The following is a 56,216-nucleotide window of genomic DNA, read 5'->3' on the forward strand; positions in this document are numbered from 1 at the left end:
GATGCGTGCCTCCGGCTATGACGCGCCGGTGTCGCCGCTGATCGGCTGGATCGGCGTGGTCAATACCTTGCTGGCGCCGTTCGGTGCCTACGCGCTGAACCTGGCGGCAATCACCGCCGCGATCTGCATGGGCCGTGATGCACATGAGGACCCGGCACGACGCTATACCGCCGCCATGGCGGCAGGTGCCTTCTACATCATCATCGGACTGTTCGGCGCCACCGTGGCCGCACTGTTTGCGGCCTTCCCCAGCGAGCTGGTGGCCTGCGTGGCCGGTATCGCCCTGTTCGGCACCATCGCCAACAGCCTGGCCAGTGCGCTGGCGGTAGAGCGGGACCGCGAGGCGGCACTGGTCACCTTCCTGGTCACCGCCTCGGGCGTCTCCCTGGCCGGGATCGGCTCGGCGTTCTGGGGGCTGGTGGCCGGTGCGCTGTCCCTGCTGGTGCTGCGGCCCCGTCAGGGCCGCTGACCTGCCCTACCCCGCCAGTGCGGCGCCGACGGTGCTCAACACCACCGAGATCACGATGGCGGCCAGTGTAGCGACCACGCTGGTGCCGCCGCGTGCGGTCAGCTCGCTGTGCAGCCGTGCGTCACCGCCGCCGCTGACGGCACGGGCCTGGGCGATCAGGCGCTGGCAGTGTGCCAGGTACCAGGTGTTGCCAAAGGTGCCGGTGGTGACGCTGAGCGCGATGGTGATGACCAGCGACACGCCTTCGGGCACATCCAGCATGGTCTCCACCACGCTGATCAGCAGCAGCAGGCCGACCCACATTGCCGCCAGGCGGTACATTTTGCGGTACATCATCCAGATCGGGCCGAGCAGGAAGGCCGGCCAGTGCCAGGTGCCACTGCCCGTGGCAATGCCCTGATCCAGCCGCCAGCGCTGGCGATAGATCGGGAAGTTGCCGCCGACCACGCTGGCGTACAAGGCCCTCTCGCCCTCCAGCCCCGCGGCGGCAGCCCTGTCCGGTGCAGCGGCGGGGGCTCGATACGGATCGGACGGATCGCCGACACTTGACGCAATGCCCTCAACTGCAGGGGCTGCGTCGATATCCGGGGCCGGAGCCACCTCGATGGGAATGGAAGCCTGCTCCAGTTCGGCCAACGGCCGCCATGAGGGCATGCCTTCGCACCAGAGCAGGGTGCTCGCCGTAACCGTCCCTTGCCGCTGCAGCTGGCGAAGACCGGCCAGATCGACCGGCCCACTGCTCTGCCTGCCATTGGCGTACCACCATTGTGCTTCCTGCATGTTTTCCGTCCCTGCTACCTGCCTCGACAAACTGGAACCGCTGCAAGCGCCTACAGCGCGGTACTGCCCAGGGTCTGCACCAGTTGATGGCGCGCACCCGCCGCAAGCGTAATCTGCTCTGGCCCGGCGTTGGCCACTTCCAGGCAGACGTAATCGCGCCAGCCCTCGCCGACATCGGCCATCTTCGCCGCTGCCTCCATGCCCGGGTTCCAGGCCACCAGGGTCTGGCTGCCTTCGCTGCGGATCTCGATCCGCCGCTGCAGGACGGGATCGCGAAGCACGTAGTGGCCGCCGGCACCGGTATAGATGCGGTCGCTGCGCCCCGGATCGCGCGGGTCACGCAGCGACCAGGGCCCCTGCTGCTGGCGCAGCTGCGCGCCGTCCTCGTACTTGTCCAGGTACTGCAGGCCGTCGAGGCCATCGACCTCGACACGAGTGGCATCGCCGACCCGGAAGTAGCTGTGCAGTGCCTGGGTGAAGGTCACCGGCGAGGTTCCGGTGTTCTCGGTGACGAGCTGCTGGCGCAGCTGGCGGCCAATGCGCAGCTGCATCTGCAGGCGCAGGCCGGGATCGGCGCAGGGCGCAGGTGCCAACTGCAGCTCGACCTCACCGTCATCGCTCTGCCTGGCATGCAGAAGCTCCCAGCGCGCCGTACGTACCAGGCCATGCGCCGGTACATCGCCACTCTGGCCCTGGCGGCCGAACCACGGCCAGCACACCGGGACGCCACCGCGGATGGGCGTGGGCAGCTCGGCGCGCGTGGGCGAAAGCCAGAACAGATCGGGCTGCCCATCGGGAATGAACGACAGCAGCTGGCCACCAAACACACTCACGACCGCTGTGGCATTGGCGGTTCGCACCTGCCAGGCCTCCAGGCCGTGATACAGGCCGGTGCTGATGTCCGGATTCGACTGCATGCGATGACGCTCCTTGAAGACCGCGGCGATGATGTCGCGGTCAACGTGCCGCCGGCAAGGCATTCTGTCCAGCGGGTGCGATGGCGGCCACCTCTTCCTGCAGCGTGCGCAGGATGCGCTGGCCTGCGCGGCCGTCCACCTCGCTCCAGCCCAGGCGCTGCTGCTCGGCCTGGATCGCGCGACGCGTAGCGGTACCGATCATGCCGTCGGCGGCACCGATGTCGTGGCCGCGGGCCAGCAGCAGGGTCTGCAGCTGGCGACGCTCATCGCGGCCCAGGCCTGGATCGTCGGTCGGCCAGGCGGTAGCCAGCCCGTTGCCGCCGCGCAGCTGGTCGGCAAGCGTCGCGATCGCCAGCGCATAGCTTTCGGCAGCGTTGTAGCTGTAGATCGCGTCGTAGTTGCGGAACACCAGCAACGCCGGGCCCTTGTTGCCGGCCGGCAGCAGCAGGGCGGCGCGCGCATCCGCCGGCAGGTTGGCCGGAGCCAACGCGCTGCCATCCAGCGCGGTCACGCCCTGCGCGCGCCAATCGGCCAGGGCACGACGCTGGGTGCGGCCGGCCTGGCTGGCGTTGAAGCCGGCGGGCACATGCACCTCCATGCCCCATGGTTCGCCACTGCGCCAACCGGCACGCTTGAGGTAGTTGGCGGTGGAGGCCAGTGCATCGGGAATGCTGCCGACCAGATCGCGGCGGCCATCGCCATCACCGTCCACGGCGATGCGTGCATAGGTGCTGGGCATGAACTGGGTGTGCCCGAAGGCACCGGCCCAGGAGCCGGTGAGCCCCTGTGCCTGCAGGTCGCCGCGGTCGATCAGCTTGAGCAGCGCCAGCAGCTCACCGCGGAAGAAAGGTTGGCGGCGGCCGGCGCACGACAGCGTGACCAATGACTGCAGCAGCGGGCGCTTGCCGAACACGCGGCCGTAGTCGCTCTCCACGCCCCAGACCGCGACGATGGTGGCCGGATCGACGCCATACTGGGCCGACACGCGATCGAGCAGGTCGCGGTGCTGCTGCAGCAGGGCGCGGCCATCAGCCACGCGCTGGCGATCGACCAGCGCGGCCAGGTAGTCCCAGATCGGCGTGGTGAATTCGGGCTGTGCATCGAGCAGGCCGAGCACGCTGGGGTCCGGGGTGAGCCCGGCGGTGATCTCGTTGAAGCGGTCAGCGCCGATGCCCTGGGTCGCGGCGGTGGCCTGCAGGCCCGCCAAGCAGCGGCTGAACGCCGGATCGGTGCTGGCGGCGGAAGCCGCAGGCAGCGTCGGAGTCGACGCAAGGGCGGCCGCCAGGCCGAGCGTGGTCAGAACAGGCATGGCGTCCTCCGTGTTGCCGTTGCACGGCCATCTTAGGGGCAGCGGTGCCGCCGAACCTGAAGGGGCACCGGCTGGCCACCACCTCAGGCGCGGCGCAGCAGGCGCAGGCCATAGGCGGGGCTTTCGGCATCCCATCGCTGCGCCACCTGCAGGCCCGCCTGCCGCAACAGCGCGTCGAAGCTGTCCTCGGTGTACTTGTGGCTGTACTCGACGCGAATGGGTTCACCGGCGGCGAAGTGGAAAATGCGGCCATCCAGGTGGACGTCCTGTGCCCGCTGGCTGACCAGATCGGTCTCGATGCGCAACCGCGCGGTGCTGTAGCGTGCACGATGACGGAAGCCATCGAGATCGAAGTCGCTGCCGATCTCGCGGTTCAGGCGGGCCAGCAGGTTGAGGGTGAATGCGGCGGTGACGCCCTGCGCATCGTTGTAGGCCGCCTCGATCAACGCCGGGTCCTTGTGCAGGTCGATGCCGACCAGGGCCAGGCCATCATGCCCCATGGTCTGGCGCATCGCGCGCAGCAGCGCGACCGCGTCCTCGCCTTCAAAGTTGCCCAGCGTGGAACCCGGGAAGAACAGCAGCCGTCGCGCGGGTTCGCGTTCGGGCATGGGTACGGCGACGGGACGGGTAAAGTCGGCACAGAACGGCAGCATCTCCACCTCGGGCAGCGCCGGGGCCAGATGGTCGATGCTGGACAGCAGCGCGGCACGTGAGATTTCAATCGGCGTGTAGGCCACCGGGTCGTGCAGGGCGGCCAGCAGCAACGCGGTCTTGCGGCCACTGCCGCTGCCCAGTTCCACCACGTGCAGGTGCGGCCCGACGCTTCGGGCGATGTCCGGCAGTACCCGTGAAAGCAGGGCCAGCTCGGTGCGCGTGGGGTAGTACTCGGGCGTATGCGTGATCTGCTCGAACAGGCGCGAGCCGCGTGCATCGTAGAAGTACTTGGATGGCAGCTGGCGGGGCGTGCGCAACAGCCCGGCCACCACGTCGGCAAGGATCTGCTGGCGGCCGGGAGTGAGATCGGTCAGCGCCTGCAGCGCGTCCTGCACCGTACTCATGCAAGATCCCTGGCCAGGCGCAGCCCGGAGAACTGCCAACGCGCCGGGGGCATGAAGAAGTTGCGGTAGCTGGCACGCACGTGGCCACGCGGCGTGGCGCAGCTGCCACCGCGCAGCACCCATTGCCCGCACATGAACTTGCCGTTGTATTCACCGAGGTTGCCGGCGAAAGGGCGAAAGCCCGGATAGGCGCCATACGCGCTGTGGGTCCATTCCCATACATCGCCGAACAGCTGCCGCAGCCCACTGCCCTGCCCCGCCCGAGGGTGCAGCTGATCGTCGTCGGCAAAATGGCCACGCAGGGGCTGCGACGCAGCGGCGGCTTCCCACTCGAACTCGCTGGGCAGGCGCGCACCAGCCCAGCGCGCGCAGGCATCGGCCTCGTAATAGCTGAGGTGGCAGACCGGCGCATGCGGGTCCAGCTCTCGCCAACCGCCGAGGGTGTACTCGCGCTGCAGGGCATCGTCCCAGTACAGCGGGTGCTGCCAGCCCTCGGTTTCGCGCAACGCCCAGCCTTCGCTGAGCCACCAGCGCGGCTCGCGGTAGCCGCCAGCCTCGATGAAGGCGAGGTACTCGCCATTGCTGACGGGACGCTCTGCCAGTGCGTGTGCGGGGAGCAGCACGCGATGCGCCGGCGATTCGTTGTCGTAGGCGAAGGCGGCGTGCTGCGGCCAGGCTGCGGCGCCAATGGTGACGATGCGTTCGGGTGATTCGGTCCAGCCCTGCGCACTGGCAGCGCTGGTGGCAGGCTGCAGGTCCTCGCGGTAGGCCGGCTGCAACGGATTGCACCAGAACGCATGCTTGATGTCGGTCAACAGCAGTTCCTGGTGCTGCTGTTCGTGCTGCAGGCCCAACTGCAGGTGGTGCAGCGCCTGCGCGTCGAGGTCACCCGCCGCCAGTCGCGATTGCACCTGTGCATCGACCTGCTGGCGGTAGTCGCGCACCTGCTGCAGCGAGGGCCGCGACAACAGGCCGCGTTGCGGCCGCGCGTGCGCTGGACCGATGCTTTTGTAGTAGCTGTTGAAAAGATAGTCCCAGGCTGGATCACGCGCAGGCGCACTGGCGAATCCCGCCAGCACGAAGCGTTCGAAGAACCAGGTGGTATGGGCCAGGTGCCACTTGCTGGGACTGGCGTCGGCCATGCTCTGCAGCATGGCGTCCTCTGCACTGAGCGGTGCGGCCAACTGCAGGCTGCGGGCACGCACATGTGCGAAGTGGTGGGCGAGGTCGTGCTGCGGGGCAGCGACGGCGGTGGGTACGCTGTCCATGCCTACAGCATCGGCGCAGTGCGGTGAGTGCGACGTCATGGCGGCACACTGCCCCATTCACATGGTTGCGGGCATACCTTTTCAAAAAGCGCGTGTTCAAGAAGCGGGTGAGGACGCCGCTAACGGCAGTGTTGCGGCCGCATCGTCACCGCACTGGACTTCCTGCGTGCCCCTGCATCCACTCCGCCAGCCTGCGCATTACCTGTTCGTGCTGCCCGCCGTGCTGGTCGTCCTGGTGCTGTGGATGGCACTGGGCACCGAGGATGTGGCCAGCCCGGCCCAACGCATCCTGCCCTGGCTGCTGGCCTGCCTCGGCGCGGGCCTGGCCCTGCTCTACCACCAGATACGCACGTTGTGCCTGCTGCTGGTCGTGGCGGTGGTGTTCGCCCTGCTGCACCGGGACGTCGGCGGCTACCTGCGCAGCGGCCATGTCGGCGCCTTGACTCCGTTGCGCTTCCACGCAATCTCGGCCTGGGTGCCGCTGCTGTTTGCCGGGCTGGCAGTGTGGCCGGAACGCGGACGCCGACGCCAGGACCTGCTGCTGCGCGGCGTGGTCTGCGGCGCGGCCCTGGTGATCTTCCTGCTGCTTGCGGCACAACAGCCGCAGGGCATGCACGATCTGCTATCGAGCCGTCACTGGGCCTGGATTCCCGCCGACTGGAACGCGCTGGCGCAGCTGCCGGCGCTGCTGTTCCTGCTGGCGACCGCAGCGCTGGGCTGGCAGGCGTGGCGGCATCCGCGGCCACTGCACACGGCGATGCTGCTGGCCCTGCTGTGCCTGTGGTGGATGCTGCCGCGGATCTTCCTGCAGCCGGTACTGCTGCCGGCGCTGAGCAGCGCCGCCCTGCTGCTGATGCTGGGCGCGATGCTGCAGGAATCCTTCCACATGGCCTTCCGCGATGAGCTGACCGGCCTGCCCGGGCGACGGGCGTTCAACGAGACCCTGCAGCGGGCGCGCGGCACCTACAGCATCGCGATGGTGGACGTGGACCACTTCAAGTCGTTCAACGACACCCACGGCCACGACACCGGCGACGACGTGCTGCGCCTGGTGGGGTCGCGGCTGGCGCGTGTCGGCGACGGTGGCCGAGCGTTCCGCTATGGCGGCGAGGAATTCGCAGTGGTGTTCCTCGACCGCCCAGCGGCGGCCTGCATTGAGGCCGTCGAAGCACTGCGGCAGAGCATCGAGGACACCCGCATGCAGCTGCGCGACCGCAGCACCCGCAGCCGTGACGAGGAAGCTGGCCGTCGGCAGCGCGGACGCGGCGGCACCGGCCAGGTGGTGCAGGTGACGGTCAGCATCGGGCTGGCCGACAGCCGCGTGGATCCGCGACCGACGGCAGTGCTCAAGGCCGCCGACCAGGCGCTGTACATGGCCAAGGACGGAGGTCGCAACCAGGTCCGCGCGCACGGCGGCCAGCGCCTGCTGGCTGCATCCAGTGCGTAGGGCTCAGACCGCGTCGAGGTAATACCAGCGGCCGTCGATGCGCCGGAATCGGCTGTGCTCGGTCATTCTCACCGCGCTGCCGCCGCCAATGCGGTAGCGCGCAGTGAAGCGCACTTCAGCACTGTCTGCGCCGGTGACCGTGTGGTCGTGGACGGTCAGGCCCAGCCAATGGGTGCGGTGGCCTGGCGCATCGTCCAGCGACAGCTCGGCCGGACGTGTGTCCGGGTGCCAGGTGTGGCGCAGGTAGCCGGCCAGGCCCCTCACATAGGCGCTGTAGCGCGAACGCATCAGGCGCTCGGCATCGGGCGCGGCCTCGCCGGCATGGAAACGGCCACAGCAGGCGGGATAATCGGCGGGAAGGCCACAGGGGCAGGGATCGGCGGATTTTCGGCTCATGCCGGCATTGTCGCCGGGTTGCAGGGATTGATCCACGCGCGGCGGCAGTCGCCCGGATCAGGACAGGCGTATGCTGTCGCGCCCCCACATTGATTGATCGCCGTGCTGGAACTGGTTCCCCCTGAGTTGTGGTGGCTGGTGGTGATCGCCTTCATCGCCGGTCTTGTGGATGCTGCCGTGGGCGGCGGCGGCCTGGTACAGCTGCCCGGCCTGTTCACGGTGCTGCCACAGCAGACACCGGCGATGCTGTTTGGTACCAACAAGTTCAGTTCGATGTTCGGTACCGGTGCGGCTGCCTGGCGCTATGCGCGCAATGTGCGCTTCCCGTGGAAGCCGGTGCTGTTCGCGGCCGGCACCGCCTTCATCTTCTCCTTCGCCGGGGCCACTGCGGTAAGCCTGTTGCCCAAGGACGCGGTGCGCCCGCTGGTGCTGGTGCTGCTGATCGCGATGCTGGCCTATACGCTGTGGAAGAAGGACTTCGGCGCGTTGCACCGGCCGCAGGAGATCGGCCGCCGCGAACTGGTGATCGCGCTGGCGATCGGTGCGGCGATCGGCTTCTACGACGGCTTCTTCGGGCCAGGCACCGGCAGTTTCCTGATCTTCCTGTTCGTGCGCTTCTTCGGGCTGGATTTCCTGCGTGCGTCAGCGGCGTCGAAGGTCGTGAACCTGGCGACCAACGTGGCAGCGATCTCGTTCTTCGTGCCGACCGGCAACATCCTGTGGCTGTTCGCGCTGCCAATGGCCGCAGCCAACATCATCGGTTCGGTGGTGGGCACGCGCCTAGCACTGAAGGGCGGCACGCCGTTCATCCGCAAGCTGTTCGTGGGGCTGGTGGTGGTGCTGATCGCGCGGATGGCGTGGGATACGTTCCGCGGTTCGTGAGGGACGTTATGAAATGGTAGGTGCCAACCTTGGTTGGCACGCCGTTTCCGGTCGCGAAGAGCAGCCGAGCATGGCTCGGCTCTACAGGTGGATTGCCCGAGGCGCTCAGGCCTCGGCTTCTTCCGGTTCGTTGGCCTGCTGGCGGCTGCGCTCCGGCAGCTTCAGGCGCTTGCCCTCTTCGTCGTACTCGATCAGCAGCACGCCGGAGTCGTGGCGGCCGCTGATTTCGACGAAGCAGGCGCCACCGATGAACGGCTCCAGCGTCATCACCGACTTCAGCGGGGTGGCGACCACCATCTGGAAGCCGAAGTTGTCGAAGATGTTCATCGCCAGCGCGGTGAACTCGTTGTCGGCCTTGTCAAAGGCCTCGTCGAGCACGACCGCCGCGTAACTGGGCAGCTGGCTGTCAGCGCCGCCGAGCTGGTAGCGCAGCGCTGCTGCCAGGCAGGTGGTGGCCAGCTTCTGGCGCTGGCCACCGGACTTGCCGGCGCCGCTGCGGTAGATCTCGACCTGCTGGCGCGTTTCCGCATCCAGCTCGACGCCGATGAACTCCACGTGCATGCGCACGTCCAGCACCAGCTCGCGCCAGCGCTTGTCCTCGCCTTCCTGCGAGCCGAGGCGGTTGACCAGCTGGCGCAGCACGGTGAACTGCGATTCGGCCAGCTCGCGCTGCTCGGTCTGCTGCTGCGACAGCACCTCGCGCAGCTGCAGGTGGAACTCAGCGACCTCCGGCAGGCGGCGGTCGCTCAGTTCGATGGTCAGCAGCGTGCCACGGTTGAACGGCACCTGCTCCAGGCTGGCGTTCACCTCGTCCAGGCGCTGGCCGATCGACTTGCGGGCCTCTGCGCTGTGGCGCTGCAGGGCCAGCAGGTTGTTCTTGCTCTGGTTCTGCAGCAGGTCGAAGAAGCGCTCTTCGTGCTGTGGCAGGCCGTCGCGTTCCAGCCGTTCGAGGCGTGCGAGGAAGTCCTCGGCCGAGGCCACCGACACGGTGAAGTCGCCCGACTCCTCCGGCCACTGCTGGATGAAGCGGCGGAAGCAGCCGATCAGCTGGTTCTCGATGCGGTTGAGCTCCTGCTGCGAGGACGACAGCTGCTCGTTCAGCGCGTTGCTGACCTGGCGCATGTGCGCTTCGAGCGTTTCCAGGCTGAGCGGACCCTGTTCCTGCAGGCGCTCGGCGAGGCCGGCTTCCTGCTCCTGGGCCAGGCTCGGCAGCACCAGTGCACGGCTCTGCTGGCGTGCGCGGTCCAGGCGATCACGTTCCTTGACCAGCTGGCCGCGCTCGACGCGGACGTCTTCATAGGTGCGGCGGGACTGCTCGATGTCGGCGCGCACGGCGTCGATCTGCTTGGCCAGCTTGGCGAGATCGGCGTTGCCTTCGCGCAGGTCGCGCAGGGTGGCTTCGATATCGCTCAGGCGCTGCTGCGGAGCGGCGACGTCGATCTCGTTCCAGCTGATGCTGACCAGCTCGTGGCAGGCCAGGCGGCGTTCGTTGTCGCGGTCACGCTGCCCGCGCAGGCGCGCGATGTCGGTCTCGCAGCTGGCGATGCGCTTGGCCAGCTCCTGTGCTTCGCGCTCGAAGGCGCCCACCTTGTCGTGGTTGTTGAAGCCGAGGATCCAGCGACGGCGGTCGCCCACCGCACTGCGGTCGTCCTTCTCGAAACGGTCGCCGGGATGCTTGACCTGGCCTTCGCGGGTGATGCCGCGGTCGACGTTGCGCAGCTGCTTGGCATCCACGCATTCGTAGTCGAAGCGCTTGCCCAGCTCGCGGCGCAGCCAGCTTTCGAACACATGCTCGCGCAGTTCAAGCTTGTGCAGCAGCGACTTCGCCGACGGCTCACGGGCGAATGCATCATCGTTGCGGCGCACGCGGTAGTAGGTGAAGCGCATGCCAAGGTGGGTACGGTTCACCCATTCGGCGACGTCGTTGTAATGCTTGTCATCGACCAGCAGCGACAGCGCGAAACCACCCAGCACGCGCTCGATGGCACCCTGCCAGCCCTGCTCTTCCGAGCGGACCTGGATCAGTTCGCCGACGAAGGGCAGTGCCGCCTCGGCGATGCCGGTTTCCTCGGCCAGGCGCGCGCGCAGCTTCTGCATCGGCGCCGGGATGTTGGAGGGCGTGCGCTGCATCGCTTCGAGTTCGGCACGGACCTCGCCGAAGCGGCGCTCGTCATCGCGCTTGCCGCCCAGGCGGTCACTGATCGCGTCGTCCAGTGCCGAGGAGGCACGCTGGCGGTCCTGCAGCTCGTTCTGTGCGCGCTCGACCAGTTCGGCGAAGCCATGGGCGTCGTCCGGCAGTTCGGCCCCCAGTTGCTGCGCCGCCTGGCGTGCCTGCTCGCGCTTGGCCTGGCGGCGGTCACGCTCAGCTTCGGCACGGCCCTGCTCGCGTTCCAGTTCCTCGATGCGCTCACCGCCCTGCTGGCGGCGCTGCAGCTCCAGTTCGGCCAGGCGCTCGGTGTGATTGTCCAGTGCGGCACGGCGCTGGGCTTCTTCGCCGAGCAGGCCGCGGTCACGCACGTCCATCTCGCGCAGGCGCGCTTCGATCAGCGCCTGGCGCCGGCTTTCGCGGAAGCTGTCGACACCCAGCTTCAGTGCTTCGTCGTCGCCACGACGGCGGTGCATTTCCTTCAGGTCGTTGTAGTAGGCGCGCGCCGGCAACAGGGTTTCCACCTGGCGGCGGGCAGTGACCACCGCCTGGTGCGCGCCATCAAGCTCGGCGAAGTCGCTGACCAGGCGCTCGGCGGCGTCGAAGGTCTTCGGCGTGTCGAGCATGAAGTCGCGCAGGAAGACGTTGAGGTCGCCCAGGTTCTTCGCCGACTGCGTCTTGTGCAGCAGGCGCAGTGCCATCTCGTTGTCGATGCCGAGCAGGTCGCGGAAGCGCTCTGCGTAGCCGGAGAACGTGTCGAAGTGGTGCAGGTCGGGCAGCTTCTGCTTCAGCTTGCGCAGGTCCAGGTCGAAACCGCCGAGGTCCTTGGCGATGTCGAACGGGCGCTCGGCGATCATGTAGTGCTTGCGCACATCGCCGGCCGAGGTGCCGTTGCCGGAGATCCACAGCAGGCGCACCAGGCTGACCACGCGGCCATCGCCGGCGCGGTATTCCAGCACCAGCGCGGTCCAGGTCGCGCCCTTGCGCAGGTACTGGGTGGCGATTTCGCCGGTGCCGCTGTCCTGCTGGTCGGCCCACGCGCCGCGCACGTAGGACACCAGGTTGCGGTCGCGGCCACTGCGCTCAGCTTCACGCGCAGCGGCGTTGAAGTCGACGATGGCCGGTGGCGTCAGCAGCGCGGACATGGCATCGAGCAGGGTCGACTTGCCCGAGCCGGAGCGGCCGACGAACAGGAAGCCGCGTTCGGCGATCGGTACTTCAGTCAGGCCGTTGAAGGTGCCCCAGTTGTGCACCTGCAGGCGGCGCATGCGGAACTGCTGCAGGCGCGGGTCCGGCAGGCCTTCGTTGAACAGGGCGGGAGTGTGCTTGGAGATAGCCATGCGATGGTCGGGTCTCTCAGGCCTCGGCGGCCGGGGTTTCACGCAGCTGGCGGTAGACCGCCGAAAGCTGGGACACGTCTTCGGCGGAGAACAGCAGCTTCAGCGCCGGCGAGACTTCGTGGCGGTCTTCCTGGCCGCTGAGGCGGGTCAGGATGTGGTTGTCCTTCATCTTCTGCACCGCCGATGCGACGCGACGGTTGAAGCCGGCGCGGTCGGTGGACAGGTTCTTTTCGTAGATGGCCAGCGCTTCGGCCATCTCGGCGTCGGCGACCACCGCGCGGTTGCCGCGCGCATCGGCCTCGGCCAGCTGCTGGCGCAGGTACAGCAGCAGCACCGAGTCGATGAAGGTCAGCGGGGAGGTGCGCAGCAGCACCGGCGCATCGACGTCTTCGGTATCGGCCTGGCGGGTGAACGCCACGCCACTGTCGCGGTCGAGCACCAGTTCCAGGAACAGGTCGGCCAGCGATGAGCGGATGGCCGCCTCGCTGCGGATCAGCGCCGGCCACAGCTTGGCGTGGCGCAGCTGGTCGATGCTGGGGCCGATCAGCAGCTGGCACAGCGCGCGGCGCGCATCCAGCGGCAGGCGCCCGGTATCGCCGAGGTAGTACACGTCGTTGCCACGGCGGGGCTGCGCCACGGCCGCCACCGGCTCGGCCTCGTAGGCATCTTCCGCCACGTCGGCCTGCGGTGCGTCGATGGGATCTTCATGCCAGCTCATGGCGTCTCTCCTGGGTGAACCAAACCAGCGGGATGCGGGCGCGACGGATCTGGCCGTCGCCACCACGCCATTGCGCAAGCTCCTGCTCGCCGACGACCACGTTGCCGAAGCGCGTGCCCAGCGACAGGTAGCCGATGACGCTGCCAAGACCCTGCGGCGCTTCGCGCTGCGACAGGGCCTGGGCGATGCTGAGACGCGGCTGTGCATCGAGCAGGTCGTGCAGGTCGCGGCGCAGGGTGCGGAAGTCGATTTCGGACGAAGCGACCAGATCGCCAACGCTTTCCAGGCTGATCGCGGCTGCGTCGTTGTATTCGACGTTGCCATCGACCTGGGCGCTGCGCGGATCGTGCAGTTTCCATTGCGACCACGAGCGCAGGCGACTGGTGGTCAGCTGCAGGTCGCGGCCGATGCCGCGTTGTGCGGGTAACTCGTCGCGCAGAGCGAGCGCTTCGGACTGCGCCTGCTTGAGCAGCTGGTTGAGGCGACGCTGTTCCAGATAGCCACGGCTCTGCACGAAGCCGCGCAGGCTGCGCGCGAAGTTCTGCAGCACATCGTGCACCTGGCCACCGCGCTCGAGCATGGTGCTGGTGAAACCGCGCAGGAAGTTGCGTTCGTTGCGGTCCAGGCGGCGGGCGAAGCCACGCGCCAGCACCGCTTCCAGCGCGGCATCGAGCTGGGCGCTCTGCTCGGCGTCGTTGAGCAGGCGCCAGAAGGCCTGGAAGCTGCGCCCGGCATCACTTTCGCCGATCACGTCCACGCCTTCGAACAGCTGCGACAGCACATCGCCGCGCTCGCCCTCGTCGTCGATGATGCGTTCGCGGAACTCGCGGTTGAGCTGCTCGAAGTCGTCGCGCACGCGGCGGAAGTCCTCGGTCAGCTCGTCGGCCAGGCCGATGATCTGGCGCGCACGTTCCAGCGCGCGCTTGCCGTCCAGCGCGATCACACGGCCGGCGCCGACACGGGCAATCTCGGCGTCGATCCGGTCGCGCTCGTCGCGCAACGCCGACAGGCGGGCGTCCGGATCGGATTCGGTCTGCGCGGCCAGCTGCGAGAGCTGTTCGATGACCAGCGCCAGTCGGCTCTCGGTGGCGGCCACACGGGCCTGCTCGAGGCCGTCGGCGAATCGGATCGCCTGCAGTGCCGCGGTCGACAGCTCGTACTGCTCCTGGTCGGCGCCCTCGGGCAGGCGGCGTTCCAGCCAGCCCTGGGCCAGCCAGTGTGCGATGTAGGCCTGCGCGGTACGCGGCAGCTCGCGCGACAGTTCGTCGCCGTTGAGCTGATCCAGCGCACGCTGCAGGCGCTCGTTGAGCACCGACGAAGGCAGGGTGCGCTCGCCGTCCATCAGCAGCCCCTGCAGCAGGCCGATGATTTCCGGAGCGTGGTCGGCGGCAAGCAGCTTCCACTGGGGCTGTTCGCGCAGATGGCGGTAACGGGAGATGCGTTCGCGGTGCTTCATGCAGCGAAAGGAGTCATGAGGGCTGGCGGGGACGAGCAGCCGCCCGCGGCGGCCGCGCGGGCAGCCGTAGGCATGCCGGCCCGCAGAGGCCGGCGGAGTGCGGTCAAGCGGCTCAGCGCTTGCCGCCCACTTCGATGAAACGCAGGAACTCGGCGCGGGTACGCGCGTCGTCGCGGAAGCTGCCCAGCATCTTGGAGGTGACCATGCTGACGCCGCGCTTGTGGATGCCGCGGGTGGTCATGCATTCGTGGGCGCCCTCGACGACCACGCCGACGCCGATCGGCTGCAGCACATCCTGGATGCACTGGGCGATCTGCGCGGTCATCTTCTCCTGCACCTGGAAACGGCGGGCGTAGGCTTCGACGACGCGGGCCAGCTTGCTGATGCCCACCACCTTGCCGGCCGGCAGGTAGCCGACATGCACGCGGCCGATGATCGGCGCCATGTGGTGTTCGCAGTGGCTTTCGTACTCGATGTCGCGCAGGACGATGAGTTCGTCATAGCCGGCCACTTCCTCGAAGGTGCGCTCCATGTAGGCGCGCGGGTCATCGCGGTAACCGCTGAACCAGTCGCCATAGGCTTCGGCGACACGGCGGGGGGTATCCAGCAGGCCTTCGCGGGACGGGTCCTCACCGGCCCAGCGCAGCAGGGTGCGCACGGCATCCTCGGCCTGGTCCTGGGTCACGTCGCCCTGCGGGGCGGCCTTTTCGTTGTTCTTGCTCATTGCGTACAGCGTCCCGAACGGGGGGCGAGCATCGTACCCGACCGGGGGGTGGGTCGTCCTGTGGGGACGGTTCATCGGGGGGTCTGGCGGCGCCTGCCTGTTACGGGTCTGGATGGGGAAGGGCGGCAGGGCAGGACACGCCGTAAACCCATCCATGGGGGCTCGGTCGGCGCATCCATGCGCCTCACGGTCCTGCCCTGCCGCCCTTCCCCATCCCTGACAGTTTCCTGCGGGCGCGTTCCTGCGGGCGCGGCCGGACCGCCCGAAAGCGGGGGCAAAGGCGGGGGTTCATGGCTTCGGAAGCAGCGCGCCGCTGCTGTGGTGTCTTCTGCTTTGGTGGGTGCGGACCGTTGGTCCGCACTGCTTCTGCTCTTGCTTCCAAGAGCCAACCCACCGCGCTCGCGGGGTGATGGGAAGGCAGCGGGGGCCGGGCGGGGCAGGACCGTCCGCGGCATGGATGCCGCGGCCGAGCCTACAGGGACGTACTTGCGGCGTGTCCTGCCCCGTCCGGCCCCCGCCGCCCCACCCGACACCAGGCAGGCGCAACGCTTTCCTCAACACACCCACCCATTCATAAAAACCCATTGATAGGAATGAAATTAGTAGTATCCTATCTATCTCTTATGGACCGCCCCCTCGACGAGCGCACCGTGCTGCAGATGCAGCTCAGCTCCGGCCTGCTTTATGCAGGGCGGCAGTGGCAGCGCCTTGCCGACAGCCGGCTCGGCAGCTATGGCATCTCCACCGCCTGCACCATGCCGTTGCTGATGATCGGCCGCTCCGGCGGTGGCATCCGCCAAGTGGCGCTGGCCCAGCAGCTGGGCATGGAGGGTCCTTCCCTGGTACGCCTGCTGGACAAGCTGTGTGCCAGTGGCCTGGTCCGCCGCGAGAGCGACGCCAGCGACCGCCGCGCCAACCTGTTGTGGCTGACCGACGAGGGCCATGCGCTGGTCAGCGAACTGGAAGATCAGTTGATCGGCCTGCGCCAGGACGTGTTCGGCGAGCTTTCCATGGATGAACTGCACGCCGTGCTGAAGGCATGGCGCCTGCTGGCCGAGGCCGCCGACCGCATCACGTAAGAGCGCTGCCCCCGAACACCGCCGCTGCCGTGCACACGCCAGCGGCTTTTGCCCGTTGCTGTTGTTTCGTTGTCCCTCCCCTCCCCCACCTCGTCCCCGCCCCTACCGATGCCCGGTGAATTCAGTCTCCACGGAGTGTTCGTCCCGACCCTGCTTGGGTTGATGGTGTTGGCCTATCTGGTCAACAGCGGCCTGCACGCGCTGCTGCAGCGTGCCGGCGCCTACCGCCATGTATGGCACCCGGCGCTGTTCAACCTGGCGCTGTACGGGATCGTGCTTGGCCTGCTGTTCCACCTCCTGCGTTGGATGCAATCGTGAACAAGATCGTGAAGAAGACCCTGCCGGTGCTGCTCACCAGCGCAGCCGTGATCGTCGCCCTGCTGGTGCTGCGCCAGCTGTGGGTCTACTACATGGATGAACCCTGGACCCGCGACGCCCACGTCGGCGCCGACGTGGTGCAGGTGGCGCCGGACGTGTCCGGGCTGGTGGAAACGGTGAACGTGGCCGACAACCAGGCGGTGAAGAAGGGCGACCTGCTGTTCGTCGTCGATCGCGCCCGCTACCGCATCGCGCTGGAGCAGGCCAAGGCCAGCCTGGCCGAACGCCAGGCCTCGGTGGCACAGCTGCGCCGCGAGATCGGCCGCGACCGCAGCCTGCAGGACCTGGTCGCCGCCGAGGACGCCGAAGTACGCCGCGCCAAGCTGCAGGCCGCACAGGCGGCGCTGGCCACCGCACAGGCTGCGGTCGACCTGGCCGAGCTCAACCTCGACCGTACCGAGGTGCGCGCCCCGGCCGATGGCCGGGTCAGTGACCGCACGATGCGCGTGGGCGACTACGTGGTGGCCGGCAAGCCGGTGCTGGCGCTGCTGGATACCGGCTCGTTCCGCATCGATGGCTACTTCGAGGAGACCCGGCTGCGCGGCGTGGCGCCGGGGCAGCGCGTGGACATCCGCCTGATGGGCGAATCGGCACCGCTGCACGGCCATGTCGAGAGCATTGCCGCCGGTATCGAGGACCGCTACCGCAGCAACGGCAGCACCCTGCTGCCGAACGTGACCCCGGCCTTCGACTGGGTGCGGCTGGCGCAGCGCATCCCGGTGCGCATCGCCATCGACGAAGTGCCCAAGGGCGTGGAACTGATTGCCGGGCGCACCGCCACGGTGACCGTGGACACCGGCCGCCATCCGCACAACGACAAGGCCGGCACTTCGCCGACACAGGCGGGCCTGTGAACGCCGCCCTGCCCCGTCTCGGCCTGATCGTCGCACTGGCCAGCCTGGCCGCGTGCAGAACCGTCGGCCCGGACTATGCACTGCCGGAAGGCTCGGCGTTCAAGCGCCCGCAGGCCAATGCGGCCTTCATCGATACGCAGAACCCGCAGATTGCCGCCAACCAGGCGCTGCCCGACCGCTGGTGGTCGCTGTACAACGACCCGGTGCTGGACGGGCTGATCACCCAGGCACTGCGTGACAACGTGGAACTGAAGGCCGCCGATGCGCACCTGCGCCGTGCGGCCGCCGTGTACGAACAGGCGCTGGACGCGGGCGGATTCGAGTACGAGGCCGAGGCCGGCGTCAGCCGCGCGCAGCTGTCGGCCGAATCGTTCCTGCAGGAGCACGAGCTGCCGGTGATCAACCTGGCCGATGGCAAGTTCGCGGTCAGCTACCAGTTCGATCTGTTCGGCAAGCTCAAGCGCGGCGCCGAGGCAGCGCGTGCCGACGAGCAGTCGGTGGCGGCGGCACGCGATCTGGCCCAGGTCAGCGTGGTCGCGCAGGTCGCCGACAGTTACCTGGAAATCTGCCACGCCAACCACGAATTGCACGTGGCCGAGCATTCGCTGCAACTGCAGCAGCGCAGCCGCACGGTTACCGAACGCCTGATCGCAGCCGGTCGCGGCACGCCGCCGGAACTGGCCCGCGCCAATGCGCAGGTGGCGCTGCTGGAGGCCGCGCTGCCGCCGCTGCGCGCGCAGCGGTCGGCGGCCGCCTATTCGCTGGCCGCACTGCTGGGCCAGACCCCGGGCCAGTTGCCGGCCGGCGTGATCGACTGCGCGCACGCGCCCAGCCTGGCGCAGCCGCTGCCGGTCGGTGATGGCCGTGCGCTGCTGCAGCGCCGCCCGGACGTGCGCCAGGCCGAACGCAAGCTGGCCTCGGCCACCGCGCGGATCGGCGTGGCCACCGCCGAGCTGTACCCGGACATCCGCCTCGGCGCTTCGGTCGGTGCCGCCGGCCTGCTGGAAGACTTCGGCACGCCGATGACCCAGCAGTGGTCGATCGGCCCGCTGATCTCGTGGACACTGCCCTCCTCGGGCACGCATGCCCGCATCCACGCCGCCGAAGCCGGTGCCGACGCGGCCCTGGCCGAGTTCGACCACACCGTGCTGCAGGCACTGCGCGAGACCCAGACTGCGCTGGACCGGTATGCGCAGGACCTGCGCCGACTGCAGTCGCTGCGCGTGGCGCAGGAGCAGGCCGCGCTGGCCGCCGAGCAGAACCGCCGGCTGTACCAGGGCGGCCGCACACCCTACCTGTCCAGCCTGGATGCCGACCGCAGCCTGGCCACCAGCGACGCCACCCTGGCCGCCGCCGAAGCACAGGTCTCGCGCGACCAGGTCCACCTGTTCCTGGTGCTGGGTGGCGGCTGGCAGGCATCGGTTGCCCCGGCTGCGCCGTCCACCGCACAGGCCTCGGCGAAGTAAGCCATGAACGCGCTGACCGATCGCCAGGCCTGGCTGTTCTCGATCAAGACCTACCTGGCCGCGGTGGCCGCGCTGTACATCGCCATGGCTGGCAACCTGTCGCGCCCCTACTGGGCGATGGGCACGGTGTACATCGTCAGCCAGCCGCTGCTGGGCCCGACCCGCGCCAAGGGCGTGTACCGCATCGTCGGCACACTGGTGGCCGGGCTGGCCACGCTGCTGGTACTGCCGGCGCTGGTGGAAACCCCGCTGGTGCTGAGTGCGGCGATGTCGATCTGGCTGGCCGGTTGCCTGTTCATGGCCCTGCTCAACCGCGGCCCTCGCGGCTACGCGTTCCTGTTGGCCGGCTACACCACCGCCTTCATCGGCTTCCCGGCAGTCACCTCGCCGGAGACCATCTTCGACACCGTGGTGGCGCGCAGCGAGGAGATCATCCTCGGCACGGTGGTGGCCGTGCTGTTTGCCTCGCTGCTGTTCCCGGCTTCGGTACGCCCGATGCTGCGCGCCCGCATCGGCAACTGGATGGAGGACGCCGCGCAGTGGTGCCGGCAGATCCTTGAGCGTGGCCGCGCACACGCGCCGCGCAACCGGCTGGCTGCCGACCTGGTGCAGTTCGAGGCGCTGATCGAATTCCTGCGCCGCGATGATCCACGCCATGCCGGTTCGGCAGTGTCGATGGAGCGCCTGCGCGAGCGCATGCTGTTGCTGTTGCCGGTGTTGTCGTCAATCGCCGATCGCCTGAGTGCGCTGCGCAGCGATGGCCAGGCCCTGCCGGATGGGCTGCCGGCGCTGGTCGACGACATCCGCGATTGGCTGGATGGCCCGACCAACGCCAGCGAGTACGCCCGCCTGCGCGCGCGCATCAGCGCGCTGAAGCCGCAGGTGGACCGCGACCTGCAGCACCTGCAGCTGGCCAGCCTGCTGCTGCGCCTGGAGGAACTGGTGGACCTGTGGCAGGACTGCCGCACCCTGCAGCACGCGATCGATCAGGGCACCGCGCCGTTGGATCGCGCGCACTACCGCATCCGCACCGAACGGGTGGCCACCGACAAGCACGTCGACTACGGCATGGCGCTGTTCTCCGCGCTCAGTGCCGGCGTGGCGCTGATGAGCTACTGCGTGCTGTGGATCGCGCTGGGCTGGGAAGGCGGCGGCAACGGCGCGATGATGGCGGCGGTGACGGCCGCATTCTTCGCCGCACAGGACGATCCGGCTCCCAGCATGGTGCAGTTCCTGGTGTGGGCGATGGTCGCCTCGGTAGTGGCGGGCGTGTACCTGTTCGGCGTGTTCCCAGCCGTGCACGACTTCGGCCTGCTGGCACTGGTGCTGGCGGTGGCCTTCCTGCCGCTGGGACTGCTGCTGCATCATCCCAAGAGTGCGCTGTTCGCGCTGCCGTTGACAGTCAATCTGGCCGCGCTGCTGAGCCTGCAGAACACCTACAGCGCCAACATCCAGACCTTCCTCAACTCGTCGATCGCGATGTTCATCGGCATTGGCTTTGCAGTGGTGATGACCCGCCTGTTCCGTTCGGTAGGTGCCGAGTGGACCGCGCGCCGACTGGTGCGGCAGGGCTGGACCACGCTGGCCGAAGCCGCCGAAGGACGTGGCCAGCAGGATCGGCAACGCTTCGCCGCACGCATGCTCGACCTGCTGGGCCTGCTCGCGCCGCGCCTGGCGGCGACGCCGGAGGGCAGCGACATCGCCTCGGTGGACATGCTCAACGAGGCGCGCATCGGCCTGAACATCCTGCAGCTGCGTCGTGCACGGCTGGAACTGCCCGAGCGCAGCCGCGAAGCCGTCGAGCACATCCTGGAAGAGATCGCTGGGCACTACCGGCGGCAGATCGCGGCGCGCAAGCCGATTGCTGCAGACCAGGCGCTGCGCGAGCGGTTGGATACGTCGCTGGGCCGGGTCGGCAGCGTGGCCGCCTGCAAGGCCCGCGACGAAGCGCTGATGGGCCTGATCGGCCTGCGCTTCGCGCTGTTCCCGGAGGCCAAGGCGCTGGCGCCGGGCTTGGCGATGAGTGCAGCCGAACAGCTCTAGCGGGATACCCTGTGCGTCCACAGACCCCGTTGCCGGGGTCGGATCCTTCGCCGCAGGCGGAGGCGCTGACCCCTGCTCTGCACAGGAAGCTCCAATGAGTTACGACATGATGGTGTTCGAGGCCAGCGCCGCGCCACGCGAGGCGGCGGCTTTCATCGCCTGGTTCGAAAAGCAGACGCAGTGGAACGAGCGCCACGAGTATGACGACCCGGCCGTCAGCAGCCCGGCGCTGCAGGCGTGGTTTGCGGAGATGGCGCAGGACTTCCCGCCGTTGAACGGCCCATTGAGCAACGACGATGACGATCGTGCCGAGGTGACCGAGTACAGCATCGGCCGGCAGGTGATCTACGGCGCGTTCGCGTACTCGGTGGCCGAGCGCGCGCACGGGCGGGTGCAGGATCTGGCCGAGAAGCACGGCGTGGGCTTCTTCGACGTGAGTGCGGATGAAGCGGCGATCGTGTTTCCGGATGGGCTGGTGCTGATGCCGGAGTAGGTTTGGCGGCAGGGCTGCGCCCTGCACCTGCCGGATCAACGTCAACGTCAAAAGCGGGCATTCCATGGGATGGCGGGGTGGGTCCGGTTGCGGGGGACGCTACAAGTACGTCCCTGTAAGCTCGGTCGCCGCATCCATGCGGCTCACGCCCCCGCAACCGGACCCACCCCGCCTTCGACAGTTTTCCGGTGGCCGGTAGATCCACGCCATGCGTGGATGAGCGTGGAAATGATCGAAGTACGCTTTTGTAGAGTCGAGCGATGCTCGACTGCTTCTGCTAGCGATTCCGGAACAGCTCCATCATCTCATCCACTTCCTCAGGTGCAATCTGACTCAGCATCCGCGCTGCACCGAAGTTTCCATGTTCCAAGGCGAGTATTGTCAACAGGCACGAGCTCATACTTTCATCATGCCTTCCCGTGACAATGCTCGCAGCAAATCGCGCGAGCTTCTGTAAAGCCTCCGAATACTCTGGCTCCACGACATCGAGAAGCGGAATGCTGGCTTCCCGCCTCTGCATTTCAATCGAGATTGGCAGTCCAACGAAGTGAAACGTTAGCAACTCTGGCCATGTCAGAAGTGTTCTTACAATATGCGGCACAGCCGCAAACGAAGCGCTGTAGACGTCCCCTTGATGGCACAGGCTGCTCCACAACTCGTGCCAGGTGTCCTCGATCGGATCGTCTTCGGATCTTTCGTTTTTCGGGATACTGAGATTGGCCAGCAGCTCCGGAATGTCATCCGCAGCGCCATAGGCATGCTGCAGTTCGGCCCATCGTGGGTCATCCAGAGCGATAAGGGCCATGTGCCGGTTCCTGTGTCGTGGAATAGCAACGCAGGATAGGTAGCGCCAACGGCGTCATCAAACGGCAAATGCGACATCGGGGCGATGGGGTCAGAGCCCTTTCCCGATGGGAACGGGATCCGACCCCGATTCAGAACAAGGTGCCCTGCACCGTGGGCTGTTCGACACGCGTTGGTGCTTCAACCACGTCCTCCGCACCCAACCGCCAGGCCAGGCCGCCCAAGCGGCTGGCGTGCCGCTTCAGTGCGGCCTGCAGCACGTCGGCGCTGCAGGCCACATGCAGTACCTGGCGGGCGCGGGTCAGGCCGGTGTAGACCAGCTCGCGCGACAGCACGCGGCTGTCCTGGCGTGGCAGCTGCAGCCACACTTCATCGAACTCCGAGCCCTGTGCCTTGTGCACGGTCATCGCAAAGGCGCTTTCGTGCGCGGGCAGTGCGGCCGGGTGGAAGGCGCGCGGCTGGTCGACGCTGTCGCCGGGGAACCAGGCCACCATCGCGCCGCTGCCATCACGCAGGCAGATGCCGATATCACCATTGAACAGGCGGTGCCGGTAGCTGTTCTCGGTAACCAGCAGCAGGCGGCCCTGGAAGTAGCCCGGGGTGTTGCCGGCCAGCAGCTGTTCGATGCGGCTGTTGAGCCCACGCGCACCTTGCGGGCCTTCGCGCAGCGCGGTCAGCACGCGCAGGCGACCGGCCTGCTGCAGGGCACGTACCGGATCCGCGGCCTCGGCCAGTGCACGCCAGTGGCCCAGCAGGTGCTCGCGCTGACCGCGCAATGGATCGGCTTCGCCTTCGTGGAAGTGCACGCCGGCCAGTTCACCACTGCGCAGCAGCTGCAGCGCGGTGCCGCTGTCGCCTTCACGCACGGCATGCGCCAGCGGTGCCAGGTCCAGCGCATCACTCTGCCGGTAACCGCGCTGCAACTGCACGCGACGGCCGGCGAAGGCGCGTGGTGCGGCCTGCGGCTGCAGGGTGGCCGGTGCCAGCAGGCCATGCAGCGCCAGCGCATCGTCGGCGCAGGTGCCGATGCCATCACCGCTGGCGCGCAGGATCGCGCTGAGCACATCACCGGCTTCGACCGACGGCAACTGATCGGGATCGCCGAGCAGGATCAGGCGGGTGCCGCTGGCAATCGCATCGACCAGCTTGGCCATCATTGGCAGATCGATCATCGACGCTTCGTCGACCACCACCACGTCCACCGCCAGCGGATTGTCGGCGTGGTGGCGGAAGCGTGGTGAGTCGGGAATCACGCCGAGCAGTCGATGCAGGGTGGTGCCGCTGCTGGGCAGTGCCGCGCACAGTGTCGGATCCAGTCCCTGTTCCTGCAAGCGTTGCACGGCCATGCGCAGGCTCTCGGCCATCCGCTCGGCGGCGCGACCGGTGGGCGCGGCCAGCGCCACCTCGGGCAGCGGCTGGCCGGCGTGCCGGGCCTGCGCGGCCAGCAGCAGCAACAGGCGTGCGATGGTGGTTGTCTTGCCTGTGCCGGGGCCGCCGGTGACCAGCGCCAGCGGATGACGCAGGGTCACGCCGGCTGCGCGTGCCTGGTGGTCCTCGCCGCCCAATGCCTGCGGGAACAGCTGCGCGAACAGCGGTGCCAGCGCGGCCATGTCCGGCGCCGGCAGCGGATGCCGGCCGATGCGCTGCAGCCCGGCCGCCAGCTGGCGCTCGTACTCGCGGTAGCGGCGCAGGTACAGCAGCCCGTTCTCCAGCACCAAGGGGGCATCCCCGGCGATGGCGTCAGCCTGCTCCGGCGTCGCCACCCAGGGCGATGCGCGCAGCTGGGCCAGCCAGGCCTGCGCGGCGGGCCACTCGGGCACGCCTTCCAGCAACCGCTGCGGTTGAGCCGGATCGAACGCGGCGTGGCCCTGCGACACCGCCAGCGAAGCCAGCGCCGCCGCCAGTGCCACACTGTCGGGCGTGTCGTCGCGCAGCCGCTGCAGGCTGGTCGCCAATGCATGGTCGAGGGTGCGCAGCAGGCCCTTCTGGTGCAGTTCCTTCAGCAGGTTCATGCGCTGGCTCCTCGGGCACGCGCGGCGAGCTGGGCCTGGGCCTGCTCGCCGCCGGCGAACAGCGCGTCGAGTGCATCCACCAGTGCGAACGGGAAACGATCCACGTGCACGCCATTGCCCTTGCCATCCAGGCCGCGGCAGAACAGGTAACGGATGCCGCCCATGTCGCGCTCGTAGTCGTAGGCGGCGCCCAGGCGGAAGCGCAGCCAGCGATGCAGGGCCACGGTGTAGATCAGCGCCTGCAGATCGTATTCGCTGTGGCGCATGGCAATGGCCAGCAGGTCCGGGCTGTAGCCGGGCAGGCGGTTGGACTTGTAGTCGAGCACGTACCACCGGCCATCACGCACGTAGGTCAGGTCGATCATGCCGGTCATCAGCCCCTCCAGGCGGCGGCGCTGGCCGAAGCCGCGGCGGCCACTGGAAACACCGTGCGCATGCAGCACCTGCAGCAGCGCCGGCACGGTGGTCGCCTCGATGGCGAAATGGAAGTCGATTTCGGCGCGGCGCTCGCCTTCACCGAGGCTGTACAGCGCACCGCCTTCGGGCAGCGGTACGGTCAGCGTGTGGCCCACCAGCGGCACCAGCACCGCTACGCCATCGTCCAGATCGACGTCGGCATAGCCCTCATCGTGCAGCGCCTTGCGCAGCACCTCGACCTGGCCCTCGGGAGCTTCCCGGCCTGGTTGCCAGTCAGCCCATGCGGCGAAGTCGACGTTTTCCATTGCCTCGTGCAGCACGTTGCCGAAGCGGCTGCCCATGAAACGCGAGTCGAGCGGCGCGCTGTCCTCGGCCACCGCGGCGGCTTCCGGCAGTGCCGGTTCCAGCGGCAGCTCCGGGCCGGTGGGTTCGTCGGCTGCCGGCGCCGGCAGCGCGGTGGCAGCGGCTTCGATGTCACTGCCCGCGCCGGCATCGGCGTGGGCCAGCTGGGTGAAGCTGTACACCCACCAGTCGTGCGGAACGCGCCGGGTCAGTGCACGCACCGCCGGAAGATCCCCTTCCACTTCGGCCGCCAGCTGCGGCAGCGCAGCCGGTACCTCACTGTCATCGATGCACACATCGGCATGCGCGCGCAGCGCCTGCAGGTCACCCAGCAGCGGTGCCAGCCGCGTCCTGCCGAGCCCGGCCAGATCACCCACGGCGATCCACAGCGCGTGCTCGGCGCGGGTCAGGCCGACATACAGCAGGCGCGCATCCTCGGCACGCTGCTCGCGCTCGCGCTGCGCAGTGGCCGCTTCCCAGGCCTCGTCCTTGCCCAGCTTCCAGTGCAGCTGGCGCTGGCCGCCCACATGCACCGTGCAGTGCGAGGCGGTGTTGGGCGCACCGCCGTCGATGCCCACGAAGGGCAGGAACACCAGCGGGTACTCCAGGCCCTTGCTCTTGTGCAGGGTGATGATCTGCACGCGGCGCGCATCCGATTCCAGGCGCAGCAGCTGCTGCTCGTCATCCTGGTCGGCGCTGGCCATCTGGCCCTGCAGCCAGTCCAGCAGGCCGTGCATGCCCAGCGCCTGCGCCGAGGCCTCCTGCAGCAGTTCGCCCAGCTGCAGGTAGTTGGTCAGGCGGCGCTCGCCATCGATCAGCGCCAGCAGGCGTTCGCCCTGCGCGGCGCAGACGTCGGCGATCACCGCGAACGGGCCGCCGCGCTGCCAGCGCTCGCGCCAATGCAGAAGCTGCGCCTGGAACCCGCGTTGCAGGTCGCCCTCGTGCTCCATCGCCGCGATCGCACTGGCGCGCTGGCCGAGCAGCACCGTGGCCAGCGCCGCGCGCAGGCGGCCCTCGTCAGCCGGCTGCAGCAGCGCCAGCAGCAGTGCACGCAGATCACGCGCTTCGCTGGTGGCGAACAGACTCTGCTTGCCCGCTGCCACGGCAGGAATGCCGACCGCGGCCAGCGCGCGCTGCACCAGCGTGGCCTCACGATGCGAGCGCACCAGCACCGCGATGTCACCCGGCTGTACCGGGCGCCCACGCAGCACCGCATTGCCGGCGCGCGCCGCGACCAGGATCTGGTGGATCGCCGCCACACAGGCCTGGGTCGTTGCTTCGCGCGAGGCATCGGCACTCATCGCCTTGTCACCGCCACTGCGCAGCACGCGCAGGGTGAGTGCCGGGGCGGCATGGCCGTCGCGCTGGTAGTCCGCATCGCTGCGCACGCCACCGGGCCGCACCGGCTCGAACTGGATGTCACGCTCGAGGAAGGCGTCTTCGCCACCGTTGTCGTACAGCGCCTGCAGCGCGCGCAGCACGGCCGGTCGCGAGCGGAAGTTCTGGTCAAGCACCGGCGCCTGTTGCGCCGCCCGCTTGGCCTTCAGGTAAGTGTGGATATCACCGCCACGGAAACCGTAGATCGCCTGCTTGGGATCGCCGATCAGGAACAGCGCCGGTGCCAGGCCGAGCTCGCGCACTTCCGGTGAATCGCCGAACACGGTGTGGAAAATGCCCCACTGACGGTCGTCGGTATCCTGGAACTCATCGACCAGCGCGATGCGGTACTGCGCGCGCAGCTGCTTGACCAATGCCAGCCGCTGCGGGCCTTCCAGGGCCAGTGCCACGCCATCGATCAGATCGTCGTAGGTCTGCACCCGGCGGGTGCGCTTCAGCGCCTGCAGGCGCTGTCTGGCTTCGTCGCGAAGCACGTGCAGGAAGTTCAACGCGGTGGCACGCAGCCAGGCATCGCGTTCGGCCAGAAGCGCGACATAGCGGGCCAACGGCGCCTGCAATGGCGACGATGGCGTGCGCTCGGCGAATTTCTTGTTGGTCTTGGCTGCCAGCGCCTCCGGCAGCAGTGCCGGCAGGCGCTCGCTGGTCAGCAGCTCGCGCGGGTCGGCGCGCTCGGCCCAGCCCAGCAGTTGCCGGCCCAGCGGGTGCAGCCAGCCCAGCTTGTACGACACGCCGTTGATCCATTTGTTGTCGACCGCATCGCAGAGGTCGATGAAGAACTGCTCGCCATGCTCGCGCACGCTTGCGGACAGCTCTTCGGCAACACTCTGCAGGGCGGCCTGCGGATCGGGCAGCGCCACCGCCTGTGGCAACGGGTGCAGCGGAGGCGCGGCCAGCAGCGCGCGCAGATCGGCGGCCAGTGCGTCCGGGGTGGACCACAGCCAGGTCAGCGGTTCCAGCGTGGCCGGGTCATTGGCATGTACCCGCCACAGGTCGGCCGCGAGCGCTTCCAGCAACTCACGGTCGCTGGCCAGCAGCTCCGGCGGATCAAAGGTGTGGCCGCTCTCCAGCGCATGCTCGCGCAGCACGCGGGTGCAGAAGCCATGGATGGTGAAGATGGACGCAAGGTCGATCTCATCGGCGGCGACCTGCAGGCGGCGCTTCAGTGCGGCGGCGCGCTCGGTACCTCCCTGCAGATGGCGCTGCAGCACCTCGCGGGTCAGCCGCACGTCCGGTGCTTCGCCTTCGACCGCTTCCAGATCGACCAGTCGCGCCGCCAGCGCCAGGCGCTCGCGGATGCGCTTGCGCAGTTCCTGGGTAGCCGCATCGGTGAAGGTCACCGCCAGGATCTGTCCGATGCGCAGGCCCTGCTCTACCACCAGGCGGGTAAACAGCGTAGCCAGGGTGAAGGTCTTGCCGGTACCGGCGCTGGCTTCGATCAGGCGGATGCCATCCAGCGGCAGGGCCAGATAGGGATCGACCGCCATGCACTGGGCTCGCTCATCGATGAAGGCGGGGCTCATGCGCTGCCCTCCTGGCGCGTTGCGGCGCCGAGGGTGCGGCCTTCGCGCACCGCGCTGAAGACCACCTGGCTGTTGCGCAGCAGGTCGGCATAACTGGCATCGGAGGCGAACGGGTCGGCACCCCGCAGCAGCAGCTGCCAGGCGTCGCTGCTGGATTCACCCCAGCTGCGGTCGCTGCCGTGCCACTGCTTCCAGCCCTCGCTGCGCTGTTTCTCTGCCGGCGCGTTGTACAGCGCCCAGCCCGTATACGGGGCAAAGCGCAGCGGCTCACGCAGGCCGCGCTGGCGCAACTGCAGCAGCGCGCGCAGCGCCGCGCGTGCAGCAGGCGCGCTCAGTGCCGGCAGTACATGCGGGCCGGGACCGGCGTCGCCGCCATCGTGGAACTGCACAAGGGGCAGTGCGTCGCCGGCGGCGTTGGCCAGCAGCCAGTCCAGGCCCTGGCGGATCACTACATTGCCATTGAGCGTGCCGGCACGCAGCCGCACCAGGCCTTCGGGATGCCGATCGGCCACGCGGCCGTGCAGGCGCACGCCATCGATGTCCACTTCGTAGCGACGGCTTTCCAGCGGCTCGCCCTGCATCCAGCCCAGCAACGCACTGGCATACGGGCGAGTCTTCAACTGCTCCACCTCGAACTGGCGCTGGCCCAATGGACCGGACGGCAGCAGGCCACGCGCGCGCAGCCGCGGGTACAACGGTTCGGTATCGCCACTGAGCGTGGCGCGCACCACCGCCGCCTGCACGCTGCGCTTTTCCGGGCCGCGCGATGACAGCACCAGCGGTTCCAGGTCATCAACTTCCCCGGCATCGTCGGCCAGGCGCAGGCCCATCGACTGTGCGAGGAACTGCCCGGCCGGGTCGCACAGGAAGCGGCGCAGGGTGTCGAGCGCGAGCTCGTCTTCCACGGCATCGTCGGGCGGCGGCGGCAGCGGGGCATCGAACCACGGCTGCAGGCCCCCACGCTGGCCGGTGAGGCGGCCGGCAGCGGGATGCCATTGCCGCCGATAGCTGAAGCGGCGTGGATCCCCCTCTCCGAACGCCGCCGGTGAGAACGGCTGCAGTGCATGGCGCACGGTAAAGTCGCGGACCGCCGCAGGCGGATCGAGGTGATACGCGGCGGCGGCATCGATCAGTTCACTGACCAGCACCGACGGCTCACGCACGCTGCCATCGCGTGGATCGGCGCCGAGGTAGCTGAGGTAGAACACCTCCTGCGCGGCGGCGAACAGCTGCAGGAACAGGAAGCGGTCGTCTTCGCGGGTGGAGCGATCGCCCGGGCGGCGGCGTGGCGTGTCCAGCTCGGCGGTGAGCTGGTTGAGGCCCGCGGCCGGGTCACGACGCGGGAAATCGCCATCATTGAGACCGAGCACGCAGATCACCCGGAACGGCAGCAGGCGCATCGGCACCATGCGGCCGAAACTGATGCCACCGGTCAGCAGCGGCGCGCGCGTATCGGCCTCACCCAGTACACCGGCGAAGTGCGAACGCACCACCTCAGGCGGCACGCCGTCTTCGAACCCGGCCTTGGCGGCATCGTCGGCGAACTGATTCAGCAGCTTGCGCAGGCGCTCGAGGGCACGCTGGCTGTTGGGCGAGCTGGGCGCGGTCGGCAGCAGCGCGTCCAGCAGCGACAGCAGCCGTTGCCGCCACTGCGCCGGGGTCAGCAGCTCGCCGAGGCGACGCTGGTAGACCGCCAGCACGCGCAGCAGCCGCAGCAGCCGGTCCAGTGCTTCCAGCGCGCCGCCTTCCAGCTCGATCCACGGCGCCACGCCGGCCAGGTCCGCCTCGCTGCCGGTGGCGTGACCGAGCACCAGGCGGTCCAGTGCGAACTGCCAGGTGTAGGCGTCGTCGGCCGGCGCCTGGTGCTGGTTGCGGTGCTTCGCATCCAGGCCCCAGCGTGCGCCGGCCTGCTGCAGCCAGCCATGCAGGCGATCGAAGTCCACTGCTTCCAGCCCGGCCGCTTCGGCCAGCGGCGCGCTGGCGAGCAGGTCCAGCACCTCGTTCAGGCCGAAACGCGAGACCGGCAGGCCCAGCAGGTGCACGAACACATCGGCCAGCGGCTCTCCTGCCAGTGGGCTGCTGTCGGCCAGCGCGTAGGGAATATGCTCTTCCTCGCCGCCGCGGCCGCCGAACACCGCCTCCAGGTACGGCACATAGGGATCGATGTCCGGCGCCAGCACCGCGATCTCGCGCGCCTGCAGCGGCGGGTCGAAGCGAGGGTCCTGCAACAGGCTTCTCAGCTGGTCGTGCAGCACCTGCAGCTCGCGCAGCCGGGTGTGGCAGGCATGCACCTGCAGGCTGGGGTCGTCGCTGCGCAGCCCATCGCGCAGCTCGCCCGAGGGCAGTGCGCGGCGGTGGAACAGATCGCGCTGCAGGCGATGCAGCAGGCTGTCGGACAGGCCGCCTTCGTCAAGGGTCGGCCGGGTGTCTTCTTCCGGATCCGAATACGCGGCAATCTCGCCGGCCGGGTGCACCACCTCGTAGCTGCCCAGCACCGCCATGAAGTCGCGGCCGGCCGCACCCCAGGCTTCCAGCAGGCGGTTCTCACCAGCCGCTTCACCGAAGGGATCGGGTGCGCCGCTGCGCAGGCGCTCGGCCAGCGTCTGCAGGTCACCCCAGTACGACTGCACCGGAGTGGGCATATAGAAGTGCAGCTCGCCCACCCGCGCCTGGGTGGCCATCACCCGCAGCACGTCGGGCGAGATGTTGAGCGTCGCGAACGCGGACATGCGCGGTGGCAGGCCCTGTGGCAGCGGCTGGCCGGCGCCCTCGAAGCGATCCAGGTACGCCTGGATGCGGCGCGCGCGGTAGTCGCGGCCATGGGCGATGGTGCGCCAGAGGATCGCCTGCGGGTCAGCCGGGTCGGCGCCGGCCTCCCAGCGCAGCAACCAGTCGCGGCGCCAGGCCTGGTACTTCTCGAACACCGATGCCAGTTCACCGGCCAGTGCCCACGGCTTCAGGGCGTCGCCGCCGGCAAGATAGGACTGCAGCGCGCGCATCGGTGGCTGCGCCAGCAGCGCCGGGTCGCGCAGTGCCTGGTACAGCTTCCAGTGCAGGCCCGCCGCGTCCAGGTCGTCGCGTTCGCCCGGCACATTGGCATTGAGTGCACGGGCAACGAACTCGCCCGGGGTCAGGAACTCGAGGTTGGCGGCCACGCCATATTCGGCAGCGAGTGTCGCTTGCAGCCAACGCCGCATCGCCACCTGCGGGATCAGCACCACCTCCGGCGCGAGCAGCGGCTGGCCCGGAACAGGCTCACGCACGTTGCGCGCCAGCAGCGCAGCCAGCACGTCCAGGGAGTTGGAATGGTAGAGGCGGAAATCGCTGCCCGGGTCACTCATCGTGCACAGTGTGCAGCACGGCAGGCAGTATTCAATGGCCCGCCCATCGCCGGTACGGATTGTTCCGCGCTGCCAGCCGATTGTCCCGGCCTGGCAAGGGTCATGCCGTGCCACAATACTGGACCGTCCAGTCTGCTTATGTTCAGCCGATGGGCCCGATCCTTCGATGTCTAAAAAACGTTAATGGTGCCCATGTCGGCTTCCACCTCCAGTCTGGTGCAGTTATCCAACGTCCGCATCGACCGGAGCGGGCGCACGATCCTGCGCGACGTGTCGCTGCAGGTGCCCAAGGGCAGCATCACGGCCGTGCTGGGCCCGTCCGGCAGTGGCAAGTCCACCCTGCTGGCGGCACTGACCGGCGAACTGCGTCCGGTCGCCGGCGAGGTCACCCTGTTCGGCAAGCCGATCCCGCATGACAGCGGCGCGCTGCTGGAAATGCGCAAGAGCGTGGGTGTTCTGCTGCAGGGCAACGGCCTGCTGACCGATCTGACCGTCGCCGAAAACGTCGCGCTGCCGCTGCGCGCGCATACCCGCCTGCCGACCGCCGTGCTGCGCCGCCTGGTGGAAATGAAGCTGCATGCCGTGGGTCTGCTGGCCGCTGCCGATGCCTGGCCGCGCGAACTGTCCGGCGGCATGGCGCGCCGAGTCGCGCTGGCCCGCGCGCTGGCACTGGATCCGCCACTGATGATCTACGACGAGCCGCTGACCGGGCTGGACCCGATCGCCTCCGGCGTGATCATGAGCCTGATCCAGCGCCTCAACCACAGCCTGGGCCTGACCAGCATCATTGTCAGCCACCACGTGCACGAGACCCTGCCGATCTGCGACCAGGTGATCGCCATCGCCAATGGCGGCATCGTGTTCCAGGGCACGCCCGAGGCGCTGCAGTCCAGCCAGGACCCGCTGCTGCGGCAGTTCCTGCACGGCCAGCCCGATGGCCCCATTCCGTTCGATGCCGCGCCGCGCGCGAGGGTCGCCTGATGCCGTTCGTCCAAGCCACCCGCTCGCTGGGTCGCGCCGGCCTGTTCTCGCTGACCGTGCTGCGTGGTTCGCTGCCGACCCGTGATTTCCTGGCCGAGCTGACCCGCGAGATCTACAAGATCGGCGCACGCTCGCTGCCGATCATCGCCGTCGGTGGTGCCTTCGTCGGCCTGGTGCTGACCCTGCAGGGCTACCGCACGCTGACCACCTTCGGAGCGGCCGACGCGCTGTCGACCCTGCTCGGCCTGTCGCTGTACCGGGAACTGGCGCCGGTGCTGACCGCGCTGCTGTTCATCGGCCGCGCCGGCAGCTCGATCGCCGCCGAACTGGGCCTGATGCGCGCCACCGACCAGATCAAGGCACTGGAGCTGATGGCGATCGACCCGGTGGCCAAAGCCGTCGCACCGCGCTTCTGGGCGGCGGTGCTGACCGTGCCACTGCTGACCGGCATCTTCTGCTCGCTGGCGATCAGCGCCAGCTACTTCGAAGCGGTGCATGTGCTGGGCCTGGACAATGGCGTGTTCTGGTCGGCACTGCGCAACAGCGTCGATTTCTGGGATGACTTCGGCGTGGCGATGCTGAAGTCGGCGATCTTCGGCGGCACCGCAGCGCTGGTCGCCGCCTATGTTGGTTTCCACGCCGAGCCGACCATCGAGGGTACCTCGGTGGCGACCACCCGTGCGGTGGTCAATGCCTCGCTGCTGGTGCTGATGTTCAACTTCGTGCTGTCGGCAATGTTGTTCACCTAACCCCTCCACCGGCGGTGCGCAGGCGCGCGCGGCCACCACGACTCGATCAGGTAATCCACATGGCCATCCGCGGTCCCAGACTCGAATTCTCCGTCGGCGCTTTCCTGCTGCTGGCCCTGGCCTCGCTGATGGTGCTGGCCGTGGCCTCGACCAACCAGCGCTGGAGCTGGGGCAGCCAGGGCTACGAGCTGAAGGCGCGCTTCTCCCAGGTCGGCCAGCTGCGGAAGCAGGCGCCGGTGAAGATCGGCGGCGTCACCGTCGGCCAGGTCGCCTCGATCGACCTGGATCCGGTGAAGTTCGAATCCATTGTGACCCTGCGCATGGACAGCAAGGTCAAGGACCTGCCGGCGGACACCTCGGCGGGCATCTTCACCAGTGGTTTGCTCGGCGAGAGCTATATCGGTCTGCAGCCGGGCGGCGACCCGGACGTGCTGAAGGCCGGTGACGAGATCGTCTTCACCCAGCCGGCGGTGGACCTGATCCAGCTGGTCGGCAAGTACATGTTCAGTGGCGGCGCCGGTGGCGGCGCTGCTCAGAAGCCCAACGATGGCGCGCAGGCGCCTGCAACGGAACCGCAACCATGAAAATGAAACTGATCCCCGCCCTGCTCGCCTCGGCGCTGCTGATGGCCACCCCGTTCCTTGCCCAGGCCCAGGCGGCCGCCCCCGCCGCTGCCGCAGCGCAGGGCCAGGCCGGCAAGGTGGTGATCGATGCCAGCACGCGCATTCTCACCACGCTGCAGCAGCGCCGCAGCGAGTTCAGCAGCAACCCGGCCAGCCTGCGCAGCTACATCGACAGCGAACTGAACCGCACCTTTGACCGCGACTATGCGGCACGCCTGGTGCTGGGCCCGCACGCCCGCGGCGCCTCCGACGCCGACATCAAGCTGTTCGCCGATGCGATGGCCGACAGCCTGATGCAGCGCTACGGTTCGACCCTGCTCAACATCCAGGGCAAGCCGAGCTTCCGCCTGAAGGGTGAAAGCCCGCTGCCGGGCAACCGTGGCGTGCGCGTCAGCACCGAACTGGTGCGCGCCGGCAACGAACCGACCCCGGTCGAGTACTGGATGCGCAACGTGAACGGCCAGTGGAAGATCTTCGACGTCAACATCGAAGGCATTTCCTACGTGCAGACCTTCCGCAACCAGTTCGATACGCCCTTGCGCCAGAAGGGCATCAAGCAGGTGGCCAGCGAGCTGCACAGCGGCAGCATGCAGGCCGGGCCGGCGGGCAATGGCAAGTAACGCACTGGCGCTGCTGGAAGGCGACACCCTGCGCCTGCGCGGGGTGCTCGACCGTGCCGCGGTGATTGCACTGTGGCCGCAACTGCAGGCCCTGCCAGCCAAGCTGGCGCGGCTGGAGCTGGGCGAGGTCGAGCGCGTGGACAGCGCCGGCCTGGCCCTGCTGGCCGAACTGGCCTCCCGGGCACGCAAGGCGGGCCATGCGCTGGCCATTTCCGGCGCGCCGGCCGGCTTCAACGAGCTGAGCGCGGCCTACCGGCTGTCGCCCGACCTGGACTTCAACGCTACTTCTGCTGCGAGCTGACATGAACGTCGTACGCACTTTCCCCCTGATCCTCCTGGCCATCGCCCTGACCGCCTGTGCCGGCAAGCCCGCGCGCAGCGACGCACCGGTCGCCAGCACCGTGGTCGCGGCCGGCGCTCCCGCCGAAGCGGCGCCCGCCGACACCGGCGTGACCGAGGTGGCCCCGGTGGACAGCCCGCCGATCGCCACCGCTGCGGCGCCGACCCCGCCCGCAACCAGTGCCGATGCCGATGCGGCCAAGACCGCCGCGGCCACTGCACCGGGCGGTGATGATGATTTCGATGCCCTGTACGGTGGTGCCAGCAACACCGGCAGTGCGGCCGCCTATGACCCGTGGGAACCGTTCAACCGCAAGGTGCACAAGTTCAACAACGCGGTCGACCGTGGCATCGCCCGCCCGCTGGCCACGGCCTACACCCACGTGGTGCCGCGCTTCGCGCGTACCGGCGTCAGCAACTTCTTCAGCAACCTGCGCGCACCGGTGACCATCACCAACCAGCTGCTGCAGGGCCGCGGTGCCGATGCGTGGGACAGCCTCGGCCGCTTCCTGATGAACAGCACGCTGGGCATCGGTGGCCTGTTCGATCCGGCCAGCAAAGCGATGGTGCCGCGTCGCAATGAAGATTTCGGCCAGACCCTGGGTGCCTGGGGCTGGCGTCGTTCGCGCTACGTGGAACTGCCGTTCTTCGGCCCGCGTACCGTGCGCGATGTGTTCGGCCTAGCCGGTGACATCCCGTTGTCGCCGATCCGCCGCATCGAGGAAGACAAGGTCCGCATCGGCCTGCAGGGCCTGCAGCTGGTCGACACCCGCGCACAGCTGCTGGCGATCGATGATCTGCGCGACACCGCCGTGGACGAGTACTCGCTGGTGCGCGATGCGTGGATGCAGCGCCGCAACTACCAGATCGAGAACGACCTGCGCAGCAAGCGCGACCGCGGCCATGACGATGCCAATTCGCCGATCCCCGTGGATGCGATGCCGATGCCGAACTGGAGCAACTGATCGCTGCAACCCGTGCATGAAAAAACCCCGCCTCGGCGGGGTTTTTCTTTTCCGGCAGGTGCCAACCCGGATTGGCACGCTTTGCTCAGGCCACCAGCGCGGCCTCGATGGCGTCGCGCAGGCGCACGTCATCGGCCGCCACGTCCGGGGCAAAGCGTGCAATCACCTTGCCATCACGGCCGACCAGGAACTTCTCGAAGTTCCACAGCACCGCCGGTGCCGGATGGATCGGGATCTCCTTGCTGGCCAGGCGCTCGCGCAGCGGGCCTTCGCCGATCGACTGCGGCTGCGCGGCGGTCAGCTGCTGGTACAGCGGGTGGGTGTCCTCGCCAGCCACGCTGATCTTGGAGAACATCGGGAAACTGACATCGTAGGTGAGCTGGCAGAACTGCTGGATCTCGGCCTCGCTGCCCGGCTCCTGGCCAAGGAAGTTGTTGGCGGGGAAGCCCAGCACTTCCAGGCCCTGCGCATGCTTTTCCGCATACAGCGCCTGCAGGCCTTCGTACTGCGGGGTCAGGCCGCACTTGGAGGCGACGTTGACCAGCAGCAGCACCTTGCCCTGGTAGTCGGCAAGCGAGGACGGCTGGCCGTCGATGGTGGTGAGGGGAATGTCCTGGATCGGGGTGCTCACGCGGGGCTCCGGCTACGGCGGGAATGGCCCACCAGCATAGCGCCGCGCGCGCTGTTGTAGAGCCGAACCCATGCTCGGCTGATGCCATGGCCGCCGAGCATGGGCTCGGCTCTACAGGACATCCTCAATCCACGCAGATCGTACCCTGCGCCTTGCCGTCCTCGATACGCTGGCGGCAACCGAAGTTCTGGCTGGCATCACGCTGGCAGGTACCGGACGCCGCATCGCCGGCCAGTGCCTCGCCTGCGGCCAGGCACTGGCCCGTGCAGTCGCTTTTGCGGCTGCAGGCCTTGCCGGCGTCGGCATAGGGAATCACGCATTGCTCGCGCTGCAGCCGGCCGAGCCGCTGCAGGGTGCCACCGGCGGCCTGGCAGTCGACGTCGCGTGCTTCGCGGTAGGCCTCGACCGCTTCGGGGGTGCTGGAGGCGGCCTGCGTGGTCGTGCCCACGGTCGTTGGCGCGCTGCCGCAGGCGGCGAGCAGCGCGGTCAGGACAAGGCTGGTGAAGCGGGGCAGGCGCATGGCGGTACCTGGTCGAAGCGGACAGGCCGCCAGCATACCCATCGGCGATGCAGGCGGCGTGTCAGCGTGGCTCAGGCCTCATCGCCCTCGCCGTCACTGCCTTCCTCCTCGGCCACCGCATCACCCTCGGCCAGGTCGCCGAGCAGCGACTGCGCCTGTTCGGACGCCAGCGACTCCACGCCACGCAGGCGGCGTTCGATGGTGCGGGTCTTGCGGCTGGCCTCGCCGATGCTGCGGCCAACGGTAGTGATCTGCTTCTCGGCCTTTTCCAGGATGCCGGCGAACTTCCCGAACTCGCTCTTGACCGCACCCAGCAGGCTCCACACTTCGCTGGATCGCTTTTCAATGGCCAGCGTGCGAAAGCCCATCTGCAGGCTGTTGAGCAACGCAGTGACCGTGGTCGGTCCGGCCACCACCACACGGTGCTCGCGCTGCAGCAGGTCAACCAGGCCCGGGCGCCGGATCACCTCGGCATACAGGCCTTCGGTGGGCAGGAACATCACCGCGAAGTCCGTGGTGTGCGGTGGCACGATGTACTTGTCGCAGATCGACTTGGCCTGCACGCGCACCGCGCGCTCCAGCTGGATGCCCTGCAGGCGCACGCCTTCGGCATCGCCCTGTTCCTGTGCGTCCAGCAGGCGCTCGTAGTCCTCGCGCGGGAACTTGGAGTCGATCGGCAGCCATACCGGCGTATCGTCGCTGCTGCGGCCCGGCAGGCGCACGGCGATATCGACCATCTCGCCACTCTCCGGACGCACCCTCACCGCACGCGCGTACTGCTCCTGGGTGAGTGTCTGCTCGAGGATATTCTCCAGCTGCACTTCGCCCCAGCTGCCGCGGTTCTTGACGTTGGTCAGCACGCGCTTGAGGTCGCCGACGCCGGTGGCCAGCTGCTGCATCTCGCCGAGGCCACGCTGGACCTGCTCCAGGCGCTCGGAAACCAGCTTGAAGGAGTTGCCCAGCCGCGTTTCCAGCGTCGACTGCAGCTTCTCGTCCACGGTGTGGCGCATCTGCTCCAGCTTCTGCGCATTGTCGTTCTGCAGCGCGCGCAGCTGTTCTTCCAGCGTGGCACGCATCTCGGCGATGCGCTGCTCGTTGCGCTGGGTCAGCTCCTGCAGGCGCAGGCCCAGACTGTCGGTCAGGCGCTGCTGCGACAGCGCGCCCTCCTCGCGGCCCTTGCGTGCATCGTCCACCAGGGTCTGGCGCAGCGCCCCGAGCTGGGTATCGGTGCGCGCAGTGAGCTCCTGCAGCTGCTGGCCAAACGCATGGATGCGTGCCTCCTGCTGCTGGCCGAAGGTCTCCAGCTGGCCGCGCAGTTCCTGCAGCCGCTGCCCCATCAGTGCTGCGCCGCGCTGCTGGCTGTCGGCCACTTCAGCGCGCGCTTTGCGGGCATCTTCGCCCAGCGCTTCGCGCAGCAGGTCCAGGCGCTGATCGGTGCGGGTGGACAGATCGGTCAGCGCGCGGGCGAAGCCATCGAGCTGTTCGCGCAGTTCGCTGCGCCCGGCGCGCGCCTCCTCGCGCACGGCCTGTTCCAGGCGGTCATGCGGCGGGCGGCGCAGCAGGGCGACCAGCTGCAGGATGAGCACGGCCAATAGAAGGCCGGCAATGAGCAGGTATTCGGTTTGCATGGGGCAAGTGTAGGCTGGCCGAGTCTCAGCTGCTGCGTCAGGACCATGCTCGCTCTGTACGGAAAGCCGACCTCCATCAACGTGCGCAAGGTGCTGTGGCTGTGCGCCGGCCTCGACCTGCCACTCCAGCACGAGCCAGAACCACCGGCGGACCTGCTGGCCACGTTGAATCCGAACCGGCAGGTGCCGGTCCTGCGCGATGGCGGCTTCGTGCTGTGGGAATCGAACAGCATCTGCCGCTACCTGGCCGTACGTGCTGGCCGTGATGACCTGCTGCCCGGTACGGCGCAGGGCCGCGCCCAGGTCGAGCAGTGGATGGACTGGCAGGCCAGCGACCTCAACAACGCCTGGCGGCACGTGTTCATGGCGCGCGTGCGCCAGCATCCGGACTACCCGGACGATGCCCGCGCCGAGGCCAGCCTGGCGCAGTGGAACCGGCTGATGGCTGTGCTTGATGCACAGCTGGCCGCCACCAACGGCTACGTGGCGGGCAACGCCTTCACCCTCGCTGATGTCGTGCTGGGGCTGTCGGCCCAACGCTGGCGCAGCACGCCGGGCAGTAAACCGGCGCTGCCACACCTCGCAGCATGGTTCGAACGCCTGCGCGAGCAGCCCGGTTTCGCCACCCACGTCGACAACGGCGTGGCCTGAGGGAGGTGCCGGCCGCTGTTAGCAGGTGTCGACCTGGGTCGACACGGTGGATCCATGCCATTCGTGGATGAATCTCTGTAGAGCCGAGCCCATGCTCGGCTGAGCGGCGTGCGCTGACGGCAGCCGAGCGTGGGCTCGGCTCTACAGGAAAAACCGGGTGTTACCAGCCTTCCAGCACGATCTTGCCCTTGGCGCGCTGGCTTTCCAGCAGCGCGTGGGCGCGCCGCAGGTTGGCCGCGTCGATGCGCCCGAAGTGCTCGCCCAGGGTGGTGTGCAGCACGCCCGTATCGATCAGCTCGGCCACACGGTTCAACAGGTCGTGCTGGCGCTGCATGTCGGCGGTGCGGTACAGCGGCCGGGTGAACATCGACTCCCAGTGCAGTGACAGTGCCTTGCGCTTGAGCGCCATCACGTCCATCTGGCCCGGGTCATCGATCAGCCCCAGTTGGCCCTGCGGTGCCAGCAGTTCGACGATCTGCGCGTAGTACTGGTCGGAGTGGGTCAGGCTGGCGACATGCTGCACCTCGCTGATGCCGAGCCGCGCCAGTCCCTCGGCCAGCGGCAGGCTGTGGTCGATCACGTGGTGTGCCCCCATTGCGTACGCCCAGTCCTGGGTATCCGGGCGCGAGGCGGTGCCGATCACGGTCAGCCTGGTCAGCTTCCGTGCCAGCTGCACCAGGATCGAACCAACACCACCGGCAGCACCGATCACCAGCAGGGTCTGGCCTTCGCCACCACCCTCCGGGATGCGCAGGCGGTCGAACAGCAGCTCCCAGGCGGTGATTGCAGTCAGTGGCAACGCGGCGGCGGCGGCATCGTCGAGACTGGCCGGCTTGCGCCCGACGCTGCGCTCGTCCACCAGCTGGTACTGCGCATAGCTGCCCGGGCGGTCGATGACGCCGGCATAGTAGACCGCGTCGCCGGGCTGGAACAGGGTCACCTCGCTGCCCACCGCATCAACAATGCCGACCGCATCCCAGCCCAGCACGCGCGGGCCGTCGGTGGCCACGCCACGGCGGACCTTGGTGTCGACCGGGTTCACCGCCACCGCGCGTACCGCCACCCGCAGGTCACGCGGGCCGGGCTGCGGCAGTTCCAGTTCAATGTCGATCAGGGCCTGGGCGTCATCGATCGGCAGGCCGGCTTGGGTGTAGGCAATGGCGCGCATGGCAGCGGTCCAGTGGGGAAGGAGGCGACAGGTTGCGCCGCACGCGGTCCCTCGGAAAGGCGCAGAATCGGGCAGCACTTTCACTCTGGCGATGAAGATGATCCGCTTCGACGATCTGCAGCTGTTCGTCCGTACTGCCGCACTGGGCAGCTTCTCGCAGGCGGCCCGCGAAGCCGACCTGCTGCCGGGGCAGGTTGCTGCGGCGGTGGCGCGGCTGGAACGCGAGCTGGACCTGCGCCTGTTCGTGCGCACCACGCGCAGCCTGCGCCTGACCGGCGAGGGGGCGCTGTACCTGCCGTATGCGCAGGAGGTGCTGGCCACCCTGCGCGAGGGCCAGGCGCGCGTGCAGGGCGAAGACACCGAACTGCACGGCACCCTGCAGCTGTCGGCGCCGTCGGACTTCGGTCGAAATCTGCTGCTGCCCTGGCTGAGCGCCTTTCGCGCCGCGCACCCCCGGCTGCGCCTGCACCTGCGCCTGTCCGACGAAGTGGCCGACGTGTTCCGCGACCCGGTCGACGTGGCCATCCGCATCGGCCACTTCGACGACGCCAACTACGTGGCCCTGCCCCTGCTGGAAGGCAATCGGCGCGTACTCGCGGCGTCACCCGACTATCTGCAGCAGCGCGGCACGCCCACGCGCCTGGAGGATCTGCGCGAGCATGATTGCCTGGTCTACCAGCTCAGTGGCCGCGCCTATGATCGCTGGTCGTTCGAGGTCGACGGGCGCCGCAGCGTGATTCCGGTGCGCGGCCCGCTGGTCTGCGATGACGCCGATGTGGTGCGGCGCTGGGCGGTGGCCGGCGAAGGCATCACCTACAAATCCTGGCTGGACCTGCGCGAGGATGTGCTCGCAGGACGCCTGCAGCTGCTGCTCGACGGCATCGGCAGCCACATACCGTTGCAGCTGGTCTGCCCGCACCGCAAACAGTTCTCGCCGGCGGTGCGGCAGCTGCACGCGCAGCTGCGCCAGCACCTGCAACCTCTGCTGTCTGGCATGCCCGAGGGTCCTGCCGGCCCCCTGTCGCCAGTCCCGGCGCTGGCCGACAATGGCGGCCCCCCGTAAGAGAGAACGCCGCCATGCCGTGGATGGGCATCCAGGACCTGTGGACGTTTCTGGTCGCCGTGCTGGTGTTTCTCGCGCTGCCCGGCCCCGGTACCTTCACCCTGCTGACCGCCACCGGCCGTGGTGGCGTGCGCGGCGGTTACACCGCACTGGCCGGCCTGCTGGTCGGCGACCAGATCCTGATGTGGCTCGCGCTGGCCGGCGTGGCCGCGCTGCTCAAGGCCAACCCGCTGGTGTTCCACGCCGTGCAGTACCTGGGTGCGGCCTACCTGGTGTGGGTCGGCATCGGCCTGCTGCGCACACCGAAACACGAGGGCGGTGATGCCGGCCCGATCCGCATGCAGCCGGGCCGCTACTTCCAGCAGGCGATCCTGGTCAGCCTGCTCAACCCGAAGGCAATCCTGTTCTACATGGCCTTCCTGCCGTTGTTCATCGATCCCAAGGCACATCAGGGCATCGCCACCTTCGCGGCGCTGGCCGGCATCATCCTGGTGGTCAGCATCGCCTACTGCTCGATGCTGATCGGCGTGGGCAACCTGGCCCGTCGCCGGCTGATCCAGCATCCACGGATCAGCGACGCACTGCGCCGCGTGGCCGGCCTGTTCCTGGTGGGGTTCGGCATCCGGTTGGGGCTGAACGGATGAACGGGCGGCTGCCGCTGCTCGGCCTGGCCCTGCTGTTCGCCGGCACCGCCTCTGGCACCACCCTGCAGGATCATCGCTGCCTGAGCGGCGGTCGCGATGACCGCATCCATCTGGAATGGCGCTGGCTGGAGGACGGGCAGTCCGACGTGCGCTACGCCGGACATCGCGAACGCCTGCGGTTGCGCCGGGTTTCGCTGGAAACCACGGTGCTGGCCGAGGATCGCCCCTACCAGTTCGACAGCGTCTGGGAAGAGCGCATCGACGGACGGGTCAACGGCCGCTACCGGCTGAGCACCCAGGGCGCGCTGGTGCTGGACCTGAGCTACGAACGCGCCCGCGACGGCCGCACCACCGCCTTCCACGATGACCCCGAGGCCTGGCAGGAAGACGGCTGCCACTGGCCCAGCACTCCCTGAGGCGGCACCGGGCCGACGGCCCTTTATGCCGATTCCGGCAGCCTGGCCGGGGCGCAGCGCGCGCCCCGCCATGCATGACCCCCGTCAGTGGTAATGCTGCGCTGCGTTCGGTCACACTCGGGAACTTGTCGTTCTTAGTCACCCCTTCCGAGGCCTGCATGTCCCTGTTCCGGCGCAAGTCCCTAGATTCCGTCACCGTCCACGAAGCCGGCAGGCGTCTGATCCCGACGCTCAGCTGGCCGCACCTGATCGCGCTGGGCATCGGTGCCATCGTCGGTACCGGCATCTATACGCTGATCGGCGTGGGTGCCAACCTGGCCGGCCCCGCCGTGCTGATCTCCTTCGCCATCGCCGGTGCGGTCTGTGCCTGTGCGGCGCTGTCCTACGCCGAGCTGTCGACGATGATGCCGGCCGCCGGCAGTGCCTACACCTACAGCTACAGCGCGCTGGGTGAGGTGTTTGCCTGGGTGGTGGGCTGGAGCCTGATCCTGGAGTACTCGCTGGTGGTGAGCACGGTGGCGGTGGGCTGGTCCGGCTACTTCGTCGGTTTCCTCGAATGGGTGCACACCCAGTTCGGCTGGAACGTGCACCTGCCGGCCTGGCTGGCGGCCGGCCCGCACGTGGAAGGCGGCATGATCAACCTGCCGGCGATCATCATCACCTGGCTGGTGGCCGGCATGCTGATGGCCGGCACCAAGGAGAGCGCCACCCTCAATGCCATCCTGGTGGTGTTCAAGCTGATCGCGCTGGCCATCTTCGTGGCCGTGGCCCTGCCCGCCTTCGACAGCGCCAACCTGCAGCCGTTCATGCCGTACGGCTTTGCCAAGTCGATGGGCCCCGATGGCGTCGAGCACGGCGTGATGGCGGCGGCAGCGATCATCTTCTTCGCCTTCTACGGCTTCGATGCGATCTCCACCGCCGCCGAGGAGACCAAGAACCCGGGCCGCGACCTGTCGATCGGCATCATCGGTTCGATGATCGGTTGCACCATCGTCTACGTGCTGGTGGCGCTGGCCGCCGTGGGTGCGATGAGCTACGCGGTGTTCGGCCACAGCGCCGAGCCGCTGGCGCTGATCATGCGCCAGCTGGGCCATCCGACCGCAGCGATGGTGATCGGCGTGATCGCGATCATCGCGCTGCCGACCGTGCTGCTGGCCTTCCTGTACGGCCAGAGCCGCATCTTCTTCGTGATGAGCCGCGATGGCCTGCTGCCGCGTGGCCTGTCCAAGGTCAACGCACGCACCGGCACGCCAGTGGCGACCACGCTGTTCACCGCGGTGGTGGTGTCGGCGCTGGCCGGCGTGGCGCGCCTGGACGAGATCGCGGCGCTGGCCAATGCCGGCACCCTGGCCGCGTTCACTGCAGTGGGTGTCTGCCTGGTGGTGCTGCGCCTGCGCGAGCCGAACCGCGAGCGCACCTTCCGCACGCCGGTGGCTTTCGTGGTCGGCCCGCTGGCCGCACTGGGCTGCATCTACCTGTTCATCAGCCTGCCGCACACCACCCAGCTGTACTTCCTGCTGTGGAACCTGGCCGGCCTGGTGCTCTACTTCCTGTACAGCCGTCGCCATGCGTTGATCGCGAAATAAACGTATCACCGGTAGTACCGGCCGCTGGCCGGCAACCCGCATCCTGTTGATAGGGGCAATGCCGGCCATCGGCCGGCACTACCGCAGGGCGTTTCAACCGCCCTGCTTTGCGGCGTACTCCTGCGCCTGGCGCATCACCCGCAGCAGGTTGCCGCCCCAAATGCCGGCAATCTGCTTCTCGGTATAGCCCTTGCGTAGCAGCCACGCGGTGATCTTCGGCAGCTGGCTGACATCGGGCAGGTCACTCAGGCCACCGCCGCCATCCCAGTCCAGGCCAATGCCCACGTGCTCGGGCCCGACCACCTTGAGGATGTGCTCGAAGTGGGCGAAGAAATCGTCCAGGCTGGCATGGCGCACTGGATGCTCGTGGTCCAGCGCCTGCTCGGCCTTCAGCAGGGCAACGCCCTGTTCGATGCCCATGCCTTCCCAGCCGCCCAGCTGCTTGCTCAGCGCTTCTTCGGCCTGCTTGCGCTCGGGCGTCTTCGCGGTGTCGATCAGGTAGCCGCCATAGGCGTTCACCTGGATCACGCCACCGGCCTTGGCCAGCTTGCGCAGCCGCGCGTCATCAAGATTGCGCGGGTGGTCGTAGACCGCCTTGGCCGAGCTGTGCGACAGCACGAACGGCACCGGCATCATCGCCAGCAGGTCGTCGAACACCGCGTCGGACGCATGCGACTGGTCGACCACGATGCCCAGCTTCACCGCCTGCCGCACCAGCTCCTTGCCGGCCGGGCTCAGGCCTTTCCACTCGGCACCCTTGGGGTCGGTGGCCGAATCGGCGAACTCGTTGTTGGCGAAGTGCACGGTGCTGAGCAGGCGCAGGCCGGCGCGGTGGTAGAACGAAAGCAGGCTGGGGTCGGCCACCAGCGGGCTGGCATTTTCCATGCTGATGTAGACCACGCGCTTGCCGGCGGCCTTGATCCGCGCGGCATCATCGGCGGTCAGCGCCAGTGCGAAGCGCTCGGGATTGGCCGCCAGCATCTCGCGGATCTGCATCAACCGCTGCAACCCGTGGTCGCGTTCGGCCAGATGCGCTGCGGCGCTGCGGTCGCCCTGATCGGTGTAGATCGCCCAGAAGCCGCCATCCAGCGCGCCTTCGACCATGCGTGGATAATCCACCTGCGAAAGGGCGTTGCGGTCGTGGCGCTGCTCGATGTCAAAACCGGCTCGGCCGAAATTGGCCGGTGTATCGAGGTGGCTGTCGAGCGTGACCAGGCGCTGCTGCAGCGCCTTGGCACGGGCCAGCTCCTGCGCGCTGAACTCGATGGCGTGGGCCGACAGCGGCGCGCACAGCGCCAGGGCGAGCACGACGGACAGGTGGCGCAACGAAGGCATGGGCTCTCACCGGCAATGGGAAGAGCCCGACCATAGCGCTGCGCCCGGCCTTTTTGTAGGGCCGGGCATGAGCCCGGCACTGACAGACGGGTGCCAGGCGTCGATCAACCCGGCAGGAAGTGCTGCATCAGCTGCAGCTCATCGATGGCGGCCATGTACGGTGCAAAGCGCGCATCACCACCGGCGAACGCCTGTGCCGCCGCCTGCGCGCTGGCCAGGTCCTGCCAGTGTGCGATGTCGACGAAGCGGTCGTCGCCGTCCATCGGCGAGAACGGCTGGTAGTCGATCAGACCGGGAAACTGCGCGATGGCCGCGCGCAGCCGCTCACGCAGCATCGGCATGTCGGCACGGGCGTGCGGTTTGACGGTGAACACGGCCAGTTCGAGGACGGAAGAAGCAGGGTGCATGGAGATGCCCTTTGTGGGAGGAGCGCGCAGTCTGCGCAGCCCCTGCTGCCAGCGGGGTGTCAGTGGCCGCGCAGCGCCCAGGCCCGCTGTTGGTGGCGCAGATAGGCTTCCAGACCGACCTGCGCCGGCAGGTCCAGCCCCTCTGCTTCAGCGAGGGCTTCGATCTGGTCCAGGCGGAAATCGCGGTAGTCCTGGCGCAGCGCGCACCAGCTGCCCAGTGTCCAGTGCTGGCCCCAGTGGAACAGGCCAAGCGGGTGCACGGTCCGCTCGCTCGATGCGCCCTGCAACGTGCGATATCGTAGCTGCACACTGCGGCCGTCGGCGATAGCCGTATGCAGTGGCTGCCAGCACGGCAGCGAAACGGGTATGGCACGCAGCGCGCGGGCAGTGCGTGGGCTGGTCGCACGCGTGGGCATGGCCGCCTGCAGTTTGTGCAGCAGCGAACGCGCCGCAGGTTGCAGGTCGCCCGCGCCACTGCAGGCCAGCATCTCCACGGCCAGCTGCAGTGCCTCGGCTTCTGCCGCATCCAGGCTCAGGGGCGGCAGTTCGAAACCGGGATCAAGGCGATAGCCGATACCGGCCTCGCCATAGAGCGGGATGCCGGCCACGGACAGATCATCGACGTAGCGGTAGATGCTGCGCACCGACAGGCCCAGTTCCGCCGCCAGCACGGCGGCGGTCACCGGCTGGCGCACGCGGATCAGGTTGACCAGCTGGAACAGGCGGTCGGCTTTGCGCATGGTCGGTCTTGGTTGTGTAGAGCCGAGCCCATGCTCGGCTGCCAGGCCGATCAGCCGAGCGTGGGCTCGGCTCTACAGAGATCGGCGGTCCCGCGGTCAATCCACCACGCGGCAGAACACGGCCTTGAGGTAACGCGATTCCTGCACGTGGGCCATGAACGGATGGTCCGGACCAGCGCCGGCCACCTTCAGGATCTGGATCGTGCGGCCGGAGAAGTACGCCGCCCGGCGCAGCATGTCGAGGAACTGGTCCTCGGCCACCAGGCCGGTGCAGGAGAAGGTGGCGAACAGGCCGCCCGGCTTGACCACGCCCAGCGCCAGCTTGTTCATGTCCAGGTACTTCTTCAGCGCGGTGATGACCTGGTCGCGGTCGCGGGTCATCTTCGCCGGGTCCAGGATCACCACGTCGTACTGCTCACCGCGGTTGGCGGCGTCGCGCAGCCACGGGAAGATATCGGACTGGATGAACTTCGGGCGCACGTTGTTCAGGCGCGAATTGCCCTTGGCGATCTGGATCACGTCCTCGTCGATGTCGATCCCGATCACTTCCGAAGCACCACGCGCCGCCGCGTATACGGCAAAACCGCCGGTGTTGCAGCACAGGTCGAGCACACTCTTGCCTTCCACCTGCTGGCTCAGCCATTCGCGGTTCTCGCGCTGGTCGGCGAAGAAGCCGGTCTTGTGCGCACCGGCCGGGTCGGCGCGGAACTTGATGCCGTACTCGGTGATCACCGACGCTTCGGTGGTGGTGTTGCCGTGGAAATCGAAGCTTTCCTGCTTCTGCACGTGCTCGTCGGCGAAGCTGTGGAAGCGGCAGCCCGGGAACTGTTCGCGCAGGGCGTCGTAGATCCACTCGCGGTGGCGGAACATGCCGGCGGCGAAGAACTCGACCACCACCAGATCGCCGTAGCGGTCGACCACCAGGCCGGACAGGCCATCGCCTTCGCTGTGCACGACACGCCAGGCGTCGGACACCGCATCGAGCTTCAGCACCTCACGGCGCAGCGACACCGCCTGGGCGATCTTGCGCGAGAACCAGCCGGCATCCACCGGCACGTTCTGATCGGTTTCAAGGATGCGCACGGCAATGCGCGAGTGTCCGTTGTAGAACCCGCGGCCAATGAACTCGCCATCGATGCCGACCACGTCGACGATGGATCCGGGCTTGGGCCGGACGGTCGGCTTCTCGACCAGTTTCTGGAAGATCCACGGGTGGCTGGAACGCCACGCATTCTTGAGGCGGACAATCGGAAGGGGGGTATTCATCCATCTATTGTAAACCGGGCACCGGGGTCAGATTCCCGCAGCGGCTCTGACCCGGGCCGGCATCCCAACCAAGGTGGGCATCTACCAGAGCGGGGGCGCGGAGCCCCGTTGGGGATTCGACCCCAATGCAGGGGCATTTGACGGCGGCCCGGCCAGGCCGCAGAATCGGCGCCAGAAGGGGAGTAGCTCCCAGACGTTGTCGCCGTCATTTCGAGCCCGCAGGCTCCGGTGCAACGGCAGTTCCAGCCGACTGGAACTGCGAGCGAGACCTTCGCCGTACCGGCGAAGCTCTGTCCCTGGATCCCCTCCCGATCCTCCGTTGCAGATCCTCGCCGTCCGGCCTGGCATTCATCTTTCCAACGGACATTCCCAATGCAGACGATCGGTAACGTGTGGTTGTGGGGCGGCTTCGCAGCGGTGGTGGTCATCGCCCTGCTGGTCGACCTCGTGTTGATGCGCCATGGTGGACCGCACAAGGTCACCTTCAAGGAGGCCCTGTGGTGGTCCATCGGCTGGGTCGCGCTGGCCCTGCTGTTCAACGCCGGCCTCTGGTACTACCTGAATGAGACCGCCGGCCAGGTCGTGGCCAACAAGGTCGGCCTCGAGTTCCTGACCGGCTACCTGGTCGAGAAGGCGCTGGCGGTCGACAACATCTTTGTCTTCCTGATGATCATGAGCTACTTCGCGGTGCCGGAGGAGCAACGCCAGAAGGTGCTGATCATCGGCATCCTGGGTGCGATCGTACTGCGTACGATCATGATCTTTGCCGGCAGCGTGCTGATCAGCCAGTTCCATTGGCTGCTTTACGTGTTCGGTGCCTTCCTGCTGTTCACCGGCTGGAAGATGTGGTTCGCCGCCGGCCAGGAGCCGGACCTGGAGACCAATCCGGCCCTGCGCTGGATGCGCAAGCACCTGCGCCTGCTGCCGGACTACGCCGGCAACGCGCTGAGCGTGAAGCGTGATGGCGTGCGCTGGTTCACCCCGCTGTTCGCGGTGCTGATCCTGATTGCGGTCACCGACGTGATCTTCGCCGTGGACAGCATCCCGGCGATCTTCGCGATCACCACCGACCCGTTCATTGTGCTCACCTCCAACGTGTTCGCGGTGCTGGGCCTGCGCGCGATGTTCTTCCTGCTGGCCGGCATGGCCGACCGCTTCCACCTGCTGCCGTACGGCCTGGCACTGGTGTTGGGCTTCATCGGCATCAAGATGATGATCATCGACCTGTTCAAGATCCCGACCCCGGTCTCGCTGGGCGTGGTGGCGGTGATCATCGCCGCCACCGTGGTGCTGAGCCTGAAGTACCCGCCGAAGGAAGGCGAAGGCCAGGCCTGAGCCTGACCCGTTGAACGGCGCGGCCGGTGGGATTGTCCCGCCGGCCGCCTCCACTCTCCCGTTACGGTGGCCTTGGTTTCGCGCCAGTCACCGCCATTGCTGAGGTATGGACAACAACGCGCCCCTGCCCACCGGCGACGTGCCGGCCCCCCGCAATGATCGCTCGCGCATCCTGCGGGCGTTCAATGTCAGCCTGGCCGCCGTGCTGGTGCTGGTGGCCGTGTTCGCCCTGCAGGGCACGTTCGACTGGCGACCGTGGGCGGTCGCACCGCTGGAAGCCAAGGGCCTGATCGGCCTGATCGGCGGCCCGATGCTGCATGCCTCGGTCGAGCACATCGCCGCCAACAGCATCGCGATCCTGATCCTCGGCACCCTCGCCGGCAGCGTGTATCCGAAGGCCACCGTACGCGCGCTGCCCCTGCTGTGGCTGGGTTCGGGCCTCGGCGCGTGGATGCTGGGCAATCCCGGCAGCGTGCACCTGGGCGCCAGTGGCGTGACCCACGGCCTGATGTTCCTGCTGGCCAGCCTCGGCCTGCTGCGCCGCGACCGTGCGGCAATCGCCACCGGTCTGATCGGCATGCTGTTCTACGGCGGCATGCTGATGACCATCCTGCCGCACGCCGATGGTGTGTCCTGGCAGTCGCACATGGGCGGCGCCTTCGCCGGCATCATCGCCGCGCTGCTGTTCCGCAACGCCGACCCACTGCCACCGCGCCCGCGCTACAGCTGGGAAGATGAAGAGGATGAGGTGGAGCCGCTGTCCGACGACGAACTGGAGCCGCCGTCACCGCAGCGCGTTCCGGTACTGTGGCAGCCGCGCGAGGGCCAGGACTACGTGGTGATCCCGTTCCGCCGCCCGGACGAACCGCGCGGTTGAGGTGAGGGTAGTGCCGGCCGCTGGCCGGCAATCTCATGAACCTTCGTTGGCAGTCCTTGCGTTGCCGGCCAGCGGCCGGCACTACCAGGAGAATCAGTTCCCCGCCGCGCCCATCCCATCCACCGCCTGCCGGCCGAGCGCCGGGTCATCGGTGAAGAACGCATCGATGCCCGTCGCCAGGTAAGCCCGCATCTCGGCAATCGATCCCTCGGCATTGCGCGCGCTGTCGGCACCCTTGCGCAGGTTGCTGGGCTGGAAGTGGTTTTCCGGGCGGAAGGTGTACGGAATCACCATCAGGCCAGCGGCGTGCGCATCACGTACCAGCGAGGTCGGCGTGCCCAGCGCCCCCTTGGCATCCAGTGGAATGATCGAACGCAGCTCGGGGCCGATACCATCGGCGTAGCCGGCAATGTCCTTCAGGCCGGCCGGGGTCATCATCTGCGCATAGGTCAGCGCGCCGCCGGCCTTGACGATGTCGGCCGGCTGGGTATCGCCCTTCCACAGCAGCTGCAGCAGCCGGATGTTGCTGCCCTGGCCGATCCTGCCGCGCAGGTAGCGCAGGTTGGCGGTCTCGAACGACTGGATGGTGACCGGCCCGACATTGGTGTACGCGTTGCCACGCAGCGCAGCCAGCAACTTGTCCTCCATCGGCAGGCCGATGGACTGGAAGTAGGTCGGGTGCTTGATCTCCGGCACCAGGCCGATGCCGCGGTTGGCACGCCCGGCCTGCTGCACCAGGAAGGCCAGGATCTCGTCCAGGCTGGCGATGCGGAACTGGCCGTCGTAGGCAGTACTGCGCAGCTCCGGCAGGCGCTCACGCGCGTACAGGGTCTTCAGCTCGGCCAGGGTGAAGTCTTCGGTGAACCAGCCGTCGACCTTCTGACCGTCGATCACCTTGCTCGTGCGGCGGCTGGCGAACTCCGGATGCGAGGCGACGTCGGTGGTGCCACTGATCTCGTTCTCGTGGCGGGCCACCATCACCCCGTCCCTGGTCATCACCAGGTCCGGTTCGATGTAGTCGGCGCCATCGGCGATCGCCTGCGCATAGGCCGCCAGGGTGTGCTCGGGCAGCAGTGCGCTTGCCCCGCGGTGGCCGTAGACCGACACCTTGGGTGCGGCCGGGGTGGAGGATTCAGCACTCATGGCCACCGATGGTGCCACGGCCAGCGACAACAGCAACGCACAACCCCACGACTTCACTGCGACTTCCCCAAGCGGTATGTGATGGCCGTCAGTATGCGGCGGCAATGTGACAGGTGGGGGAAGGGGGGAGCGGATGCCGGCAGGGGCTCCGATCTGACCGCCGCCACTCTTCAAACAATTCTGATTGAAGCGCTGTAAGGCCCGCGACTAGCCTCGAATGACCAAAAGCGGGTTGTCAGGGGCAGATCATGGAACAACCGATGTACATGCCGATCCTCAAATGGCGACAGGGTGAGTATCTCGCGGTGGGTCGCACCAACGAAGGAATCAAGGATGGAATCTATCCTCTGTTCGAGATCCCTATCGAGCAGTGGGACTTCGAGAACGATGCGCCGGCCAAGTCACTCGATGACCACCTGAAGAATGTGGGCAGACGTCTGAGCAGTAACTGGAAGTCGCGCCGCTGCCTGTTTGATTCGCCCTATCTTGCTGGGGACGACACCATGGCGGACGGCCAGCATCATCTGGAGCGGATCTTCGACCTCATTCGCACCGCGGGATGCGAGGCCATTCCCGTTACCGGCATTGACCGGCACGTCGACTACCAACAGGCGGTGGCACGCATTGTCGCACGCGATGATCGTGGCTGCGGATTGCGGCTCGTACCGGATGATCTTGAAGGAGGACGCCTTGCTCGGATCTCCGGGCTGCTGAGACTGTTAGGAGTGGTATCTGGTCAGGTGGATCTGATCCTCGACAGCTCGGCCGACGTCGCCGACTCACCCACGCTGCAGGCATCGACTTGGCAGGCATGGATTGCGGCGGTTCCGGATCTGGCCGACTGGAGATCAATCACCATCGTAGGAGGCAGTTTTCCTGCCAGTCTGAGCCCCTCTTCGAGCTATCGCCCACATGGCGATGTGAATCGCCGGGAATGGCGCGCGTACACGCGGCTAGCCGGCATGCATTCTGGACGGATGCCGTGGTTTGGTGACTATGGCTGCGCTTCCCCGCAGACGGAACTGATGGATCCGCGCCTGTTCGACCCCAACGCCAAGATCAAGTACACGATCGATGATCAGTGGCGGATTGTTGTGGGTACCCAGATCAAGCGCAATGGCCGGGACCAGTACCGTGATCTGTGCAGGCACCTGGTCTCCGATCTGCCGGTGGTCTTCATGGGGCGCGGCTACAGCTGGGGCGATGCGTACATCGAAGACTGCGCAAACAGTGTCACCAGTACCGGGGGAAGCTCGACCTGGTCAACGGTGGCGACCAACCACCATATGACTAAGGTTGTTCGCGACCTCGCCAGTCTGACCGGCGCTTCAACTGTTCCCTGACCAGCGCACGGATTTCCGCAAGACTGTAGAGCTCCGACAGACGTTCACATAGCGCGGCGCGGTTGCCGCGCAGCGCTGATCTTTCCGGCGTCCGCCTGCCGATCAGAGCAGAAATTTCATCGCGCCAGAGCAGTGCTGCGACGGCCGTCGCGCTCACTGATGGATTGAGTTTTGCAGGCCGCACTAGTTCTAGCCTCACTGCGTTGCGCGCTCCACGTGATGCCAGCCTGACCCCCCACCAAGCAGGCAACGTCTCCAATGCATGGTCCAGGTGGCGCTGACCCACCACGATCGTCGCCTTGTCGAGGACATCGGAGTAGAACTGCTGCTGCAACGGGAGTCTCCGCAGCGTGTCGACATCACTCTTGATCTCGTAGCCGTGCAGGTGGCCATTGATGACACATACATCGACACGGCAGGCGCCGCGCGCAAGCCCCATTTCCTCCACCACAAGCGTGTTTGGATTTGCGACATGCTCAGCAATGACCTTGCCCAGCAGAGCTGATCGCACGTCACTGTCGGTAATCGGGTTCATGGCGAGATGATATCAAGGAGGTGTCGCGCACAGGGTTGAAACCCATTGCCGCCAGTCATGGGTAAGCTAGACGATCAGAGCGTCTTCGGGGATGTGACCCCGTGTTACTTGCCGATGCAGAAACTGGAGAAGATCCTTCCCAGCAGATCATCGGCACTCATCTGCCCGGTGATCTCGCCCAGTGCGTCATGGGCCAGCCGCAATTCCTCGGCGGCCAGTTCCAGGTGCTCATGGGCCAGCTCGCCATCCGCACGCTGCGCATGTTCCTGCGCACGTTCGATCGCATGCACATGGCGGGTGCGGGCGGAGAACTCACCGTCCACCTGCTCCCCTGCCCCGGCCGAAGCAATCGAGCGCAAACGCGCGTGCAGATTTTCGAGCCCGGCGCCGGTCGCAGCCGAAACGAAGACGCGGCCCGGATCATCCAGCGTCGGCAGCGCCGCCAGCAGGTCCGACTTGTTGTGGATATAGACCTTGTGCGGCACCGCTGCCACGGCATCACCCAGCGCCGCCTGCCCGGCCGCCGGATCGCGCGCATCCAGCACGATCAGCGCCAGGTCGGTGCGCTCGATTTCCACGTGGGCGCGGCGCATGCCTTCGCGTTCGATGGCGTCGCCGCCGTCGCGCAGGCCGGCGGTGTCGACCAGGGTCAGCTCCAGGCCATCCAGGCGGATGGTCTCGCGCAACGTGTCGCGGGTGGTGCCGGCGATGTCGGTGACGATGGCGCGCTCGCTGCCGGCCAGCGCGTTCAGCAATGAACTCTTGCCCGCGTTCGGCGGACCGATCAGCACCGCATGCAGGCCGTCGCGCAGGCGACGGCCGCGTTCGGCGTCGCGGCGCAGCAGGTCCAGATCACTGCGCGCCTGTTCCAGCCCACGCCGCACCTGCTCGCCACCAAGGGTATCCAGCGGTTCGTCGGCGAAGTCGATGGCCGCTTCCACGTGGATGCGCAGCAGCACCAGTTGCTCGACCACGGCGTCGATGCGCCGCGAGAACACACCATCCAGCGAACGTCGCGCGGCGCGCGCGGCGCGATTGTCGCCGGCCGCGATCAGGTCGGCGATGGCTTCGGCCTGGGCCAGGTCGAGCTTGCCGTTGAGGAACGCACGTTCGCTGAACTCGCCCGGCCGCGCCTGGCGCGCACCGAGCGCGATGCAGCGCGCGACCAGTTGCTGCAGCAGGACCGGACTGCCGTGGCCCTGCAGTTCCACCACCTCTTCGCCGGTGAAGCTGTTCGGTGCCGGGAACCACAGCACGATGCCATCGTCGATGACGTCGCCGTCAGCATCACGCAGGCGCGCGTAGTGCGCGTGGCGCGGACGCAATGCAGGTGCGCCCAGCGCATTGGCAATCGCTGCAGCGCGCGGACCGGACAGGCGCAGCAGGCCGACACCGCCGGCGCCCGGAGCGCTGGCGATGGCCACGATGGTGTCGGTGCGGATCGCGTCGTTCATGGTTCAGAGCTTCTCCAGCTGCGTGCGTGCCTGCGCGGCACCACTGCCCTGCGGCTGCAGCGCCAGGTAGGTCGTGTAGGCCTGCTTCGCCTTGGCCTTGTCGCCGGCGTTGAAGTAGGCATCGCCCAGGTTGAGATAGGCCACCGCACGCGACGGATCGATCTTCAGCGTGTTCTCCAGCCAGCGTGCGGCTTCGGCGTAGCGCTGCTGACGGTAGTAGACGAAGCCGAGGTTGTTGGCGGCCTGGGCGAAGTCCGGGCGCAGCTTCAGTGCCTCGGTGAACTGCGCAGCCGCCTCGTCGTACTGTTTCTCGCGATACAACTGCAGGCCGCGGTCATTGGCCTGCTGTGCGCGCTGGCGGTCTGAAGCCGGACCGGCGGTGGGCACCACCAGCTTGGCCTTGCCGCCCTGCAGGTCAGCCACGGTCACCGGTGCCTGGGCACCCTTGGCCTCGCTGGCGGCATCCACCTTGTTGTTCAGCGCGATCGCATCGGCAGTCAGCTGGCGCGTATCGGCGTTGAGGAATTCCTGGCTGTCGGGCACCTGGAACACGAACTCGCCGCCCTGCGACCCCGGCAGGCTGCCGAAGGCCGGGATCTGGTGCGAAACGGCTGAGACGGCCGGCGCCACGTAGGCGGCCAGCTCGGTACCGGTGATCAGGCCATCGCCGTTGAGATCGCCCTTGCCAGCCAGCGCCTGCAGCAGCACCCAGGTGAATACCGAGTGGCCATTCGGGCCGGCATCGGCCACCTGCTGGTCGGCCCCACCTGCGGTCAGCATCTGCCGGGCGCTGCGACGCGCGTTCTCGCGCAGGAACGACGACGACGACGGGCCGCCACGGGTCAGGCCCAGGCCGCTGTAGCAGGCATCCATCACGAACATCACATGCTTGGCCTGCATGCTTTCGGCGATGTTCTGGATGTCGGTCATCGCAATCGCGTCGGTGGCGAATTCCTTCGGATCCGAATCGACCGGGATGATGTAGCCGAGATCGCGCCCGGAGGCGAGCTGGCGGGTCGCGCCGTGGCCAGCGAAGAATACGAACACGCGGTCGTTCTTCCCGGTGCGGTCATCGGCCAGGCGGTCGTGGAACGCGGCCAGGATGTTGTTGCGCGTGGCCTGCTCGTTCTTCAGCACGATCACCTGCGAGGACGGGAAGCCGAACTGCCCGGTCAGGGTATCGGCCACCGCCTGCGCATCATGGCTGGCGTATTCCAGCTTCGGCCATTTGGCGTAGTTGTCGATGCCGACCACGATCGCCCACGACTTCTCGTAGCCGGTGGTGACGGTCGCGGCACCGGTATCGCCCTTGCGCGCACGGGCGACAGTGAAGTCGCGGCCGTTCCAGCCGGCGAACTGGTAGCCATCGGCGATCAGCCGGTCGAGGATCTGCGGCAGTGCCTTCACTGCACGATCGTGGATATCGTGGAACAGGATGATGCCGCGCTGTTCCTTGTTCACCTGGTCCAGCACGCGCTGCACGATCGACTCTGGCACCGGGTCGGCCCAGTCCATCGAGTCGATGTTCCACATGATCGACTTCAGCCCGGCCTCGTTGAGCAGCTGCAGGCCTTCGGCATTGCGCGCACCATACGGGAAGCGGAACAGCGGCGCGCGCTTGCTGTCGACATCCTTCAGCAGCGTGTCGGTGTCCAGCACCTGCTGGCGCAGGGCGTCGCCGGTGGTGCGCGACAGCTGGGCGTGGGTCAGGCTGTGGTTGCCGACCGCATAGCCTTCTTCCATCAGGTTGCGGCTGATCTTCGCCATCGGGCCGAGGCTGACCTTGCCATCGGCCTCGACCTTGCCCAGGTTGCGGCCCACCTCGAAGAACACGCCCGGCACGTCGTAGCGCTTGAGGATGGCCACCACTTCATCGGTGTAGGCCTTGTGCGGGCCATCGTCGAAGGTCAGCACCACCGTCTTGGCCGGCAGGTCGCGGCCGAAGATCTCACGGTCGCTGTCCTTCATCGACATCGGATACGGCTCGATCACCCCGTAGTCGCGCAGGATCGCTTCACGGCTGTAGTCCTTGTGCAGGTGGGCGATGTAGTCGTCCCACTTCTCGCGCTTCAGTTCGATGGCGCGGGTGCGCTCGAAGCGGCTGAAGATGCGGGTCAGTTCCTGGTTGTAGTTGCGCTCG

At 67.8% G+C, this 56,216-nt stretch carries 49 protein-coding genes (2 of these 49 cut by a window edge); 23 read left to right on the plus strand and 26 right to left on the minus strand.

Annotation, left to right across the window (positions count from 1 at the left end; genetic code table 11):
* A protein-coding gene (locus tag ACZ75I_RS19405) for a benzoate/H(+) symporter BenE family transporter (protein ID WP_180868689.1) crosses the window boundary here: on the plus strand, positions 1-469 show its 3' portion. The gene continues 719 nt to the left of window position 1, outside the view; only the last 469 of its 1,188 coding nucleotides appear in the window; its start codon lies off the left edge, out of view; the stop codon is at positions 467-469.
* Between the two features lie 6 nt (positions 470-475).
* On the opposite strand, the gene ACZ75I_RS19410 is transcribed toward ACZ75I_RS19405, so the two are convergent.
* The 5 genes from ACZ75I_RS19410 to egtB all read right to left on the minus strand — a co-directional run bounded on the left by ACZ75I_RS19410 (position 476) and on the right by egtB (position 5,801).
* Positions 476-1,249 carry a DUF2628 domain-containing protein gene (locus tag ACZ75I_RS19410; protein ID WP_180868688.1) on the minus strand — a complete coding sequence of 258 codons (774 nt, stop codon included), beginning with the start codon at positions 1,247-1,249 and terminating at the stop codon, positions 476-478.
* Positions 1,250-1,299: 50 nt separating this feature from the next.
* Complete coding sequence (locus ACZ75I_RS19415) at positions 1,300-2,166, minus strand: D-hexose-6-phosphate mutarotase (RefSeq protein WP_472958533.1); 867 nt, start codon at positions 2,164-2,166, stop codon at positions 1,300-1,302.
* Positions 2,167-2,206: 40 nt separating this feature from the next.
* Positions 2,207-3,475 (minus strand): lytic murein transglycosylase, encoded by a 1,269-nt coding sequence (locus tag ACZ75I_RS19420; RefSeq protein WP_472958534.1) that lies wholly within the window; start codon positions 3,473-3,475, stop codon positions 2,207-2,209.
* 83 nt (positions 3,476-3,558) lie between these two features.
* Positions 3,559-4,533, minus strand: coding sequence for an L-histidine N(alpha)-methyltransferase (gene egtD / locus ACZ75I_RS19425; RefSeq protein WP_180868682.1), 975 nt, complete (start codon positions 4,531-4,533; stop codon positions 3,559-3,561).
* A complete protein-coding gene (gene egtB / locus ACZ75I_RS19430; RefSeq protein ID WP_180868680.1) occupies positions 4,530-5,801 on the minus strand; it encodes an ergothioneine biosynthesis protein EgtB in 1,272 nt (423 codons plus the stop codon). Before egtB ends, egtD begins: the two co-directional genes overlap by 4 nt.
* A 166-nt stretch (positions 5,802-5,967) precedes the next feature.
* Between egtB and ACZ75I_RS19435 the strand changes: the two genes are divergently transcribed.
* Entirely contained in the window at positions 5,968-7,248 is a 1,281-nt protein-coding gene (locus tag ACZ75I_RS19435; protein ID WP_472958535.1) for a GGDEF domain-containing protein, read from the plus strand.
* Positions 7,249-7,251: 3 nt separating this feature from the next.
* On the opposite strand, the gene ACZ75I_RS19440 is transcribed toward ACZ75I_RS19435, so the two are convergent.
* Positions 7,252-7,644: a YchJ family metal-binding protein gene (locus ACZ75I_RS19440; RefSeq protein ID WP_180868676.1), complete on the minus strand. Its 393-nt coding sequence runs from the start codon at positions 7,642-7,644 to the stop codon at positions 7,252-7,254.
* Between the two features lie 102 nt (positions 7,645-7,746).
* Here ACZ75I_RS19440 and ACZ75I_RS19445 point away from each other — a divergent pair, with 102 nt between their 5' ends.
* Positions 7,747-8,526: a sulfite exporter TauE/SafE family protein gene (locus ACZ75I_RS19445; protein ID WP_019658763.1), complete on the plus strand. Its 780-nt coding sequence runs from the start codon at positions 7,747-7,749 to the stop codon at positions 8,524-8,526.
* A 105-nt stretch (positions 8,527-8,631) separates the two neighbouring features.
* Here the strand turns inward: ACZ75I_RS19445 and ACZ75I_RS19450 are convergent, their stop codons facing one another.
* The 4 genes from ACZ75I_RS19450 to folE all read right to left on the minus strand — a co-directional run bounded on the left by ACZ75I_RS19450 (position 8,632) and on the right by folE (position 14,910).
* Positions 8,632-12,012 carry an ATP-binding protein gene (locus ACZ75I_RS19450; RefSeq protein ID WP_346476686.1) on the minus strand — a complete coding sequence of 1,127 codons (3,381 nt, stop codon included), beginning with the start codon at positions 12,010-12,012 and terminating at the stop codon, positions 8,632-8,634.
* Between the two features lie 16 nt (positions 12,013-12,028).
* Positions 12,029-12,730 (minus strand): DUF4194 domain-containing protein, encoded by a 702-nt coding sequence (locus ACZ75I_RS19455; RefSeq protein WP_005421303.1) that lies wholly within the window; start codon positions 12,728-12,730, stop codon positions 12,029-12,031.
* A complete protein-coding gene (locus tag ACZ75I_RS19460; protein WP_472958536.1) occupies positions 12,717-14,186 on the minus strand; it encodes a DUF3375 domain-containing protein in 1,470 nt (489 codons plus the stop codon). Before ACZ75I_RS19460 ends, ACZ75I_RS19455 begins: the two co-directional genes overlap by 14 nt.
* A gap of 112 nt (positions 14,187-14,298) precedes the next feature.
* Entirely contained in the window at positions 14,299-14,910 is a 612-nt protein-coding gene (folE, locus tag ACZ75I_RS19465; RefSeq protein WP_004141296.1) for a GTP cyclohydrolase I FolE, read from the minus strand.
* A gap of 623 nt (positions 14,911-15,533) precedes the next feature.
* On the opposite strand from folE, the gene ACZ75I_RS19470 reads away from it, so the two are divergent.
* The 6 genes from ACZ75I_RS19470 (at position 15,534) to ACZ75I_RS19495 (ending at position 21,223) form a co-directional block, all read left to right on the plus strand.
* The gene (locus ACZ75I_RS19470) at positions 15,534-15,989 is read left to right on the plus strand and encodes a MarR family winged helix-turn-helix transcriptional regulator (RefSeq protein ID WP_005421298.1); all 456 of its coding nucleotides are present in this window, start codon (positions 15,534-15,536) and stop codon (positions 15,987-15,989) included.
* 108 nt (positions 15,990-16,097) lie between these two features.
* Positions 16,098-16,307, plus strand: coding sequence for a DUF1656 domain-containing protein (locus tag ACZ75I_RS19475; protein ID WP_025875651.1), 210 nt, complete (start codon positions 16,098-16,100; stop codon positions 16,305-16,307).
* Positions 16,304-17,221 (plus strand): efflux RND transporter periplasmic adaptor subunit, encoded by a 918-nt coding sequence (locus ACZ75I_RS19480; protein WP_180868672.1) that lies wholly within the window; start codon positions 16,304-16,306, stop codon positions 17,219-17,221. The genes ACZ75I_RS19475 and ACZ75I_RS19480 overlap by 4 nt, the downstream gene beginning before the upstream one ends.
* Positions 17,218-18,687 (plus strand): efflux transporter outer membrane subunit, encoded by a 1,470-nt coding sequence (locus ACZ75I_RS19485; protein WP_180868670.1) that lies wholly within the window; start codon positions 17,218-17,220, stop codon positions 18,685-18,687. Before ACZ75I_RS19480 ends, ACZ75I_RS19485 begins: the two co-directional genes overlap by 4 nt.
* A 3-nt stretch (positions 18,688-18,690) precedes the next feature.
* Positions 18,691-20,730: an FUSC family protein gene (locus ACZ75I_RS19490; protein WP_472958537.1), complete on the plus strand. Its 2,040-nt coding sequence runs from the start codon at positions 18,691-18,693 to the stop codon at positions 20,728-20,730.
* Positions 20,731-20,824: 94 nt separating this feature from the next.
* Positions 20,825-21,223 carry a hypothetical protein gene (locus ACZ75I_RS19495; protein WP_472958538.1) on the plus strand — a complete coding sequence of 133 codons (399 nt, stop codon included), beginning with the start codon at positions 20,825-20,827 and terminating at the stop codon, positions 21,221-21,223.
* Positions 21,224-21,500: 277 nt separating this feature from the next.
* Here the strand turns inward: ACZ75I_RS19495 and ACZ75I_RS19500 are convergent, their stop codons facing one another.
* The 4 genes from ACZ75I_RS19500 to recC form a co-directional block, all read right to left on the minus strand.
* Complete coding sequence (locus ACZ75I_RS19500; protein WP_472958539.1) at positions 21,501-22,028, minus strand: hypothetical protein; 528 nt, start codon at positions 22,026-22,028, stop codon at positions 21,501-21,503.
* A 130-nt stretch (positions 22,029-22,158) separates the two neighbouring features.
* Positions 22,159-24,039, minus strand: coding sequence for an exodeoxyribonuclease V subunit alpha (gene recD / locus ACZ75I_RS19505; RefSeq protein ID WP_472958540.1), 1,881 nt, complete (start codon positions 24,037-24,039; stop codon positions 22,159-22,161).
* Entirely contained in the window at positions 24,036-27,716 is a 3,681-nt protein-coding gene (gene recB / locus ACZ75I_RS19510) for an exodeoxyribonuclease V subunit beta (RefSeq protein WP_472958541.1), read from the minus strand. Before recB ends, recD begins: the two co-directional genes overlap by 4 nt.
* Positions 27,713-31,057: an exodeoxyribonuclease V subunit gamma gene (recC, locus tag ACZ75I_RS19515; protein WP_154351673.1), complete on the minus strand. Its 3,345-nt coding sequence runs from the start codon at positions 31,055-31,057 to the stop codon at positions 27,713-27,715. The genes recB and recC overlap by 4 nt, the downstream gene beginning before the upstream one ends.
* Before the next feature lie 192 nt (positions 31,058-31,249).
* Between recC and ACZ75I_RS19520 the strand changes: the two genes are divergently transcribed.
* From ACZ75I_RS19520 to ACZ75I_RS19545, 6 genes are read left to right on the plus strand one after another with little or no spacing between them, the layout of a single operon-like run.
* The gene (locus tag ACZ75I_RS19520) at positions 31,250-32,038 is read left to right on the plus strand and encodes an ABC transporter ATP-binding protein (protein ID WP_061480752.1); all 789 of its coding nucleotides are present in this window, start codon (positions 31,250-31,252) and stop codon (positions 32,036-32,038) included.
* Positions 32,038-32,787 (plus strand): MlaE family lipid ABC transporter permease subunit, encoded by a 750-nt coding sequence (locus ACZ75I_RS19525; protein ID WP_005414955.1) that lies wholly within the window; start codon positions 32,038-32,040, stop codon positions 32,785-32,787. Before ACZ75I_RS19520 ends, ACZ75I_RS19525 begins: the two co-directional genes overlap by 1 nt.
* Positions 32,788-32,846: 59 nt before the next feature.
* Positions 32,847-33,371 carry an outer membrane lipid asymmetry maintenance protein MlaD gene (gene mlaD / locus ACZ75I_RS19530; RefSeq protein ID WP_005411706.1) on the plus strand — a complete coding sequence of 175 codons (525 nt, stop codon included), beginning with the start codon at positions 32,847-32,849 and terminating at the stop codon, positions 33,369-33,371.
* Complete coding sequence (locus tag ACZ75I_RS19535; protein WP_061480753.1) at positions 33,368-34,030, plus strand: MlaC/ttg2D family ABC transporter substrate-binding protein; 663 nt, start codon at positions 33,368-33,370, stop codon at positions 34,028-34,030. The genes mlaD and ACZ75I_RS19535 overlap by 4 nt, the downstream gene beginning before the upstream one ends.
* Positions 34,020-34,331 carry an STAS domain-containing protein gene (locus ACZ75I_RS19540; RefSeq protein ID WP_049417176.1) on the plus strand — a complete coding sequence of 104 codons (312 nt, stop codon included), beginning with the start codon at positions 34,020-34,022 and terminating at the stop codon, positions 34,329-34,331. Before ACZ75I_RS19535 ends, ACZ75I_RS19540 begins: the two co-directional genes overlap by 11 nt.
* Before the next feature lies 1 nt (position 34,332).
* On the plus strand, positions 34,333-35,334 hold the full coding sequence (locus tag ACZ75I_RS19545) for an MlaA family lipoprotein (protein WP_154351674.1): 1,002 nt from the start codon (positions 34,333-34,335) through the stop codon (positions 35,332-35,334).
* Between the two features lie 85 nt (positions 35,335-35,419).
* Here ACZ75I_RS19545 and ACZ75I_RS19550 read toward each other — a convergent pair whose 3' ends face one another.
* The 3 genes from ACZ75I_RS19550 to ACZ75I_RS19560 all read right to left on the minus strand — a co-directional run bounded on the left by ACZ75I_RS19550 (position 35,420) and on the right by ACZ75I_RS19560 (position 38,113).
* The gene (locus ACZ75I_RS19550) at positions 35,420-35,965 is read right to left on the minus strand and encodes a glutathione peroxidase (RefSeq protein ID WP_061480417.1); all 546 of its coding nucleotides are present in this window, start codon (positions 35,963-35,965) and stop codon (positions 35,420-35,422) included.
* A 124-nt stretch (positions 35,966-36,089) separates the two neighbouring features.
* A complete protein-coding gene (locus ACZ75I_RS19555) occupies positions 36,090-36,485 on the minus strand; it encodes a hypothetical protein (RefSeq protein WP_346476692.1) in 396 nt (131 codons plus the stop codon).
* 71 nt (positions 36,486-36,556) lie between these two features.
* The gene (locus ACZ75I_RS19560) at positions 36,557-38,113 is read right to left on the minus strand and encodes a DNA recombination protein RmuC (RefSeq protein WP_061480419.1); all 1,557 of its coding nucleotides are present in this window, start codon (positions 38,111-38,113) and stop codon (positions 36,557-36,559) included.
* Between the two features lie 45 nt (positions 38,114-38,158).
* Between ACZ75I_RS19560 and ACZ75I_RS19565 the strand changes: the two genes are divergently transcribed.
* Positions 38,159-38,764 (plus strand): glutathione S-transferase family protein, encoded by a 606-nt coding sequence (locus tag ACZ75I_RS19565; RefSeq protein ID WP_061480420.1) that lies wholly within the window; start codon positions 38,159-38,161, stop codon positions 38,762-38,764.
* Positions 38,765-38,924: 160 nt separating this feature from the next.
* Here the strand turns inward: ACZ75I_RS19565 and ACZ75I_RS19570 are convergent, their stop codons facing one another.
* Positions 38,925-39,932, minus strand: coding sequence for a zinc-binding alcohol dehydrogenase family protein (locus ACZ75I_RS19570; RefSeq protein ID WP_346476694.1), 1,008 nt, complete (start codon positions 39,930-39,932; stop codon positions 38,925-38,927).
* Positions 39,933-40,023: 91 nt separating this feature from the next.
* Between ACZ75I_RS19570 and ACZ75I_RS19575 the strand changes: the two genes are divergently transcribed.
* From ACZ75I_RS19575 to ACZ75I_RS19590, 4 genes are all read left to right on the plus strand, one after another.
* Positions 40,024-40,995, plus strand: coding sequence for a LysR family transcriptional regulator (locus tag ACZ75I_RS19575; RefSeq protein ID WP_082783374.1), 972 nt, complete (start codon positions 40,024-40,026; stop codon positions 40,993-40,995).
* Between the two features lie 14 nt (positions 40,996-41,009).
* Entirely contained in the window at positions 41,010-41,639 is a 630-nt protein-coding gene (gene leuE / locus ACZ75I_RS19580) for a leucine efflux protein LeuE (protein ID WP_049417162.1), read from the plus strand.
* Positions 41,636-42,055: a hypothetical protein gene (locus tag ACZ75I_RS19585; protein ID WP_346476695.1), complete on the plus strand. Its 420-nt coding sequence runs from the start codon at positions 41,636-41,638 to the stop codon at positions 42,053-42,055. The genes leuE and ACZ75I_RS19585 overlap by 4 nt, the downstream gene beginning before the upstream one ends.
* A 158-nt stretch (positions 42,056-42,213) precedes the next feature.
* On the plus strand, positions 42,214-43,641 hold the full coding sequence (locus ACZ75I_RS19590) for an amino acid permease (RefSeq protein ID WP_180868647.1): 1,428 nt from the start codon (positions 42,214-42,216) through the stop codon (positions 43,639-43,641).
* A 93-nt stretch (positions 43,642-43,734) separates the two neighbouring features.
* Here the strand turns inward: ACZ75I_RS19590 and ACZ75I_RS19595 are convergent, their stop codons facing one another.
* The 4 genes from ACZ75I_RS19595 to ACZ75I_RS19610 all read right to left on the minus strand — a co-directional run bounded on the left by ACZ75I_RS19595 (position 43,735) and on the right by ACZ75I_RS19610 (position 47,389).
* Positions 43,735-44,976: a dipeptidase gene (locus ACZ75I_RS19595; protein WP_180868644.1), complete on the minus strand. Its 1,242-nt coding sequence runs from the start codon at positions 44,974-44,976 to the stop codon at positions 43,735-43,737.
* Between the two features lie 104 nt (positions 44,977-45,080).
* A complete protein-coding gene (locus ACZ75I_RS19600) occupies positions 45,081-45,383 on the minus strand; it encodes an antibiotic biosynthesis monooxygenase (protein ID WP_061480425.1) in 303 nt (100 codons plus the stop codon).
* A gap of 59 nt (positions 45,384-45,442) precedes the next feature.
* Positions 45,443-46,123: a helix-turn-helix transcriptional regulator gene (locus tag ACZ75I_RS19605; RefSeq protein ID WP_061480426.1), complete on the minus strand. Its 681-nt coding sequence runs from the start codon at positions 46,121-46,123 to the stop codon at positions 45,443-45,445.
* A 96-nt stretch (positions 46,124-46,219) separates the two neighbouring features.
* Positions 46,220-47,389, minus strand: coding sequence for a class I SAM-dependent rRNA methyltransferase (locus ACZ75I_RS19610; RefSeq protein WP_049417152.1), 1,170 nt, complete (start codon positions 47,387-47,389; stop codon positions 46,220-46,222).
* 372 nt (positions 47,390-47,761) lie between these two features.
* Here ACZ75I_RS19610 and ACZ75I_RS19615 point away from each other — a divergent pair, with 372 nt between their 5' ends.
* Both ACZ75I_RS19615 and ACZ75I_RS19620 read left to right on the plus strand, forming a co-directional pair.
* Positions 47,762-48,724 carry a TerC family protein gene (locus tag ACZ75I_RS19615; RefSeq protein WP_010487446.1) on the plus strand — a complete coding sequence of 321 codons (963 nt, stop codon included), beginning with the start codon at positions 47,762-47,764 and terminating at the stop codon, positions 48,722-48,724.
* A 106-nt stretch (positions 48,725-48,830) separates the two neighbouring features.
* Complete coding sequence (locus ACZ75I_RS19620; protein ID WP_180868642.1) at positions 48,831-49,601, plus strand: rhomboid family intramembrane serine protease; 771 nt, start codon at positions 48,831-48,833, stop codon at positions 49,599-49,601.
* Between the two features lie 93 nt (positions 49,602-49,694).
* Here ACZ75I_RS19620 and ACZ75I_RS19625 read toward each other — a convergent pair whose 3' ends face one another.
* Positions 49,695-50,801, minus strand: a complete 1,107-nt coding sequence (locus ACZ75I_RS19625) for a glycerophosphodiester phosphodiesterase (RefSeq protein WP_061480428.1) — start codon at positions 50,799-50,801, stop codon at positions 49,695-49,697.
* Between the two features lie 203 nt (positions 50,802-51,004).
* Between ACZ75I_RS19625 and ACZ75I_RS19630 the strand changes: the two genes are divergently transcribed.
* Positions 51,005-52,087, plus strand: a complete 1,083-nt coding sequence (locus tag ACZ75I_RS19630; protein ID WP_346476696.1) for a beta family protein — start codon at positions 51,005-51,007, stop codon at positions 52,085-52,087.
* On the opposite strand, the gene ACZ75I_RS19635 is transcribed toward ACZ75I_RS19630, so the two are convergent.
* From ACZ75I_RS19635 to ACZ75I_RS19645, 3 genes are all read right to left on the minus strand, one after another.
* Positions 52,035-52,622: a sce7726 family protein gene (locus ACZ75I_RS19635; protein ID WP_323152920.1), complete on the minus strand. Its 588-nt coding sequence runs from the start codon at positions 52,620-52,622 to the stop codon at positions 52,035-52,037. The two genes, ACZ75I_RS19630 and ACZ75I_RS19635, sit on opposite strands and share 53 nt — an antisense overlap.
* A gap of 104 nt (positions 52,623-52,726) precedes the next feature.
* Entirely contained in the window at positions 52,727-54,076 is a 1,350-nt protein-coding gene (mnmE, locus tag ACZ75I_RS19640) for a tRNA uridine-5-carboxymethylaminomethyl(34) synthesis GTPase MnmE (RefSeq protein ID WP_346476697.1), read from the minus strand.
* 3 nt (positions 54,077-54,079) lie between these two features.
* Positions 54,080-56,216: the 3' portion of a polysaccharide deacetylase family protein gene (locus ACZ75I_RS19645; protein WP_346476698.1), read on the minus strand. 533 nt of this gene lie beyond the right edge of the window; 2,137 of the gene's 2,670 nt are visible here — the last part of the coding sequence; its start codon lies beyond the right edge, outside the window — the gene reads right to left on this strand; the stop codon is at positions 54,080-54,082.

Source organism: Stenotrophomonas sp. X, from assembly GCF_055721025.1.

Bases quoted from the DNA above. Each gene is read 5' to 3' on its own strand.
- ACZ75I_RS19560 (WP_061480419.1), bottom strand. From the start codon at position 38,113: ATGCAAACCGAATACCTGCTCATTGCCGGCCTTCTATTGGCCGTGCTC.
- ACZ75I_RS19620 (WP_180868642.1), top strand. From the start codon at position 48,831: ATGGACAACAACGCGCCCCTGCCCACCGGCGACGTGCCGGCCCCCCGC.
- ACZ75I_RS19420 (WP_472958534.1), bottom strand. From the start codon at position 3,475: ATGCCTGTTCTGACCACGCTCGGCCTGGCGGCCGCCCTTGCGTCGACT.
- ACZ75I_RS19520 (WP_061480752.1), top strand. From the start codon at position 31,250: ATGTCGGCTTCCACCTCCAGTCTGGTGCAGTTATCCAACGTCCGCATC.
- ACZ75I_RS19605 (WP_061480426.1), bottom strand. From the start codon at position 46,123: ATGCGCAAAGCCGACCGCCTGTTCCAGCTGGTCAACCTGATCCGCGTG.
- ACZ75I_RS19460 (WP_472958536.1), bottom strand. From the start codon at position 14,186: ATGAAGCACCGCGAACGCATCTCCCGTTACCGCCATCTGCGCGAACAG.
- egtB (WP_180868680.1), bottom strand. From the start codon at position 5,801: ATGGACAGCGTACCCACCGCCGTCGCTGCCCCGCAGCACGACCTCGCC.
- ACZ75I_RS19440 (WP_180868676.1), bottom strand. From the start codon at position 7,644: ATGAGCCGAAAATCCGCCGATCCCTGCCCCTGTGGCCTTCCCGCCGAT.
- recB (WP_472958541.1), bottom strand. From the start codon at position 27,716: ATGAGCCCCGCCTTCATCGATGAGCGAGCCCAGTGCATGGCGGTCGAT.
- folE (WP_004141296.1), bottom strand. From the start codon at position 14,910: ATGAGCAAGAACAACGAAAAGGCCGCCCCGCAGGGCGACGTGACCCAG.
- ACZ75I_RS19630 (WP_346476696.1), top strand. From the start codon at position 51,005: ATGTACATGCCGATCCTCAAATGGCGACAGGGTGAGTATCTCGCGGTG.
- ACZ75I_RS19570 (WP_346476694.1), bottom strand. From the start codon at position 39,932: ATGCGCGCCATTGCCTACACCCAAGCCGGCCTGCCGATCGATGACGCC.
- ACZ75I_RS19585 (WP_346476695.1), top strand. From the start codon at position 41,636: ATGAACGGGCGGCTGCCGCTGCTCGGCCTGGCCCTGCTGTTCGCCGGC.
- ACZ75I_RS19575 (WP_082783374.1), top strand. From the start codon at position 40,024: ATGAAGATGATCCGCTTCGACGATCTGCAGCTGTTCGTCCGTACTGCC.
- ACZ75I_RS19615 (WP_010487446.1), top strand. From the start codon at position 47,762: ATGCAGACGATCGGTAACGTGTGGTTGTGGGGCGGCTTCGCAGCGGTG.
- recD (WP_472958540.1), bottom strand. From the start codon at position 24,039: ATGAACCTGCTGAAGGAACTGCACCAGAAGGGCCTGCTGCGCACCCTC.
- ACZ75I_RS19410 (WP_180868688.1), bottom strand. From the start codon at position 1,249: ATGCAGGAAGCACAATGGTGGTACGCCAATGGCAGGCAGAGCAGTGGG.
- ACZ75I_RS19470 (WP_005421298.1), top strand. From the start codon at position 15,534: ATGGACCGCCCCCTCGACGAGCGCACCGTGCTGCAGATGCAGCTCAGC.
- recC (WP_154351673.1), bottom strand. From the start codon at position 31,057: ATGAGTGACCCGGGCAGCGATTTCCGCCTCTACCATTCCAACTCCCTG.
- mlaD (WP_005411706.1), top strand. From the start codon at position 32,847: ATGGCCATCCGCGGTCCCAGACTCGAATTCTCCGTCGGCGCTTTCCTG.
- ACZ75I_RS19475 (WP_025875651.1), top strand. From the start codon at position 16,098: ATGCCCGGTGAATTCAGTCTCCACGGAGTGTTCGTCCCGACCCTGCTT.
- ACZ75I_RS19610 (WP_049417152.1), bottom strand. From the start codon at position 47,389: ATGAATACCCCCCTTCCGATTGTCCGCCTCAAGAATGCGTGGCGTTCC.
- ACZ75I_RS19495 (WP_472958538.1), top strand. From the start codon at position 20,825: ATGAGTTACGACATGATGGTGTTCGAGGCCAGCGCCGCGCCACGCGAG.
- ACZ75I_RS19635 (WP_323152920.1), bottom strand. From the start codon at position 52,622: ATGAACCCGATTACCGACAGTGACGTGCGATCAGCTCTGCTGGGCAAG.
- leuE (WP_049417162.1), top strand. From the start codon at position 41,010: ATGCCGTGGATGGGCATCCAGGACCTGTGGACGTTTCTGGTCGCCGTG.
- ACZ75I_RS19590 (WP_180868647.1), top strand. From the start codon at position 42,214: ATGTCCCTGTTCCGGCGCAAGTCCCTAGATTCCGTCACCGTCCACGAA.
- ACZ75I_RS19595 (WP_180868644.1), bottom strand. From the start codon at position 44,976: ATGCCTTCGTTGCGCCACCTGTCCGTCGTGCTCGCCCTGGCGCTGTGC.
- ACZ75I_RS19555 (WP_346476692.1), bottom strand. From the start codon at position 36,485: ATGCGCCTGCCCCGCTTCACCAGCCTTGTCCTGACCGCGCTGCTCGCC.
- ACZ75I_RS19545 (WP_154351674.1), top strand. From the start codon at position 34,333: ATGAACGTCGTACGCACTTTCCCCCTGATCCTCCTGGCCATCGCCCTG.
- ACZ75I_RS19600 (WP_061480425.1), bottom strand. From the start codon at position 45,383: ATGCACCCTGCTTCTTCCGTCCTCGAACTGGCCGTGTTCACCGTCAAA.
- ACZ75I_RS19490 (WP_472958537.1), top strand. From the start codon at position 18,691: ATGAACGCGCTGACCGATCGCCAGGCCTGGCTGTTCTCGATCAAGACC.
- ACZ75I_RS19540 (WP_049417176.1), top strand. From the start codon at position 34,020: ATGGCAAGTAACGCACTGGCGCTGCTGGAAGGCGACACCCTGCGCCTG.
- ACZ75I_RS19500 (WP_472958539.1), bottom strand. From the start codon at position 22,028: ATGGCCCTTATCGCTCTGGATGACCCACGATGGGCCGAACTGCAGCAT.
- ACZ75I_RS19415 (WP_472958533.1), bottom strand. From the start codon at position 2,166: ATGCAGTCGAATCCGGACATCAGCACCGGCCTGTATCACGGCCTGGAG.
- egtD (WP_180868682.1), bottom strand. From the start codon at position 4,533: ATGAGTACGGTGCAGGACGCGCTGCAGGCGCTGACCGATCTCACTCCC.
- ACZ75I_RS19450 (WP_346476686.1), bottom strand. From the start codon at position 12,012: ATGGCTATCTCCAAGCACACTCCCGCCCTGTTCAACGAAGGCCTGCCG.
- ACZ75I_RS19525 (WP_005414955.1), top strand. From the start codon at position 32,038: ATGCCGTTCGTCCAAGCCACCCGCTCGCTGGGTCGCGCCGGCCTGTTC.
- ACZ75I_RS19455 (WP_005421303.1), bottom strand. From the start codon at position 12,730: ATGAGCTGGCATGAAGATCCCATCGACGCACCGCAGGCCGACGTGGCG.
- ACZ75I_RS19565 (WP_061480420.1), top strand. From the start codon at position 38,159: ATGCTCGCTCTGTACGGAAAGCCGACCTCCATCAACGTGCGCAAGGTG.
- ACZ75I_RS19535 (WP_061480753.1), top strand. From the start codon at position 33,368: ATGAAAATGAAACTGATCCCCGCCCTGCTCGCCTCGGCGCTGCTGATG.
- mnmE (WP_346476697.1), bottom strand. From the start codon at position 54,076: ATGAACGACGCGATCCGCACCGACACCATCGTGGCCATCGCCAGCGCT.